Below are 55,441 nucleotides of genomic sequence, written 5' to 3' on the forward strand. Positions count from 1 at the left end.
ATCCGGCCCTGCCCCCGGACCGCTTTCCTCCCTGCCCGCCGGGCACCGTCGCCCCCCACCCGGCGGCGCCGTACCCGACGGTGCCCGGCGGGCAGGGAGGAAAGCGGTCCGGGGGCAGGGCCGGATTGGCGGCGGTCGCCGTGGTGGCCGCGCTGGCCGTCGTCGCCGTGGTGGCCTGGCTCGCGCTGCGGCCCGGCGACACGAGCGGCCCGACCGTCCCGATCGCGGGGAGGACGAGCGAGGGCATGCCCTCGCCGTCGCCGTCGCCGTCGCCCAGCCCGACGCCTTCCGCCGTGCCCACCACCGGCCTGACCACCACCAAGCTGCCGGGTGTGCGGGCCACGCTCTACGAGCACCCCACCGACCCGATGACCCTGATCTACTACGAGGTCGAGGACACCGCCAAGAACACCTGGATCAACTACCCCCGGAACTCGCGTACCGGATCGTTCACCAAGAGCACGAAGTACTGGCAGCAGTCGATCTCCCCCGACGGGACGCTCTCCGCCGGGCGGAACAAGAACTACACCGACGACGACTTCCACGGCATCGACATCGTCACCAGGGCCACCGGCAAGGTCCGCACGGTCAAGACCGTGAAGAGCCCGCTGACCTACGAGTACGCCGAATGGACGAGGGACGGCGGCCGCCTGCTGCTCAGCATCAGGAACCCGGGCGGCAGCACCTGGACCACCAAGGGGTTCGTCGTCATCGACATCGCGACCGGCAAGGCGCGGGTGAAGCAGATCAACGATCCGGCGATCAAGGAGGGCCGGTTCTACTGGAGCGGCGACGAGACCACGGTCGCCACGTACTTCCAGAGCGGCAAGAAGGCCGGGGTCCGCTTCTACGACCTCGACGGTGAGGTCGTCAGGACGCTCGACCACGTCGGCACGCCGTACAACACGTCCTCCGGGCTGTTCTCACCGTCGGGCGAGTCGCTCGTCACCGACTGCCCGGACGCGACGAGCAAGGTCTGCGTGTGGGACGCCACCTCCGGAACCGAGACGACCAGGTTCGGTTCCGACTGCTCCAAGGTGCTCGGCTGGTGGGACACGGCGCACGTGTTCTGCTGGACCACGCCCAGCTCCGGCAAGGCGAGCGTGATCGTCGTCGACCTCGACGGGGCCACCGTGCGGACACTGCTGGACACCAGCCAGGCGGATCTCCTCGGTCCCTTCTACGTACGTGCCGGGATCGGCTGATCGTCACCGCCGCGAGAGGGGCGGGAGGGCGCTGAACCTCCGCCGGAGGTGATCCGTCGTAGGTGGCATGAGGACAACGATTCGTACGGCGGGGGCCGTCGCACTCGCCGGGCTGCTCGCCGCGGCGTGTTCCGGAGGCCGTGCGGCGTCCACCCCCGCCGCCGTCGACCTGAGCGGCAAGGTCCGCCTGGTCTCCTACACGAGCTGCGACGACATGCTGGCCGGGCTGCGGCAGGCGACGCTGAAGAACGTGAGCGAGTGGGGCCTCGGCAACGCCGTTCCGTTCATGGCCAGGGACACGGCGCTGGGCAAGCAGGCGGTGCCGGAGCAGGCGCACTCCACCACGAACGTGCAGGAGGCCGGGGTCGACGAGCCCGACCTGGTCAAGACCGACGGCAAGCGTGTGATCGCCGTCAGCCGCGGCGTGCTGCGGGTAGTCGACGCCGCGACCCGCGAGGTCACCGGGCGACTCCGGCTCCTCAAGGAGGAGGACAGCTGGGCCCCGGCGGACCTGCTGGTCTCCGGGGACCGCGCGCTCGTGCTGGTCCAGAGCGGCGGCATCATCCCGTTCGGCGCGATGGCCAAGATCAGGCCGGGAGCCGAAGGGCCGAGGTACATGCTCGTCGATCTTTCCGGCCCTCCGAAGCTGATCGGCACGCTCAGCGCCCGCGGCTCGCACATCGACGCCCGCCAGGTCGGCTCCACCGTACGGATCGTCGTCAGGTCCCAGCCCGAGATCGCGTTCCCACAGCAGAAGCCGGACGCGACCGTCCCGCAGATGATCGACGCCAACCGCGAGGCCGTGCGCACCGCCCCCATCGACGCCTGGCTGCCGCGGTTCGAGATCGCTTCCGGGGGCGAGAGCCGTACGGACCGGGTGAAGTGCGAGCACGTCAGCCACCCGGTGGAGTTCACCGGCACGTCGATGCTGACCGTGTTCACCGTGGACCTCGGCGGATCGCTCGGCGCGGTCCCGCCGATCAGCGTGGCGGCCGACGGCGACACCGTGTACGGCACGGGCGACAGCCTCTACGTGACCAGCAACCCCAACTGGTGGTTCCGTCCGATGCCGGTCGACGACGTCGCCGAACAGCCGGCGACCGGTGAACCGACGCCGACGGCTGAACCGGCGTCGACGGGTGAACCGGCCGCCCCCGCGGCCGGCCCTTCGGGTACGGCCGTCGCCCCCCAGGTGGAGCCGAGCACAGCACCCGCCGAGGAGGTCACACCCACGCCGCCCACCATGGTCGAGCCGGCCGAGACCCCAACGGAGACCCCAACGGAGACTCCCACGGAGACTCCCACGGAGACTCCCACGGAGACTCCCACCGGGACGGTCGCCCCCAAGAGCGAGCCGAGCGGATACCCCGCGGAAACCCCCACCCCCACCGCTCCTCCGGAGCAGACCGAGGTGCACCGGTTCGACATCACCGGTACGGGAATGCCGCGCTATGTCAGCTCCGGCGTCGTGCCCGGACGGCTGCTGAACCAGTACTCGCTGTCGGAACACGCGGGTCATCTGCGGGTGGCGACCACCTCCAACGCCGAGGTCTTCGGCGGTGCCGCGGACAAGAGTTCGAGCGGGGTCTACGTGCTCAAGGCCGACACGCTGGCCAGGGTGGGCGCGGTGACCGGCCTCGGAAAGGGTGAGCGGATCTACTCCGTGCGTTTCATCGGCGAGGTCGGCTACGTCGTCACCTTCCGCCAGGTGGACCCCCTCTACACGCTCGACCTGCGCGACCCGGCGGCGCCCAAGGTCACCGGCGAGCTGAAGATCTCGGGGTACTCGTCGTACCTGCACCCGGCGGGCGACGGACGGCTGCTCGGCGTCGGCCAGGAGGCGAGCGATCAGGGCCGGGTCCTCGGCACCCAGATCTCGCTGTTCGACGTCGCCGATCCCACGAACCCGCGGCTGCTCTCCCGGTTCCACCAGCGGAACTCGGGCTCCGACGCCGAGTGGGATCCCCACGCGTTCCTCTACTGGCCGCAGACCGGGCTGGCGATGCTGCCGCTGCAGAACTACAACGCCGACTGGAGGAAGGGCAGCTCCGCGCTGGTGCTCAAGGTCGGCGACGGCGCGATCGCGAAGACCGGCACGATCAGGCACCCGGGCGTCACGGGCAAGGACGACGTCGCCGCGGTGAACCCCGGCATCCGCCGCTGCGTCGTCATCGGGGACAGCGTCTGGACGGTCTCCGAACTCGGCCTCAAGGTGAGCGACGCCGCCACGCTCGCCGACCAGGCGTGGATCCCGTTCACCTGACGGCCGCGACCGTTTCGTGGATCTCCGCCGCGGCGAAGATCCACGGAACACGACCTACGCCGGACGGCCCTCCGGGACGGCGACCGGCACGATCTCCGGGGCGCCGAGCCTGATGGCGTCGGCCTCCCGGTCGGTGTCCTGCTCCTGGGAGTCCCTCTCGGCCTGGACCCGTTTGGTGTAGTACTCGACCTCACGCCTGACATGGTCGGCGTCCCAGCCGAGCGGGTCGGCCATGAGTTCGGCCACCTCCTGTGCGACGGCGACGCCCCGGTGGAAGGTCTCGATCGAGATGCGGGTGCGCCGGGTCAGCACGTCGTTGAGGTGCCGGGCGCCCTCGTGCGTGGCCGCGTAGACGACCTCCGCGCGGAGGTGGTCGTCCGCCCCGGCGAGCGGCCGCGCGAGCGACGGGTCGCGCTCGATGAGCACCAGCACCTCGTCGATCAGCGAGCCGTACCGCTGGAGCAGGTGCTCGATCCGCGCGACGTGCAGGCCGGAGGACTGGGCCAGGCGGTGCCGGGAGTTCCACAGCGCCTGGTACCCCTCCGCGCCCACGAGCGGCACCTGGTCGGTACAGGACTGCGGGACACGCTGGTCCAGGCCGTGGGCGACGGCGTCCACCGCGTCGCTCGCCATGACGCGGTACGTCGTGAACTTCCCTCCGGCGATCATGACGAGTCCGGGCACCGGATGGGTGACGACGTGCTCGCGCGACAGTTGCGAGGTCTGCTCGGACTCCCCCGCGAGCAACGGGCGCAGCCCGGCGTAGACGCCCTCGACGTCGTCCCGGGACAGCGGCACCGCCAGCACCTCGTTGACGTGGTCGAGCACGTAGTCGATGTCCGCGCGCGAGGCGGCCGGGTGCGCCTTGTCCAGCGTCCACTCGGTGTCGGTGGTCCCGATGATCCAGTGCCGGCCCCACGGGATCACGAACAGCACCGACTTCTCGGTGCGCAGGATGATCCCGGTGAGCGAGTGGATCCGGTCGCGGGGAACCAGGAGGTGCACGCCCTTGGACGCCCTGACGTGGATCTGGCCGCGCCCGCCGACGAGTTCCTGGATGTCGTCGGTCCATACGCCGGTGGCGTTGACCACCTGCCGGGCGCGCACGTCGAACTCGGCCCCGGTCTCCAGGTCGCGTACCCGCACGCCGGTGACGCGCTCCCCTTCGCGCAGGAAGCCGACGACCTGGCTGCGCGACGCCGCGTACGCCCCGTAGGTCGCGGCGGTGCGCAACAGGGTCATCACGTAGCGGGCGTCGTCCACCTGGGCGTCCCAGTACTGCACCGCGCCGGTGAAGGCCGACTTGCGCAACGACGGCGCGACCCGCAGCGCCCGCCTCCGGGACAGGTGGCGGTGCCCCGGTACACCGCGGGTGATGCCGAACGAGAGCCCCAGCGTGTCGTACAGCAGCAGCCCGGCACCGATGTACGGCCGTTCCCACCCGGCGTGGGTCAGCGGGAACAGGAAGGGGACGGGCCTGACCAGGTGCGGGGCGATCCGCTGGAGCAGCAGCCCGCGCTCCCGCAGCGCCTCCCTGACCAGGTCGAAGTTGAGCTGCTCGAGATATCGCAGTCCACCGTGGATGAGCTTCGACGAGCGCGACGAGGTGCCGGAGGCGAAGTCGCGCGCCTCCAGCAGCCCCACCGACAACCCACGGGTCGCGGCGTCCAGCGCGACGCCCGCGCCCACCACTCCGCCTCCGACCACGACGACGTCGAGTTCCTGTGCCGCCATCTGGGCCAGTGCGCCCGCACGCTCGGCCGGGCCGAGCCGCGCCGCGCCTGTTCGCGCCGTCATAGGGCTCCTCTTGAGGTACGGCAGTCGCCTTACGTTATGGGAGTTCTACCCCGTTTTGTCCGGCAAAACTACTCGCGAGTAGCCCAGCCCGCACCCCTCGCCGCGTCTATTGCCGCGCCTCCGGCACGGCGGACTCGGGGCGCCCTCGAGACGGCGGCTTTCCTCATCACTCGGGACTCGTCGCCCGATGTCACTCTGCACAATTCTGCGCGTTTCTGCTATAGATGATGCAGAAACACTCAAAGAGGAGCATGCTTTGACCACTCACACCGAGGCGGAGATCGCGTCCCAGCCCGACTGCTGGCGCAGGGCGATCGAGCTGGCCTCCGAGGCCGGTACGGCACTGCCGCGCGAAGGCGAGCGAGTCGCCGTCGTCGGATGCGGCACCTCGTGGTTCGTCGCCCAGGCGTACGCCGTACTGCGCGAACGGGCCGGCCACGGCGAGACCGACGCCTTCGCCGCCTCGGAGATGCCCACCGGCCGCGGCTACGACCGGATCCTCGCGCTGACCCGCTCCGGGACCACCACCGAGGTGCTCGACCTGCTCCGCGACACCACGACGGCGACCAGCGCGATCACCGCCGACCCCGCGACGCCCGTCATGTCGCTTGCCGACGAGGTCGTGGTGCTGGACTTCGCCGACGAGCGGTCCGTCGTCCAGACCCGTTTCGCCACCACGCAGCTCGCCCTGCTCCGCGCCCACCTCGGGGAGGACCTCACCCGGGCCGTCGCCGACGCCGAGGAGGCCCTCGCCGAGCCGGTGGCGGCCGAGTTGGTCGACGCCGAGCAGTTCACCTTCCTCGGCCGGGGCTGGACCTGCGGCCTGGCCACCGAGGCCGCGCTGAAGATGCGCGAGGCCGCCCGCTCCTGGACCGAGAGCTATCCGGCGATGGAGTACCGCCACGGCCCGATCAGCATCGCGGGCCCGGGCCGGATCACCTGGATGCTCGGGCAGGACGTCCCCCAGGGCCTCGCCGACCAGGTCGCGGCGACCGGCGGCGTCTTCCTCTCCACCCGCAGGGACGCCATGGCTGAGCTCGTGAAGATCCAGCGTGTCGCCGTCGAGAGGGCCAGGGCCCGCGGCCTCGACCCGGACGAGCCGCTGCACCTCACCCGCTCGGTGATCCTCGACTCGTGAGCCGCGCCCGGTCGCGGCAGGATGGACCCATGAACGAGGACTCCGGGAACCGATCACCGCGGCCGCAGCGGGCGAGGAGGGCGGCATGAGCATCACTCTTTCCGACGCCCGCGTCGTCACTCTCGACGGCGAGCACGACGGATGGCTCACCATCGAGGACGGCCGCATCACCCACATCGGCCACGGCCCCGCGCCGGGGAACGGCCACAGCCTGGGCGGCCGCCTGATCGTCCCGGGCTTCGTCGACATCCACAACCACGGCGGGGCCGGCGGCTCGTTCCCCGACGGCGACCCCGGCACCGCCGCCGAGGTCGCGGCGTTCCACCTGGGCAAGGGGACGACCACCATGGTCGCCAGCCTCGTCACCGCTCCGCCCGACCGGCTCGCCCGCACGGCGTCCGCGCTGGCCGACCTCTGCGAGCAGGGCCTCCTCGCCGGCATCCACTTCGAGGGTCCGTACATCTCCAAGAGCAGGTGCGGCGCGCACGACCCGACGCTGCTGCGCGAGCCGTCACGCGAGGAGGTCCACCACCTGCTCAAGGCGGGCAGGGGACACGTCCGGATGCTGACGATCGCCGCCGAGCTGCCGCACGCGCTCGACGTCATCAGGGACGCCGCGGCCGAGGGCGTGATCGCCGCCCTCGGGCACAGCGAGGCCGGCTACGACCAGACGATCGCGGGCATCGAAGCGGGCGCCAGCGTGGCGACCCACCTCTACAACGCGATGCCGCAGCTCGGCCATCGCAGCCCCGGCCCCATCGCCGCCCTGCTGCAGGACGACCGGGTCACGGTCGAGCTCATCAACGACGGCGTCCACGTGCATCCGGCGATGCTGGGGCTGGCCATGCGGGTCGCCGGCGCGGGCCGTACGGCGCTGATCACCGACGCGATGGCGGCGGCGGGGATGGGCGACGGGCGATACCCGCTCGGCCCGATGACCGTCGACGTGACGGACGGGGTGGCGCGCATCACCGACGGCGGCTCCATCGCGGGCAGCACGCTCACCATGGACGTCGCGTTCAAGCGGACGGTCGAGCTGGTCGGCATGGCGCCCGCCGAGGTGGCCAGGATGGCGTCCCTCACCCCCGCGCGTGTCCTCGGTCTCGACCACGAGATCGGCTCGATCACCGTCGGCAAGTACGCCGACCTGGTGGTGCTCGGCGACACGCTGGAGGTCGAGGGCGTCATGCGCCGCGGCGCCTGGGTGCACCGCCCGGCCTGAGGCACAGACCCCCCGGGGACAGACCAGCCGGTGTTCTGCCCCGGAGAACGAAAGCGGGCCCCTCTGATCGAGGGGCCCGCGGATCGTCAGCGTGCCTGGTCCGGAGCGGAGCGGGTCGGCGCCGGAGCGAAGCGGGTCAGCGCTGGGGCGGCGCGACGACGACCTCGACGCGCTGGAACTCCTTCAGGTCGGAGTAACCCGCGGTCGCCATCGTGCGCTTGAGCGCGCCCATGAGGTTCATGGAGCCGTCGGCGAGCGACGAGGGGCCGTGCAGGATCTCCTGCAGCGTCCCGATGGTGCCGAACTCGACACGCTTGCCGCGCGGCAACTCGGGGTGGTGCGCTTCGGAGCCCCAGTGGAAGCCACGGCCGGGCGCCTCCGTCGCGCGGGCGAGCGGCGAGCCCACCATGACCGCGTCGGCGCCGCAGGCGATGGCCTTGGCGATGTCACCGGAGCCGCCCATGCCGCCGTCGGCGATCACGTGCACGTACCGTCCGCCCGACTCGTCCATGTAGTCGCGGCGGGCGGCGGCCACGTCCGAGATCGCGGTGGCCATCGGCACGACCACGCCGAGCACGTTCCGCGTGGTGTGCGAGGCGCCGCCGCCGAAGCCGACGAGCACGCCCGCGGCACCGGTCCGCATGAGGTGCAGCGCCGCGGTGTAGGTGGCGCAACCGCCCACGATCACCGGGACGTCCAGCTCGTAGATGAACTGCTTGAGGTTCAACGGCTCGGCCCGGCCGGACACGTGCTCGGCCGAGACCGTCGTCCCGCGGATCACGAAGATGTCCACACCGGCGTCGATCACGGCCTTGTGGTGCCGCACCGTCTTCTGCGGCGAGAGCCGTACCGCGGTGGTGACGCCCGCGGCGCGGATCTCCTCGATGCGGCGGCCGATCAGCTCGTCGTCGATCGGCGCCGTGTAGATCTCCTGCAGCCGCCGGGTGGCCGCGTCCCGGTCGAGGGTCGCCACCTCTTCGAGCAGCGGCGTCGGGTCCTCGTACCGCGTCCACAGCCCTTCGAGGTCCAGTACGGCGAGGCCACCGAGCCGCCCGATCTGGATCGCCGTCTTCGGGGACACGACGCTGTCCATGGGGCTGACCACCACGGGCAGGTCGAACCGGTAGGCGTCGATCTGCCAGGAGATCGAGACCTCCTCGGGGTCGCGGGTACGCCGGGACGGCACGATGCCGATCTCGTCCAACGCGTACGCGCGCCGCCCGCTCTTGCCGCGCCCGATCTCCACCTGAGTCATATCGTCCTACTCTTTCCCATCCATACGTGTACGGCTCCCGCCGAGTGGCGGCAGCCGTACCGGCGTCACGGTGGCTCGCCGTCCGTGACAGAACTTATCGGCGGTGGTAGTTGGGCGCCTCGACGGTCATCTGGATGTCGTGCGGGTGGCTCTCCTTCAGACCCGCCGCCGTGATCGGCATGAGCTGCGCCTTCTCGTGCATCTCGGGGATCGTGCGCGAGCCGGTGTACCACATGCCCTGGCGCAGCCCGCCGACGAGCTGGTGGGCGACCGCCGCGACCGGGCCGCGGTAGGGAACCTGCCCCTCGATGCCCTCGGGGATGTACTTGTCCTCGCCGCTCACGTCGCCCTGGGCGTACCGGTCCTTGCTGAAGGACGTGCCGCCGCGCTCGCGGTTGCGCACCGCGCCGAGCGAGCCCATGCCGCGGTACGACTTGAACTGCTTGCCGTTGATGAAGATCAGCTCACCGGGCGACTCCTCGCAGCCGGCGAGCAGCGAGCCCAGCATGACGGTGTCCGCGCCGACGGCCAGCGCCTTGGCGATGTCCCCGGAGTACTGCAGGCCGCCGTCGCCGATGACCGGGACGCCCGCGGGCGCGCAGGCGAGCGACGCCTCGTAGATGGCGGTGAGCTGCGGCGCGCCCACGCCCGCGACCACGCGGGTGGTGCAGATCGAGCCGGGGCCCACACCCACCTTCACCGCGTCGGCACCGGCGTCGACGAGCATCTGAGCCCCCGCGCGGGTGGAGATGTTGCCGCCTATGACATCGACGGTGCTGTTGGCCTTCATCTTCGCGATCATGTCGGCGAGGCCCTTGGAGTGGCCGTGGGCGACATCCACGATGATCACATCGACACCCGCCTCGACGAGCGCCTTGGCACGCCGTTCGGCCTCGTCGCCGACACCGATCGCGGCGCCCACGACCAACCGGCCGTTGGCATCCTTGGTGGCCAGCGGGTACTGCTCGCTCTTGGTGAAGTCCTTGACCGTCATGAGACCCCGCAGCCGGCCGGCCTCGTCGACCAGGGGCAGCTTCTCGACCTTGTTCTTGCGCAGCAGCCGGAACGCCTCGTCGCGCGACACCCCGACGGGAGCGGTGACCAGCGGCATCCGCGTCATCACCTCGCGGACCGGCCGGTTCTGGTCGGCCTCGAACCGCATGTCACGGTTGGTCACGATGCCCACCAGGACGCCGTCGGCGTCGGTGACCGGTACGCCGGAGATGCGATAGGTGGCGCAGAGCCGTTCGACGTCGGCGAGGGTGTCATCGGGGGTGCAGGTCACCGGGTTGGTGACCATTCCCGCCTCCGAGCGTTTCACCAGGTCGGCCTGCGTCGCCTGATCCTCGATCGACAAGTTGCGGTGCAGGATGCCGATCCCACCCTGGCGGGCCATCGCCACCGCCATCCGCGCCTCGGTCACCGTGTCCATCGCCGCGGAGACCAGCGGAATGCGCAGCGTGACGTTTCGCGACAGACGGGTCGTCGTATCAGCCTCACCGGGCTGTAGATCCGAATACGCCGGGACCAACAGCACGTCGTCGAACGTGTATCCCTGTGCGGTGAACTTGGCCATCCGTGACCCCTCCTTCGCCTCGGCGGAGCCCTCGCCAGCCCCCGGAGCAAGTGTAGTGGCCCCGTTCAAACCTCCTTGTCAAGGCATGAGGTGCAAAAAGAAGTGGGGGGACCGGCTGACCGGTCCCCCCACCATCGGCAACAATCGCGATCCCGCGACCCGAGCCCCCCTCCGCGCCCGGTGACGCCGGATCGCGGTAAATTGCCGACGCTGTGTTAAGACTGCGTCACAATCCGTTGATGTGCAATGTCTCACCCTGCAACTGCACAAAGCTGCACCCGCGTTCCGGCGAATGCCTGAAGTTGCGGACAGGCCAGGACCGCGGGGATATTCTCGCCACGCGGCGCCCCGGAGCAGTTTCCCGCGTGACCCGCCGCGCCTGGCGACCCGAGCGCGCGGAGCGAGCCATGAACACGACGCGAAACGCCGACCCCCTCCAAGCCCTCGGCCTCGACGAGGCGGAGACCGCCGTGTACACCACCGTGCTGCGGCTGCACCGTGCGACGCTCGACGAGGTCGCCCAGGCCGTGGACGAGCCCGTGGAGCGGGTGGCCGGCCTCCTGTCCACGCTCATCCGGCTCGGAGCCGTCGACGAGGCCAGCGGGGAGTACCTCGCCCGCCATCCCGCGGCCCCGGTCGGCCGGCTGGTCGCCGAACGGCTCGCCCTGCTGGCCCTGCAGAGCCGCCAGATCGACGAGATGCTCGCGGCGGTCGGTGATCTCGCGCACCACTATGACTCCGGGCGCGACTACCGCACGGGCGAGCTGCACGTGCGTCCTGTGAGCGGCGCCGACCAGCTCTACGAGGCCGTGATCCGGCTGGCCAGGCGGGCCCCCGGGAAGGACCTGGTGGCCGCCCTCCCCGACCGGCGTACGGCCGGGGACTTCTTCGAGAAATACGCCGACATGTGGATTAGCGCGATCAAGGAAGGCAGCCTGACCTCGCGCCTGATCGTCCCGGTCTCCGCGCTCGGCGCCCCCGGCTTCCGAGAGGTCGCCGGACTCCTCAACCGGGCCGGCTCCGAGGTCCGCTCCCTCGACCAGGTGCCGAGCTGGTTCTTCGCGCTCGGCGACGACGCGGCCGGGCTGCCCGTCCAATGGGGCGCCTCTCCCTCCGAACACGCCTACAACTGCTCGCTGGTCCAGTCGCCCGTCGTCGTCGGCTCACTCCGCGCCCTGTTCACGGAGCTGTGGGGCCGTGCCGTGCCGGTCGCGCATCCGGGAGGCACCATCCAGGTGCTGCGGCTCGCGGCCCAGGGCCTCTCCGACGAGACGATCGCCCGGCACCTCGGCCTTTCCGTCCGCACCGTACGCGCCAGGTTCGCCGAGGCCATCGCCGAGCTGGGCGCCAACTCGCGATTCCAGGCCGGCGTGGAGGCCAGCCGCCGGGCCTGGCTCTGACCGGCCGCCTCCCGGACCACCTCCTCCGACCACCCCTCCGACCACCCCTCAGACCACGCCTCGGACCACCCACTCGGACCGCCTCCCGATCCGCCCGGAGGAACCGGTTCCGTACGAGCCGGTCAAAGCGTGTGGACCGGCCCGAGTGGGCCCACTTCCACTCGCCGGAGCGGGCCGGGTCATAAGGTGGGGTGGTGCTGGAAGACGTCCCCCGCGATCCTTTCGCGGACGACCCGAACGATCCGTCGGCGGAGCTGGGCGAACCCGACGACCAGGAACCGCTGACCCTCGCCGAGCGCGACGAGGCCCTGACCGACCTCGCCGACGTCGAGGTCTTCCGCTCGCTGCTCGAACCACAGGGCGTGCTCGGGTTGGTCCTCGACTGCCCGGAGTGCGGCGAGCAGCACTACTTCAACTGGGACCTGCTGAGGGGCAACCTCCGCCAGATGATCGACAACGGCCGGCCGCAGGTCCACGAGCCCGCCTTCCAACCGGACCCCAGCGACTACGTCAGCTGGGAGTACGCCCGGGGCTACGTCGACGGCGTGATCGACACCGAGGAGAGCCGATGACTGTCCACGTCGGCGATCAGCGCGCCTAGCAGGCGCACGGCGACGTCGCCCGCCTCCACACCGAAGGCGACGGACTCCCGCCGGGCCAGCGCGTCCAGAACGGCGTCGGTCCGCGCCACATCCGCATCCACTGCTGAATCGTCGCACGACCGCGGCCGGCGCGGCGCACGACCGCGGTGATCACGCAATCGACTCCAGTTCGGCCATCTGCCTGAGCCTGGTCAACGCCCGATGCTGGGCGACCCGCACGGCACCCGGTGACATGCCGAGCACGTTGCCGGTCTCCTCGGCCGACAGGCCCGACACCACCCGCAGGATCAGCAACTCGCGCTGGTTGTCCGGCAACCGCGACAACAACGCCCGCGCGTGCTCGGCCTCGATGTAGCGCACCACCGTCTCCTCCGGCCCCGGGCCGTCGTCCGGCCCGTCGGGAAGATCCTGGGTGGGTACGGCGGAACGCACCGAACTGCGCAGCGCGTCGGCGACCTTGTGCGAGGCGATCCCGAACACGAACGACGCGAACGGGCGGCCCATGTCCCGATAACGCGGCAAGGCGGACAGTACCGCGATGCACACTTCCTGAGCCACGTCGTCGGCGATGTGATAGTGACCGGAAACCCTTCCCAGTCGCGCACGGCAATAGCGCACCACCATCGGGCGCAGATGTCCCAGAAGCGATTCGATCGCGGTGCGATCTCCTTGTACGGCAAGGCTGGTCAGTTCCCTGAGGTCGGACTCATCCGATCTCGTCGCAAGCCTTACCCCAGTTGCGGCGTCGGCGACGCGTCCCTCGGTCACGTTAGGCATGATGCCCGCCACGATCGCGCATGTCGTCATGGTTAACGGCTACGGATTGGTCACATTGACGCGTCGATAACCGCACGTAATCGATTGAACACAACAGGGTTTGAATATTTCAGATGAATGGCCCAATAGGCAATTACATGTCAGATGTTCGACCGGCGCCGACGCCCGACGCCGCAGTTCGGTTTACACCAAAAAGAAGTACGGCTCTCGCCTCGGCGAGAGCCGTACTGTGCTACTTTGTCCCACCTTCGGCAGGACGGGCGTGAGGCCGGTCAGTGACCGTGGCCGTGGCCGTGGCCGTGGCCGTTGGCGGCCGCGGGGGCCTCCTCCTCGGGCTTGTCCACCACGAGAGCCTCGGTCGTGAGCAGCATGCCGGCGATGGACGCGGCGTTCTGCACGGCCGAACGGGTGACCTTGACCGGGTCGATGACACCCTGGGCGATCAGGTCGCCGTACTCGCCGGTCGCGGCGTTGAGGCCGTGGCCGACCGCCATCTCGGAGACCTTGGAGGTCACGACGTACCCCTCGAGGCCGGCGTTCTCGGCGATCCAGCGAGCCGGCTCGACGAGGGCCTTGCGGACGACCGTCACACCGGTGGCCTCGTCGCCGGACAGACCGAGGTCGTCCAGCTCCTTGGCCACGTGCACGAGCGCGGAGCCACCGCCGGAGACGATGCCCTCCTCGATCGCGGCGCGGGTCGCGGAGATCGCGTCCTCGAGACGGTGCTTCTTCTCCTTCAGCTCGACCTCGGTGGCCGCGCCGACCTTGAGCACGCAGACGCCGCCGGCGAGCTTCGCGAGACGCTCCTGGAGCTTCTCCCGGTCCCAGTCGGAGTCGGACTGCTCGATGGCGATCTTGATCTCCTTGACGCGGTCGTCGATCGCCTTGGCGTCACCGGCGCCGTCGACGATCGTGGTCGCGTCCTTGGTCACGACGATGCGCCGGGCGCTGCCCAGCACGTCGAGACCGACGTTGTCGAGCTTGAGACCGATCTCCTCGCTGACGACCTGGCCACCCGTGAGGATGGCGATGTCCTGCAGCATGGCCTTACGGCGGTCGCCGAAGCCCGGGGCCTTGACGGCCACGGAGGTGAAGGTGCCACGGATCTTGTTCGTCACCAGGACGGCCAGGGCCTCGCCCTCGACGTCCTCGGCGATGACGAGCAGCGGCTTCTTCGTCTGGACGACCTTCTCGAGGATCGGGAGGAAGTCCGCGATCGACGAGATCTTGCCCTGGGTGATCAGGACGTAGGGGTCGTCGAGGACCGCTTCCATCCGCTCGAGGTCGGTCGCCATGTGCGGCGACAGGTACCCCTTGTCGAACTGGAGGCCCTCGGTGAAGTCCAGCTCCAGGCCCATGGAGTTGGACTCCTCGACGGTGATGACACCGTCCTTGCCCACCTTGTCGAACGCCTCGGCGATCAGCTCGCCGATCTTGACGTCCTGGGCCGAGATCGTCGCGACATGCGCGATCTCCTGCTTGTCGGCGACGGGACGGGCGCCGTCGAGCAGCTTCTCGCTGACGGCCTTGGCCGCCAGGTCGATGCCGCGCTTGAGCGACAGCGGCTGGGCACCGGCGGCGACGTTGCGCAGGCCCTCACGGACCATCGCCTGGGCCAGCACGGTGGCGGTGGTCGTACCGTCACCGGCGACGTCGTTGGTCTTGGTCGCCACTTCCTTGGCGAGCTGGGCGCCGAGGTTCTCGTACGGCTTGTCCAGCTCGACCTCGCGAGCGATGGTGACACCGTCGTTGGTGATCGTGGGCGCACCGAACTTCTTGTCGATGACCACGTTCCGGCCACGGGGGCCGAGTGTAACCTTCACGGCGTCCGCGAGGGCGTTCACGCCACGCTCAAGAGCGCGCCGCGCGTCCTCCTCGAACTCCAGGATCTTGGGCATTCACGTCTCCTTACGAGCGCGTCGGAGCCCCGGGCACGTGCGTCCCGGGGCTCCTCATGCTTTGCGCGGCCTACTTCTCGATGATGGCGAGCACGTCACGGGCCGAGAGCACCAGGTACTCCTCGCCGCCGTACTTGACCTCGGTGCCGCCGTACTTGCTGTAGAGGACGACGTCGCCCTCCTTGACGTCGAGCGGAATCCGCTTCTCGCCGTCCTCGTCCCAGTTGCCCGGGCCCACCGCGAGGACCTTGCCCTCCTGCGGCTTCTCCTTGGCGGTGTCCGGGATGACCAGACCGGAAGCGGTGGTCTGCTCGGCCTCAAGCGGCTGGACCACGATGCGGTCACCAAGCGGCTTAACGGGAACCTTAGTGGCGGTCGTCACGATCGGACCTCCCCTTCAGATTGCGATGAATGAGCTGAAGAGGCGACCAGCGGCCTGCCGTCGCGGGTGTCAGACCTGTCTCGTCGCTGTTGGCACTCTCGCTAGGCGAGTGCCAACACGAAACAGTATGCAAGGGGGCCGTGACAGTCAACACGAACCCCCGTCGCAGGTCAGCTATGGCGTCCCACCGGCGCCGATTTCGCTCAGGGCGTCTTCCGTGGCACCGGCCGCGAGGTCTTCCACGATCCCGGGGCGTGACGGCGCCCAGCCGAGCTCCCGGCGCGCTCGGGCGCCGCTCACCCGCTGGCTCAGCGCGAGCGCGTCCGCGAACGGCCGCCCGAACACCTCCGCCGCCTGCTCGACGGGCCACGGCACGGCCCGCGCGCACGGCGTTCCGGCCGCGCGCGCCGCCGCCTCGGCGATGGTCGAGACCGGTACGCCCTCCTCCGCGACCGCGTGGAACAGGTCTCCCGGCCTGGCCCGCTCCAGGACGAGCGGGTAGAGGTCGGCGAGGTCCGCGACGTGGACGGCCGGCCACACGGGCGGCGGCCCTCCCGCGTGGACGTAGCGGCCGAGGCCGTACTCCGCCGCCTGGACGGTGAGCAGCGCGGGGATGCCCCTGCCGTACCCGTGCACGATGCCGGGGCGGATGACGAACCCCCCGCCGTCGAGCACGATCCGCTCCACGGCCGGCCGGTAGCCGACGAGCGGGAGGGGATCGACCGGAGCCTCCTCGGTGGCGGGTTCCCCGGTCCGGCCGAGCACCCAGACACCGCTGGTGTAGACGAGCGGCTTCCCCGTCGAGATGAGTGCCCGGACGGCCGCGACGTCGACCCGCTCGTCGCCGGTGGGGCTCGCCGCGTGGATCACCGCGTCGACGTCCGGCGTCACCGCCCCGATCAGGCTCTCCGGCTCGCGCAGGTCTCCGCGCCGCACGTCTCCGGTCAGGCCGCTTCCGGCCGGGTCCCGGACCAGCGCCACCACCTCGTGACCGCCACCGGCGAGCCGCTCCGCCACCGCGGCGCCGATGTACCCCGTCGCGCCGATCACCAGGACCTTCATCACTCTCACCTCGAACTTTTCGACATCAAATATTTCGATGCCGCAACACTAGTCGTCCATGTCGAATATTTCAACGTCGAAGTTTCCGCTAGCCTGCTGTGGAAGCCGAGAGCACATGGAGTGAGATGACCGGCATGCCCGACGCCGTGGACACGATCCTCGGCCAGTGGGCCCGTACGCGGCCCGACGTGGACTGCTCCCCGATGGGCGTGGTCGGCCGGATCTCGCGTGCCGCCCGCCTTCTGGAGAAGGAGACGCGAGAGCACTTCGCCGGGCACGGCCTGGAGCCGTGGGAGTTCGACGTGCTCGCGACGCTGCTCAGGTCCGGTCCCGAACACCGGCTCTGCATGGGTGACCTCGCCGCCGCGGTCATGGTCAGCTCGCCCGCGCTGACGAACCGCATCGGCCGCCTGGCGGCGAAGGGCCTGGTGCACCGCGAGGTCGCCCCCGGCAACCGGCGCATGGTCCTGATCACCCTCACCGATCAGGGGCTGGCCGTGGCGAACGACCTCCTCGACGGTCATGCGGCCAACGAGCGCCGTCTGCTGGCCGCGCTGTCCGGCGCGGAGCAGGATCGGCTCGCCGCCCTCCTGCGCGCGCTCCTCGTCTCCCTCGGGGACGCGGGGGAGGGCCCGGACCGTACGACTCCGGCGAAGCGATAGCGTCGGGAGCCGTGGACCTTGAGGCGTTCCGTGAGCTGCTGACACCCGAGGGGCGGACCGCGCTGGCCGAGGCCGTCCGTGTGGTGGCCGAGGGGCTCGATCCCGTGGCGGCGGCGACCACGCTGCGGCGCGTCCACGATCCCGCGCTCACGTCGGCCGCCCTGACCCAGGCCGCCCTCCGCCGCCGGGGAGAGGCCAAGTTCGGCGACGAGGCCGCGGTGATGTACTTCACACCCCACGGCCTCGAACAGGCGACCCGGACGGAGGTCGCCGCGCACCGCGCCCGCCGCGTCGCCGGCGCGGCGGGGCCGGGGGCGAGCGCGGCGGGACCGCGCGTGCTCGACGTGTGCTGCGGGATCGGCGGTGACCTGATCGCCCTCGCCCGCGCGGGCTGCGCCGTGGACGCGGTGGATCTCGATCCGCTCACCGCCGAGGTCGCCCTGGCCAACGCCGCCGCGCTCGGCCTCACCGACCGCGTCCAGGTGCGTACGGCCGACGCCGCGGACACCGATCCCTCGGCGTACGACGTGCTGTTCGCCGACCCGGCCAGGCGCGGCTCGCGCGGGCGGGTCTTCGACCCGATGGCCTACTCGCCCTCATGGCCGGCCACGCTGGAGCTGGCGTCGCGGGCTCCGGCGGCCTGCCTCAAGGTGGCGCCCGGCATCCCGTACGAACTCGTGCCCGAGGGGGCCGAGGCCGAGTGGGTCTCCTACAAGGGCGAGGTGAAGGAGGCGGCGATCTGGCTCGGCGGCTTCGCGCCCGCCCCCGACGACGAGAGCCCCGGTCGCGCGAGCACCGGCTTCTCCCGGCGGGCGACCCTGCTGCCGTCCGGCGAGACCCTCGTCCCGACCGGAGCGGAGGCGGACACCGGCCCGGTCGCGCGATACCTGTACGAGCCGGACGGGGCGGCGGTCCGCGCGCACCTGGTCGCGGAGGTGGCGGACCTGGTCGGAGGGCGACTCCTCGACCCGCGGATCGCCTACATCACAGGTGACGCGCTGGTGCGCACCCTCTGGGCCGCGGCCTACGAGGTGCACGAGGTCATGCCGTTCTCGTTGAAGGCGCTGCGCGCGGCTCTCCGGAAACGAGGCGTGGGGAATGCCACGATCAAGAAGCGCGGCTCCGCGGTCGATATCGAGCAATTGCGCCGAGATTTGCGGCTTTCTGGGGATAATTCAGTAGTAGTCGTGCTTACCCGGATCGCCGACCGCCCTTACGCGCTCATCTGCCAAGCCCTCTGACCTGGCATTACGGCAAATTATCGCAATCCATCGATAACCACGGTCTTTCACCGTCCCGCCGGAAAGCGGCGCCGCACGCGGCTATTGTGGGCGGTCGGGCGCGGCCCGCCCGATCACGAATCCCTCGAAACCGGATCAACCCGCCGCTATGCGTCGACGGGCGAAGGAGCTTTCGGTGGACCACTCCAGCCACGGCCTCCTCCACTCGGGCAGCCAGACCGCCGTCTCCGAGCGGATGCGCGAGCTGCTGGCCCGCGCGGCCCAGGATCACGTCTACGAGCAGCGCACGCAGGGCGCCGTGTTCGACGAGATCCGCCAGCGTCTCGAAGGCATGGAATGGCTGCTCCGCGAGCTTCGCGAGCGTGGGCTCGGCGGCCTGTGCGGCATGATCGAGGCGGTGGGCGACCAGATCGACGCGCTCGCGGCGAAACCCCCGTCCTGGGCCGAGAGCCTCGCCCGGCACGTCGAGGCGGTCAGCGACCAGATCGACGCCGTCGGCGAGCGCGTGTACCGGCTCCAGGCGAGTATGGACGCCGCGGCCGGCCGCTTCACCCGGCTGGAGGGCCACCTGACCGACCTGGGCGCGCGGATGGCCGACATGGCCGCCACGCTCGGCACGGTCAGCACGAGGCTGGGCACGATCGACGGGCACCTGAGCCGCCACGACGACCGCTTCGACGTGGTGGAGGGCCGGATCGACGGCCGGTTCACCACCCTGGACGAGCGCCTGATCTCGACCGAGACGCGCCTCACCGGCCGCGTGGAGGCCGTGAGACGCCATGTGGAGGAGACAGGGCGCCGCCGCGGCGACGGCGCGGCCTCAGACGTGGATGGCCGTGATGGGGAGCGACGAGTCGGCCGGGATGTCCAGCGCTGACGGCCGGATCCCCGCGGCGACCAGCTCGGAGCCGAGCGCGGCCACCATGGCGCCGTTGTCGGTGCACAGCCCGGGACGAGGCACGCGGAGCCGCACGCCCGCCGCGTCGCAGCGCTCCTGGGCGAGCGCCCGCAGCCGCGAGTTGGCCGCCACACCGCCACCGATGAGCAGGTCCTTGACGTCGTAGCGACGGCACGCCTGGAGCGCCTTGCGGGTCAGCACGTCCACGACCGCCTCCTGGAAGGACGCGGCCACGTCGGCCACCGGGACCGTCTCCCCCGCCGCCGCGCGGGCCTCGACCCAGCGGGCGACGGCCGTCTTGAGGCCGGAGAACGAGAAGTCCAGGGTGCCGTCGTCGTACTTGCCGCGCGGGAAGGCGATGGCCGTACCCGAACCGGACGTGGCGGAACGGTCGATGTGCGGGCCGCCGGGGAAGGGCAGGCCGAGCACCCTGGCCACCTTGTCGAACGCCTCACCCGCGGCGTCGTCGACCGTGGAGCCCAGCGAGATCACGTCGTGCGCGACGTCGGGCACCAGCAGCAGCGACGAGTGGCCCCCGGACACCAGCAGGGCGATGGACGGCTTGGGCAGCGGCCCGTGCTCCAACTGGTCGACCGCGACGTGCGCGGCCAGGTGGTTGACCCCGTAGAGCGGCACACCCAGCCCCAGCGCGTACGCCTTGGCCGCGGCGACGCCCACGAGCAACGCCCCGGCCAGGCCGGGGCCCGCGGTGACCGCGACGGCGTCGACGTCGGAGAAGCGCAGGCCCGCCTTGGCCAGCGCGCTCTCCACGGTCGGGGCCATGGCCTCCAGATGCGCACGGGAGGCCACCTCGGGCACCACGCCGCCGAAGCGGGCGTGCTCCTCCATGCTGGAGGCGATCGTGTTCGCCAGCAGGGTGTGACCGCGGACCAGGCCGACACCCGTCTCGTCGCAGGACGTCTCGATCCCCAGGACGATCGGCTCGTCACGCATGCTCATGCGCCCCTTCTCTGAGGTTCCGCACCATCGTGATGGCGTCGGTTCCGTCGTCGTAGTAGTTCCGCCGGACGCCGAGCCGTTCGAACCCGAACCGCTCGTACATCGCCTGAGCGGGCGAGTTGTCCGACCGGACCTCCAGGAAGACCTCGCTCGCGCCGCGCCGCACCGCCTCGGCGAGCAGCTCGGTCAGCAGAGCGGCGCCGACACCGGACCTGCGGTGCCCAGCGAGGACGGCGATCGTCTGCACGTCGGCCTGGTCGGCCGCGGCCGCGAGCCCCGCGTACCCCACGATCTCGTCGTCGACCACGGCGACCACGTAGTGCCGGGTGCGCGGCTGGTCGTCGAGCTCGCCGCGCAACATGGCCTCGCTCCAGGCGTCGAGCGGGAACGTGATCCGCTCGATCTCGACCACGGAGGGAAGGTCAGCCACGGTCATCCGGCGCAGCACGGCGGTCACGCGGTCACCTTCTTGGGCGCCCCCGGAATCTGGGCGTCGGGCCTGCGCAGGTAGATCGGCCGCGCCGAGCCGAGGACGGCCAGCTCCCGTGCCTGCTCGACGGAGTCGATCCTGCCCTCGGGCACCCGGGCGAGCTCCGCGGCCCGCTCGGGGGTCAGCGCGGCCAGGTGCTCGGCGGCGAGCGCGGCCAGCGCCCCCGCCGAGGGGTACTCCGGATCGGCGACCCGGTCCGGCCCGATCGTCTCGGCGTACATCCGGGCGCCCGCGCCGATCACCGGCAACTCTCCCGGCAGGTCGTGCGGCCGGTCCACACGCGGCCCGTCCAGGCGGGTGCGCGCGTCGCCGTACCGCGCCCAGAAGACCTCCTTGCGCCGCGCGTCCGTCGCGACCAGGAAGGGTTCGCCGCGGCCGGAGGCGTAGGCGATCGCGTCGAGCGTGCAGACGCCGTACGCGTGGACGCCCACGGTCCCGGCCAGCGCGCTCGCGGTCATCAGCCCGACCCTGAGCCCGGTGTAGGGCCCCGGGCCCGACCCGGCGACGATCGCGGTCACATCGCGCAGAGAGGCGTCGCATTCACGGAGGACGTGTTCGATCGCGGGCGCGAGCAGCTCACCGTGGCGGCGGGCGTCGACTGTCGTCGACTCAGCCAGCACGCGGTCGCCGTCGTGCAACGCGGCCGTGACTGCGGGGGTAGCGGTATCCAGGGCCAAGACCAGCACAAAGGCCAAGCCTAGCCGTTGTCCGGTCTCCTCAGGCCCGTACGCCCGGGACCGGGGGCCTACGCGCGGGGGTCGCTCCCGGCCGGCGAGGCGTAGACGATGACGTTGTCGCGGTACTCGTGGTTGGCCCAGTCGAAGCTGCCGCCGCAGGTGACCAGGCGCAGGCCGTCCTCGGTGTACACGCGCTCGGCGGGGAAGTCGCTCTTGGGCACCCGCTCGACCGAGTCGACGCGGTATTCGGCCGTCTTGCCGTCGCTGCGCAGCACCTTCACCAGCTGTCCCTTCCGCAGCTCACGCAGCCGGTAGAAGACGGCGGGCGCGTTCTTCGTGTCCACGTGCCCGATGATCACGGAGGCCCCGCCGTCGCCCGGTACCGCGCTGCCGGTGTACCACCCGGCCGTCCCCGGCTTGTCGTACGGCGGGAGCTCGACGTCACCCTCGGAGGAGAGACCGAGCTTCATCAGCGGGGCCTTGAGCTTCAGCGCGGGGATGTCGATGCGCTTGGGCACGACCGTGGCGGCGCGAGGGGCGGGCTGCTCGTGGTCCTTGGCGCTCATCGCGAACAACGCCAGCCCGGTGGCGATCCCGGCCACGACCACCCACCGGGACGAACCGGCCAAACTCAGCCTCCCGCGCGCCTACGTGCCACACCGACGCCGATGCCGAGGGCCACCAGCAGGCCGACCGCGGTCGCGCCGACCGGCAGGCCGGAGTCCTCCTCGGGAGCGCCCGCCGCCGTGCCGCCGCCGCCCGCGTGCGGTGCCCGGGTGGGGATCTTCGTGGGGGTGGAGTCGGACGAGGATCCAGGGGTGACCTTCAGGGACGTGCTGCCGATGTCGTTGGTGGCCTCGCAGCGCACCTCGATCTTGTAGCCGCCCGGCTTCGCCTCCGCCCTGACGTTGGCGCCGCCGCGCACGTGGGGAACGCCCGGGGTGGAGCCCGGCGAGGGCGTGCCGGTCGGGGCGACCAGCGTCACCAGGCCGGTGAACGCGTCCGACCTGGCGGTCGCGCGGTAGTCGGTGCCCCCCTGGGGCAGCGGGCAGTAGGCCGTGATGTGGACGGTCCTGGTGGACCCGCCCTCGACCTTGGACGGATCGACCGTGACGCGGATGTCCTGGCGTGGAAGGGTCACCGAGGGCGACGGTTGCCCCGGCGTCAGGGTGATCGTGGGGGTGGCGCCGGCCGTCTGGGCCTCCGCCGTACAGCCGAGCCCGCCGAGCAGGACCATTCCCGTGACGGCGAGATGCCTGACCTTGATCATCCGACCACCCCTCCCACCCCGACCCTGTATACCCAGAAAATCTATGCCAATCCAGGGCTAAGGATCTTCATTCTTGGATGTTTCGGAATGATTCGGTGGGGCGCGGGAAACGCCCTGATCACCGTGCCCGGCGTTCCGGCGTCGGGGAGCGTCCCGCGGATCTCCGCGGACCTCGTGCCGGGAGGGGCGCTAGACCAGCGAGGCGGGGATCGCGGACCAGCGCCCGCCCACGCCGCGCAGCCGTACCCGCCGGTCCTCGCCCTCGGGGTCGCGCTCGATGACGATCTCGAGGCGGTCGTCGGCGAGGCCCTCGACGAGTCCCTCACCCCACTCGACGACGGTGACCGAGTCCTCCAGGGAGGCGTCCAGGTCGAGGTCGTCGACCTCCAGCGAGCCGCCGATCCGGTACGCGTCGGCGTGCACCAGCGCCGGGCCGCCGGAGAGCGAGGGGTGGACCCGCGCGATCACGAACGTCGGCGACGTGATCGGGCCGCGTACCTTGAGCCCCTCCCCGATGCCCTGCACCAGCGTGGTCTTGCCCGCGCCGAGCGGTCCGGTGAGCACCATCAGATCGCCGGGGCGCAGCAGCCCCGCGATCTCCGCGCCCAGCGCCCGCATCTCCTCGGTGGTACGGACGGTTCTCACGTGTCGCTCCTCCGTTCGCCCGGGCTCACCGGCCGCTCGCCTGACACTTCCATCGGTCACTGTACGGTCGCCGCGGGCTGACGTGCCGCGCCTCCGGCACGGCGCCATGCCCGTTCACGCCTCGTCGCGCTGTCCTCGCTTGATCAGCTCACGCAACGCGTCGTTGACGACGGCGGGGGTCTCCAGCTGCACCAGGTGCGACGCCGCGGGAATCGTGGTCAGCTGCGCGGTCGGCACGGCCGCCGCGATCGCCCGGCTGTGGTCGAGCGGGGTCAGCCAGTCGCGCTCGCCGACGATGATCGACGTGGGCACCTTGTTGAGCACGTCGAGCGCGGTCAGCTTGTCATGGGACATGAGCGCCGGGTAGAAGTCGGCTATCACCTCGGACGGCGTGGCCCTGATCATGGACTCGACGAAGTCCACCACGGTCGGACTGACGTTCCTGGAGTCGCCGAACCCGAGGTAGCGCACGGCGAGGAAGGCGACGTCGTTGCCCGCCTCGCGTCCCCGGTCGACCAGGGATCCGCGCTTGCGCATCACCGACACCGCCGACGGAACCGCCCTGTGCACGATCTTCGACACCAGCGCGGGAAGGCCGAGCGTGAGCTCGGCCAGCTTTCCCGCCGAGGTGGAGAGCAGCGCCACGCCCCGGACCTTGTCGTCGAACAGCTCCGGCCGCCGCTCGGCCAGCGCCATGATCGTCATGCCGCCCATGGAGTGGCCGACGAGCACGCACGGGCCGGGGACCAGCTCCTCCACCACCAGCGCCAGATCCTCGCCCAGGCGGTCGATCGTGCAGTCGCTCGGCTCGGCTCGCGCGGACAGGCCGTGGCACCGCTGGTCCCAGGTCACCAGCCGGTACGACTCACGCAGGTCACGCCGCTGGTAGTGCCAGGAGTCCGAGGCGAGGCAGTAGCCGTGGCACAGCACGACGGTGAGGGGGGCGTCCTCGGGGCCGTCGACCTCGGCGTGGATCATCACGCCGTCGGACGTCGTCAGCGCCACCTCGCGGCCGCGCAGCTCGCCGAATGGCTCGCTCGCCTCCAGGTCGGGGCGCAACCGGATCCGGCCCACGGCGTACCTCTTCGCCATGGCCGCCGCCGCCGCTCCCGCCGACGCGGCGCCCACCACGGCCCCGGCGATCCCGACCGTGCGGCGTGTGCTCATACCTGTTCTCCTCGTGACGGCGGCGCGCTGCGGGCCGACTCCACCTGATCCCGCTCGCCCGCGTAAACGCGCGGGACACGGGATCCGATCCTGGTCACGATCTCATGGGTGATCGTGCCGAGGGAATCCGCCCATTCCTGGCATGTGGCCTCGCCTCGCGTACCGGGACCGAAGAGGATCACCTCGTCGCCCTCACTGACCATGTCGTCGCCCGCGTCGACGACGAACTGGTCCATGCAGACCCGCCCGGCGATCCGCCGCCGCCGACCTGCGATCAGCACTTCCGCCTGGTTCGTGGCGGTCCGCATGATGCCGTCCGCGTATCCGAGGGGCACCAGCGCCAGCGTCGTCTCACGCTCCGTGACGTACAGGTGGCCATAGGAGACGCCGGAACCGGCCGCGACCCGCTTGGCCTGCGCGAGCCTCGCCACCAGCGTCATGGCCGGGCGCAGCCCGAACCCGCCCATCTCCGGAATGGGGCTCAGTCCGTACGCCGCGATGCCCGGGCGGACCATGTCGTACCGCGCCTGGGGCAGGGTGAAGGCGGCCGCGGAGTTGGCGATGTGGCGGATCGCGTCGCTCGGCACGCCCATCCCGTCGGCGATCCGCAGCGCCTCGTCGAACACGGCGAGCTGCGCGCCGATCGACGGGTGGCCCGGGATGTCGGCGCAGGCGAAGTGGGACCACATCCCGGCGATCTCGATGGCGCCCTCGGCCCGCGCGGCCAGCGCCGCCTCGATCAGCGCGGCCCACTCGGCCAGCGGCGCCCCGCCCCGGGACATGCCGGTGTCCACCTTGAGGTGCACCCGGACGGTACGGCCGGTGCGGCCGGCGGCGGCCACGATGTCGTCCAGCAGCCAGGGGGCGTTCGCGGACAGTTCCACGCCCTGGAGCGCGGCCTCCTCCAGCGGCTCGCCCGGGGTGATGAGCCAGGACAGGATCGGCGCGGTGACCCCGCCCGCGCGCAGGGCCAGCGCCTCGCGCACGAACGCGGTGCCCAGCCTCGTCGCACCGGCTTCCAGAGCCGCCTTCCCGCAGGGGACCAGGCCGTGGCCGTACGCGTCGGCCTTGACCGCGACCATGATGTCGGCGCCTGAAGCCCGCTCGGCGATGAGACCGACGTTGTGCCGGATCGCCGCGAGGTCGACCCTCGCCTCGGCGGGGGTCCGGACCTGGTCTTTCGCGTCCACGGTGATCTGGAGACTCATCGTTCCAGTCTGTCAGGTGATCCCGGTTGCTCGGGCCCGTTGCCCTCCCGCGTCACAGGGCGCGTACGGCCTCGGGCAGGGCTTCGGCCACGTCGAGGGCGGCGATCGGCGCCTCGCCACCCGGCCCGGAGTCACCGAGCCCGGAGCCTCCGGCGGCGCGGTCCGGCCCGGCCGCCGCGATCCGCGCCGCCAGCCCGTGCAGATAGGCGGCGCAGGAGGCGGCGTCGTAGCAGTTCAGTCCCCCCGCGAGCAACGCGCCCGCGATGCCGGAGAGCACGTCTCCCGTGCCGCCCGTGGCCAGCCACGGCGTCCCGGTGGAGTTGACCCGGACCGGCCGGTCCTCCTCGGCCACGAGCGTGGTGGACCCCTTCAGGAGCACGGTCGCCCCGAGCTCGGCCGCCGCGCGGCGCGCGTGCTCGATCCGCCGCGCCTCGATCCTCTCCCGCGGCACGTCGAGCAGCCGCGCCAACTCCCCGGCGTGCGGGGTGAGCAGGGTCGGTCCCGACCTGCGCAGCAGCGACCTGTCCGCGGCGACGTGGGTCAGCCCGTCGGCGTCCACGAGCACCGGGAGGTCGGTCGCCAGGATCTCCCTGACGATCGCGTGCGCCTCCCGCCCGGTGCCGAGCCCCGGCCCGACCACCCACGCCTGCACCCGTCCGACGCCGTCGAGCGGTCGTTCGGCTCCGGGGGTGAGCACCGTCGTCACGGCCTCCGGCCAGCGGGCCCTGACCTGCCGGACGGGCTCCTCGAAGCTCGCGAAGCGCACCATGCCCGCGCCCGCGCGTACAGCGCCGCCCGCCGCGAGCACGGCGGCTCCCGCGAACGTGTCGCTCCCCGCGGCGATCCCGATGACACCCCTGCGGTATTTGTCCGACTCCGGGGCGGGCTTCGGCAGCAGGTCGGCGACGTCGTCGCCGGTCAGCGCGGCCACGTCCGGGTCCGGGAGGTACGGCCCGAGCCCGATGTCCACCAGCTCCACCGCCCCGCAGAACGACGCTCCGGGATCGACGAGCAGCCCGTTCTTGTACGCGCCGAACGTCACGGTCGCCTGCGCCCTCACCACCGGCCCGTCCACGCGCCCGCTGCTCGCGTCCACCCCGCTCGGCACGTCGACCGCGATCACCACGCCCGGGGCGTCCGCCGTGAACCCGGCCAGCGTGCCGTACGGCTCGCGCAGCGCCCCCGTGCTCCCGATGCCGACCAGACCGTCCAGGACCAGGTCGGCGGCGCCGATCAGCTCCCGGGCCGGTCCCGGGGCGAACTCCACCGCCCTGCCGCCCGCGGCGCGCAGCGCGGCCAGGCCCTCCTGATGGGCGCGTGACCCGGCGAGGATCGCGTCCACCCGGGCGCCGCGCCGGGCCAGCCGGGCACCGGCGTACAGCGCGTCTCCCCCGTTGTCGCCGCTGCCGACCAAAAGGACCACGCGCGAGCCGTACACGCGGCCGCGCCTTTCGGCCAGGACCGGCGCGCACGCGGCGGCGAGCCCGGCGGCGGCCCGGCCCATGAGGGTCCCCTCCGGCAGCCGCGCCATCAGCGCCAGCTCGGCGGCCCGGATCTGGTCAGAGGTGTACGCGGTCCGCATGCGTCCGACCGTATCCCGGGGACGATCACGAAGGCGACGACCCCGCCGGGGCTACGACTCCGCGATCACGTAGGCGATGGCGACGCCTCCGTCGTGGGTCAGGGAGACGTGCCATCTCTTGACTCCGAGGGCGCGCGCCACGTCGGCGGCCGCGCCCGTGACCCGGATCATCGGCCGGCCGACCTCGTTCTTGACGACCTCGGCCTCGACGTGGCTGAGACCGGCCGGGCAGCCCAGCGCTTTGGCCACCGCCTCCTTCGCGGCGAACCTGACGGCCAGCGACTCGGTCCGCAGCTCGCGCTCCGCCTCGGTGAACAGCCGCTCCCGGAGTGCGGGGGTGCGCTCGAGCGTGGCGGCGAACCTGGCCATGTCGACGACGTCCACTCCGATTCCCACGATCACAGGGCGAGGCTACCCGCCGCCCGCGCGGCGCGCTCGCCGCCGTGTTCCCCGCCGTGCTCCCCGCCGCGTTCACCGCCGCGTTCACCGAACCCTGCGGCCTTCCCCGGAACCCGTGGTCGCAATCCACCGGTTTCGTCCACAGGCTGTGCACCGCTCCCGGCCGAAGACGTTTTCGACCGGCTGAGTAGGCTTGGCCGACGTGGCAGATGGAGACGCGTATGTCGAGCTCAGCCGTGCCCAGTGGCGGGATCTCCGCAAGAGCACGCCGCTGACCCTCACCGAGGCGGAGCTTTCGGACCTGCGCGGTGTCGACGATCCGATCGACCTCGCGGAGGTCACCGACATCTACCTGCCGCTCACCCGGCTGCTGAACCTGCACTTCACCGGGTCGCGCCAGCGCAGCGCCGCCGTTGGGGCCTTCCTCGGCGAGCGCGACGAGCGCGTGCCGTACGTGCTGGGCATCGCGGGGAGCGTGGCGGTCGGCAAGTCGACCACGGCGAGGGTGCTGCACGCCCTGCTGGCCCGCTGGCCCGAGCACCCTCGGGTCGACCTGATCACGACCGACAGTTTCCTCCACCCCAACAAGGTGCTGGAAGAGCGCGGGATCATGCACCGCAAGGGTTTCCCGGAGAGCTACGACCGGCGGGCGCTGGTGAAGTTCGTCGCCGACGTCAAGGCCGGCAACCCGTCGGTGACCGCCCCGGTCTACAGCCACCTGGAGTACGACATCGTGCCCGGGGCGGCGCAGACGGTGCAGCGGCCCGACATCCTCATCGTCGAGGGCCTCAACGTGCTGCAGCCCGCGCCGCCCACGTCCCTCGCCGTGTGCGACTACTTCGACTTCTCCATCTACGTGGACGCCCGCATCGAGGACATCAGGGACTGGTACGTCGACCGCTTCCACAAGCTGCGCCGTACGGCCTTCGCCGACCCGAAGTCCTACTTCGCGCACATCGCCGAACTGTCGTACGACGAGGCCACCGTGTTCGCCAGGAACGTGTGGCGTGACATCAACGAGCGCAACCTCGTCGACAACATCGCCCCCACGCGGGGCCGGGCCGGGCTGATCCTGCGCAAGGGACCCGACCACTCCATCAGCCGGATCCGGCTGCGCCGTACATAATCGTCGTCGTGCTGCACCTGCGCGTGATCAGCCCGGCCGACCGTACGGACCGGGTGCTGGAGACGATAGAGCGGGCGACCGGCGTCGCCAACGTCGTGCTGATGCCGAAGGCCGCGCGTCGACCGGCGGGTGACGTGCTGCTGTTCGACGTCGCGCGCGAGGCCGCGAACGACCTGATCGAGGAGCTGAAACGCCTCGGCCTGGAGGAGGACGGCTCGATCGCGATCGACAACATCGAGCTGTCGATCTCGCGCGCCGCCGAGGAGGCGGAAGAGCAGGCCCCCGGCGAGGGCGACGACGCGGTCATCTGGGACCAGCTCGCCCAGCGGGTGACCGCGGACTCCCGGATCACCTGGGCGTTCCTCGCCTTCCTCGCGATCGCCACGCAGATCGCCGGCATCGGCGTGCTCATCCCCTCGCAGATCCTCATCGTCGGCGCGATGGTGCTCGGCCCGGAGTTCGGCGCGGTGGCCGCCGTCTGCTTCGGGCTACTGCGGCGGGACCCGCGGCTGATCGCCGTCGCGTCCCGGACGCTGGTCGTCGGATTCGCCGTCGCCATCGCGGTCACGTTCGCCTGCGCGTTCGTGTCGCGCGCCATCGGCTGGGTCACCCTCGACATGCTCCAGCACAACGACGAGGTGCGGTTCATCGTCACGCCGGACAAGTGGTCGTTCATCGTCGCCCTGCTGGCGGGCGCGGCCGGGGTGCTCTCGATCACCGCGGGCAAGTCCTCGGCCCTGGTCGGCGTCTTCATCTCGGTCACCACGGTGCCCGCCGCCGGATACATGGCCGTCGCGATGGCGCTCGGCCGCTGGGACGCGGTCGGCCACTCGCTCGCCCAGCTCGCCGTCAACATCGCCGGCATGGTGGCCGCGGGCACCGCCACCCTGCTCGTCCAGCGGTTCCTCTGGCACCGGTACGGCCGCCGGATACCGATCGTCGCCGACGTACATCACGAGCATGAGCACGAGCATGAGCACGAGCACGACCGGCGGCTCGGCACCCGCACCCGCACCGGCACCGGCACCGGCACCGGCACCGGCACCTGAAGACGAGGCGGCCCCGCCACGGTATGACGCGCGGTTCCTCCTCCTGATGGAGGACCGGGCCGGTGTCACGGGGGTAGTCTCCGGATCATGACAATCCTCGCAACCGAGGGTCTGACCAAGCGTTTCCCCCGCGTGACGGCACTCGACCGGCTCACGGTCACGGCCGGGACCGGCGTCACCGGGCTCGTCGGCGCGAACGGCGCCGGGAAGTCCACGCTGATCAAGATTCTGCTCGGCCTGCTCCCGCCGACGTCCGGCCGGGCCGAGGTGCTCGGCATGGACGCCGCCACGCACGGCGCGGAGATCCGCCGCGCCGTGGGCTACATGCCCGAGCACGAGTGCCTGCCACCCGACGTGTCCGCCACCGAGTTCATCGTGCACATGGCCCAGATGTCCGGCCTGCCGCGCACCGCCGCCCGCGAGCGCGCGGCCGACATCCTGCGGCACGTCGGCCTGCACGAGGAGCGCTATCGCCCGATCGGCGGCTACTCCACGGGCATGCGGCAGCGGGTCAAACTGGCTCAGGCCCTCGTCCACGATCCCCGACTCGTCTTCCTGGACGAGCCGACCAACGGTCTCGACCCGCAGGGCCGCGACGACATGCTCGCGCTGATCCGGCGCATCGGCACCGAGTTCGGCATCAGCGTGCTGGTGACCTCCCACCTGCTCGGCGAGTTGGAGCGGGTCTGCGACCACGTCATCGTGATCGACGGGGGCGCGCTCCTGCGCTCGTCCGCGATCGGCGAGTTCACCCAGGCCACGCAGGCCATCGCCGTGGAGGTGGAGGAGGGACTCGAACCCCTCGCGGCACGGCTGGCCGAGCTCGGCGAGGCGGTGGCCGTACAAGGACGCGTCCTGACCGTCCAGGTCCGCTCGGAGGACACCTTCGACGCCGTACGCGACGCCGTCTGCGATCTCGACCTCAACCTCGTCCGGCTCGAACAGCGTCGCGGCCGCATCGAGGACGTCTTCAGGGAGCCGGCCGCATGACCGAGCAGACCGCGATCATCCACGACATCGGCTACCGGCACTACGAGGGACCCCGGCTCGGCCGCGGGAGCGCCGCGCTGGCCCTCGCCGTGCACAGCCTGCGCGGCGTCTTCGGCCTCGGCCGGACGACCCGCTCCAAGATCATTCCGTTCCTGCTCGTGGCGATCATGCTGCTGCCCGTGGTGGTGTCGATCGCCGTCATGGCCCTGCTGAAGCAGAACGCGATGGGCTATCCCTCGTACGCCGTGACCATGCAGGCGGTGCTCGCCATCTTCCTCGCGGCGCAGTCGCCGTACCTGGTGGCTCCCGACCTTCGGTTCCGCGTCCTGCCGCTGTACCTGTCCCGGCCGGTGACCGTGCTCGACTACGTCGGCGCGAAGCTGGCGGCCATGACGGTCGCGCTGTTCCTGCTGCTGGCCGTCCCGCTGACCGTGCTGTACGCCGGGGAGCTGCTGGTGGACCTCCCCGGTCCGCCGCACACCCGCGACTACATCGCCTCGATGGTGTGCGCGCTCCTCGCCGCCGTGCTGCTCGCCTCGATCGGCCTGGCCCTCGCGTCGTTCACGCCGAGGCGTGGGCTCGGGGTCGCGTCGGTGATCGCGTTCTACCTGTTCACCTCGGCGGTCTCCGCGGTGTTCTTCGGCGTGCTCCTGTCGGTCGGCAGGGACGCCGCCGCCAAGTGGGCCCTGCTGGTCAACCCGTTCTTCCTCATCGACTCCGTACAGGTGGCGCTGTTCGGCACCGAGCCGTCCAACGGCGAGGGCTACCCCGCGGGACCGTGGCCGGCGCTCATCCTGGTGGCCGTGATCGCCCTCGCGCTGACCGGACTCATCATGCGCTACCGGAAGGCGGCCTCCTCATGACGGTCACCACCGTTCCCGCCGTCGCCACCCGTGAGGGCGTCGTGGAGCTGACCCGGGTCTCCCGCTGGTACGGCAACGTCGTCGCGGTCAACGACGTCACGATGACGATCGGACCCGGCGTCACCGGCCTGCTCGGCCCCAACGGCGCGGGAAAGTCCACGCTGCTGCACATCATGGCCGGATTCCTCGCCCCGTCGAACGGCACCGCCACGCTGACCGGGCAGCCGATCTGGCGCAACCACGGCATCTACCGCCAGATCGGCCTGGTGCCGGAGCGGGAGGGCGTCTACGGCTTCCTGACCGGGTGGCAGTTCGTGCTGTCCGCCGCGCGGCTGCACCGGCTGCCGGATCCGGCGGGGGCCGCCACGCGCGCCCTCGACCTCGTCGAGATGACCGACGCCAAGGACCGCAGGATCGAGACGTACTCCAAGGGCATGCGGCAGCGGGTCAAGGTGGCGGCCGCGCTGGTCCACGACCCGCGGGTGCTGCTGCTCGACGAGCCGTTCAACGGCATGGACCCCCGCCAGCGGCTCCACCTGATGGAGCTCGTCAGGCGGATGGGCGCCGAGGGCCGGACCATCCTGTTCAGCTCGCACATCCTGGAGGAGGTGGAGCGGGTCGCCGAGCAGATCGAGGTCATGGTCGCCGGCCGGCACGCCGCCTCCGGCGACTACCGCGAGATCCGCAGGCGGATGACCGACCGCCCGCACCTGTTCCGGGTCCGCTCCAGCGACGACCGCCGGCTCGCCGCCGCGCTGATCGCCGACCCCTCGTCCGGGGCGGTCTCCCTGACGGAGAACGGGCTTGAGGTGCAGGCGCTCGACTTCGCCCGCTTCACGCGACTGCTCCCGAGGGTCGCCCGCGACACGGGGGTCCGCCTCTGGCAGGTGTCCCCCACCGACGAGGACCTGGAAAGCGTCTTCTCCTACCTCATCCAGCCCCGTGCGTGATCAGACCGGGACCGCCCGGACGAACACGCGGAAACGTATCTCACCGGACTCCATTCGCGAGCGTGCGAAGGACTGCCGGAGCAGTCGAGCGGAGCGAGACCAATGAACACCGTCGTAGCTGACATCACGTACCGGGCGATGCTCGGCCGCAAGCGGATCCTGCTGCTCGTGCTGCTGCCGCTCGCCCTGATCGGCGTCGCCGGGCTGCTCCGGCTGATCGGGGGGTCCAGCGAGGACACGGCCGTGACGCTGATGAAGACGTTCGCGATCGGCACGATCCTGCCCCTCCTCGGGCTCATCGCCGGGACCGGCGTGATCGCGCCCGAGATCGAGGACGGCACGATCATGCATCTGCTGTCCAAGCCGATCTCCCGGCCAGTGATCACTTTCACGAAGTTCGTGGTGGCCGCCTCGCTGATGGCGGTGTTCGCCGCCGTGCCCACGTTCATCGCGGCGTTCCTCGTGGTGCGGACCGAGTCGGGCGTCGCGTACGGCTTCGCCCTCGGCGCCCTGTTCGCCGGCGTCGCGTACGCGGCGGTGTTCCTTCTTCTCGGCGTGGTGACCCGGCACGCGGTGACGGTGGGAGTCATCTACGCCCTGGTATGGGAGGGCCTGGTGGGCGGCTACGTGCCCGGGGCGCGCAAGTTCTCCATCCAGCAGTGGGCCCAGTCGATCGCCGACCAGGTGTCGTCGTCCGCGTTCTTCAAGGCGGACGTCCCGATCGGCTTCGCCGTACCCGCGATGGTCATCGTGACCGTCGTCGCCCTGCTGATCGCCGGACAGCGCCTGCGCGGGTTGTCCCTGACCGGCGACGAGTGACCTCGGCCGGAAACGCGTGTGGCCTCCGCCGGACGGCGGAGGCCACACGCGTTCACAGACTCACGCGCAGCAGGTACGGACGACCTCGGCGAGATGGTTGGCGACGGCCTCGGCCTGGTCGTGCGACCCGGCCTCGACCATGACCCGGACCATGGGCTCGGTACCGCTCGGCCGGATCAGGACCCGGCCCCCGTCACCCAGCTCGGCCTCCGCCTCCGCGACGGCGGCGGCCAACTCGGCCGAGGACCGCGCCTTCGCCTTGGAGACGTCCCGCACGTTGACGAGCACCTGCGGCAGCTTCGTCATGACGGAGGCGAGATCGGACAGCGAGGCGCCCGACTTAGCCACCCGCGCGAGCAGGTGCAGCGAGGTGAGCAGGCCGTCACCCGTGGTGGCGTGGTCGAGCATGATCACATGCCCGGACTGCTCACCGCCGAGGATGAAGCCGCCCGCCTGCATCGCCTCCAGGACGTACCGGTCGCCCACGGCGGTCTCCACCATGGTCAGCCCGACGTCCCGCATCGCGATCTTGAAGCCCAGGTTGGACATCACGGTCGCCACGACGGTGTCCTTGACCAGCCGCCCCTCGGCGTGCATGCCGGCGGCGAGGACGGCCATGATCTGGTCGCCGTCGATCTCCTCGCCCTTGGCGGTGACGGCGAGGCAGCGGTCCGCGTCGCCGTCGTAGGCGATGCCGACGTCGGCCCCCCGCTCGACGACGGCCTTCTTGAGCTCGCCCAGATGGGTGGAGCCCACGCCGTCGTTGATGTTCAGCCCGTCCGGAGCCGCGCCGATGGTCTCGACCGCGGCCCCCGCGCGCAGGAGCGCTTCGGGAGCCACCATGTGGGCGGCGCCGTGAGCGCAGTCGACGACGACCCGCAGGCCGTCGAGGGAATGCGGCAGGGTGGCGAGCAGATGCGAGACGTAACGGTCGGCCTCGCCGTACGCCTCACGGACCCGGCCGACGGCGGCGCCGACCGGCCGGTCCCACTTCTCGCCGAGCCGCTCCTCGATCTCGTTCTCCACGGCGTCGGGCAGCTTGAAGCCGCCACGGGCGAAGAACTTGATCCCGTTGTCCGGGGCGGGGTTGTGCGACGCGGAGAGCATCACCCCGAGGTCGGCCCCGAGAGCTGAGGTCAGGTACGCGACCGCCGGGGTGGGCAGCACGCCGAGCCGAAGCACATCCACGCCAGACGACGCGAGGCCGGCGACCACCGCGGCCTCCAGGAACTCTCCTGAGGCGCGCGGGTCCCGGCCTACGACGGCGATCGGGCGGCCGCGCCGCCCGACGCTCGCGTGGAACGCCCCGGCATCGCCGAGGACATGAGCAGCCGCCACGGACAGGTCCATGGCGAGCTCGGCGGTGAGGTCGCGACCCGCGACCCCACGTACCCCGTCGGTGCCGAAAAGGCGCCCCCTGAAGGAGTCGCTTGCGGGCTCCGGAGACACTGCTAACGCTTGCTGTACTGCGGAGCCTTGCGGGCCTTCTTGAGGCCGTACTTCTTCCGCTCCTTGGCCCGGGCGTCACGGGTCAGGAAGCCGGCCTTCTTGAGCGGAGGCCGGTTGGTCTCGGCGTCCAGGATGGCGAGCGCGCGGGACAGGCCCATGCGCAGGGCGCCGGCCTGGCCGGTCACGCCGCCGCCGTCGATGCGGGCGATGATGTCGAACTGGTCCTCGGCGCCGAGCGTCACGAAGGGCTCGTTGACGATCTGCTGGTGGACCTTGTTCGGGAAGTAGGTGTCCAGCGAGCGGCCGTTGATGGTCCACTTGCCGGTGCCCGGCACGATGCGGACGCGGGCCACGGCCTCCTTGCGGCGGCCGGTGCCGTACGAGTTGCCCGTGGTGATGGGGCGGCGCACGGGGGCGTCAGCGCTGGGCGCGGACTCGGTGGTGTACTCGGAAGGGAACTCCTCGGACGAGAATTCGTCCTGCTCGCCCTCGACGAGCGTCTCGATACCGTTGGGCTCGGCCACGGTTCTCCTCTTACTTTCCTGGCTCGGCGATTACTGGGCGATCTGGCTGATCTGGAAGGACACCGGCTTCTGGGCCTGGTGCGGGTGCTCGGATCCGGCGTAGACCTTGAGCTTCTTCGCCATCTTCCGGCCGAGGGCGTTCTTGGGGAGCATCCCCTTGACGGCCTTCTCCACGGCGCGGTCCGGGCGCTTCTCCATGAGCTCGCCGTAGGTCACGGAACGCAGACCGCCCGGGTAACCCGAGTGACGGTAGGCCTTCTTCTGCTCGAGCTTGTTGCCGGTCAGGGCCACCTTGTCGGCGTTGATGACGATGACGAAGTCACCGGTGTCGACGTGCGGGGCGAAGATCGGCTTGTGCTTGCCGCGGAGCAGGGTCGCGACGTGGCTGGCCAGCCGGCCGAGCACGACGTCGGTGGCGTCGATGACGTACCACTGACGTTCGACGTCGTTGGGCTTGGGTGAGAACGTGCGCACGGCAGTGCCTTCTGTCGGAAATGTGAACTCACGGTAGGTTGCGCAGACACGGCGGCAACCTCCCGTCTCCACATGCATGGGAGAAGACGCCGGACGCGCCGTGCACGGGTCGCCAAGGACCAGTGCACACAACGAATCAGCAGGTTACCCGCCCCAGCGCCTCAGGTCAAAACGCGCCGCCCGGAACGGGGGCCGGAACGCCGGGACACGGAAATCCAATCCCTCAGTCCCCTTCATCCTCATCGCCTCACATCCCTATATTTGACTGCGGTATGTGGCAGACCCCTCACACCCGGCACCCCCAACGGACGCCCCGGCGCGGCGCTCACGTTGGCCTGCTCGCCTGCGCTGTCACACTTCTGCTCGCCGGCGTCGTCATCGGCAGGGTCAGCTCCCGGAGCGGTGTCGACGAGGTCTACCTCCGCAACTCCGAACCCACGCCTTCACCCACGAAGACCTCGGGGCCGTCGCCGCGGAACCGTCCGCCGCTCGACCACGTGGCGCGGGCCGGCGAGCCGCCCGCGGCCGCCCAGGCGACCCCGACGACCAGGCCGCCCACCAGGAAACCGTCCACCATGATCGACGGCTCGGACGGCGGATCGCAGTGGAACACCTTCGCCCCCGGGTACGGCGACGAGTCCGGCGCCGCCGGAGGCGGGACAGGCGGTGACACGGGGGGCACGGACGGCGGAACGGCCGCTCTCACCAGCCTGGAGTCCGAGGTCATCCGGCTGGCGAACGCCGAACGCCGCCAGCGGGGCTGCGCCCCCATGCGGATCGACAAGCGCCTCGTCCGGTCGGCCCGGCAGCATTCGCGGGAGATGGCCGCGAGCAACGCGTTCGAGCACGCCTCGCCGGACGGCCGCTCACCGTGGGACCGCATGGAAGCGGCGGGTTACCAGGACGGCGGCGCGGAGAACATCGCCCGGGGTTACCACACCGCCCGCGAGGCGATTCAGGGCTGGATGGCCAGCAGCGGTCATCGGCGCAACATCCTCAACTGCAGCCTGGTCGCGACCGGTGTGGGGGTCGACATGGGGCCTGGTGGACCCTGGTGGACCCAGGACTTCGGTTATTCCTGACTTTCCTCATGTGCTGGGATACGCGGCTAATCTCAGCGCATGGGTTATCCCGGCGACCAGCCATACCGCCAGCCGTACCTCCCGCAGGGCGAGCCGCCGACCACCGACCGTCCCACCGAGCGCCGCCAGGCGCCGTACGGACCCGCGTCCGGCCAGGACGCCGCGGCGTTCGACCCATGGCGCCGGCCGCAGCGGGACGGCGCGCAGCAGGCGCGGCCGCAATCGGGAGGCTGGGAGCCGGGCGGGCAGCCCGAGAGCGGGCAGGGCGGAACCTGGGGACCGGGGCCGTCGCAGCCAGACGGCGCGGCCGGAGGCCGGGGGCCTGGAGGCACTCCGTCGGGCGGCCCGGACACCGGCGCGCAACCGGGCGCCTCGCCTTGGGGGCCGGGAGGCGCGCAACCGGGAAGCCCGCTGAGCGAGAGCCGTCGGCCGGAGGGGGCACCCGCCGGTTCCGCCCCCGGCGCGGTCGGCGCGACCGGTCAGGCCGGAGGTTCGCAGCCGGGCGATTTCGCGGTGGGCGGTCCGCAGGGCGGTGGATTCGCGCCGGGCAGTCCACAGAGCGGCGGTTTCGCCCCCGGAAGCCCCCAGGGCGGCGGATTCACCCCCGGAAGCCCCCAGGGCGGTGGATTCGCCCCCGGAAGCCCCCAGGGCGGCGGATTCGCCTCAGCCAGTCCGCAGGGTGGCGGTTTCGCGCCCGGAAGCCCGCCGCCGGGCGGGCAGCCCACCGGACATCCGCAGCCGGGTGGCCCCGAGAGCGGCGGTTCCCTCCCCGGGGATCCGCTCGGCCGGCAGTCGCCCGCCTCCGGGGAACCGCCTCGCGCCGAACGGCGCGCCGCCGCCGAGTCGTCGGAACCGCCGTGGGACCCCTACGGACCGGTCCCCTTCTGGCGGCGCCCTCTCGTGCTCGCCCTGGCCGGTCTCGCGCTGATCGCCGCCCTCTTCGCGGGTCTGTGGGTCGCGGCGAGCCGCGAGCAGCCGGTCCGCGCGGTTCCCACGCCCACACCGACGCCCATGGTCTCCACCGGCCCCACGAGCAAGTACGGCTACGCGGGCTCGCGCACGACCGACAAGTCCCCGCTCACCGCCACGGAACTCTTCGGCCAGAAGAAGGTCACCAGCGGCACCCGGTCCTACCTCCGGACAAAGGTCAACAAAGAGAAGAAGTGCGCCGACGGCGTGTCCGGTACGAAGATCACGAAGGCTCTCAAGGACGGCCGCTGCACGCAGCTCATCCGCGCCAGCTACCGGGACTCCAAGGGCACGATCATCGGGACGGTCGGCGTCGCCAACCTCAAGACCACCACCGCGGCCAAGAAGGTGGCGTCCGCCGGCGGCGGCAAGGAGCGGCAGGACTTCCTCAAGCCGCTGCCGGGCACCGACGACATCACCAAGTTCCTCGGGACGGGCGACGCGTACGCGGGCGGCTGGATCCACGGCCACTACACCGTGCTGCTGTGGTTCCAGTTCAAGGACGGCCACAACCCGAGCAAGACCGAACTCAAGCGCCTCTACCAGGCAGCCATGGACATCACGGAGAAGACCGTCTTCCCTGCTCTCGACACGAGGTCCCTGACCGGAGGACGCAGCTGATCCGCGAAACCATCTTTCCGCCGATCTTTCTGGACAAACACCTCCCGGGGGCTGCGCACAAACGCCCATAGCGGCACGACGATCTCGTCTACGCCGATACGCTTCCGCATATGCGTGGCCAGGATCCCGTTTCCGAGCACGAACACGGCGCCGACGGCTCGACGGCACCCGCTGTGCCACCGCCGAGCTTCGGCCATCCCGACGAGACAGCCGGTGACGTACCCGGCGAGACACCGTCGGGCTACGACTGGTTCGCCCGCCCCCACGACGCGGCGGACGAGCCTGCGTCGCCCGAGGGATCGCGGAACACCACCCCCGGTGGTGCCCCGTCCGGTCAGGACACCGCCGACGCGGGACAGGCGTCCCGCTCGCGTGCCGAAACCGTCCACGAGAGCACCCACGACCTCACGTCCGACGCCGTCCGTGACGCGCGGGAAAGTCCCGAGCGTCCGGGAGCGGTGACCCCCGGTGGAACTCCTCGCCCGGCCGGAACCGGGCCCATGGAGAGCGCGGCCGGAGAGCCGCCCTGGTCCCCATGGGCGCAGGCGAGCCGGCCCACCGGGGAACGGCCCGCGGAGCAGGCGCCGTCCCCGGCCGAGACCCCGCAGTGGGGTCCGCCGCCCGCTTTCGGCGCGGTCACCGAACCCACCGCGACCGCTCGGCCGGACGGCCGGGGCACGGCACCCCAAGGAACGCCGGCACCCGCTGAACCGCAGGCATCGCAGGGAACACCGGCACCGCAGGAAAGCGGCCGCTCGTTCCGGGAGAATCCCGAGCGGGATCAGTTCGAGACCATCGACTTCCCCGCGATCGACGTCACCAAGCCGTGGGTTCCCCCCACCGGCCAGGGACGTCCCGGCTCGTGGAACGCCGGGGCCGCGCGGTCGGGCGCCCAGCCGTCGCCTTCCGGCAACCAGCCGCCTCCCAGCACGCAGCCGTCGGCTTCCGGCAACCAGCCTCTCCCCGACACCCAGCAGTCGCCTGCCGGCAGCGAGGAGAGCACGTACGGCACGCCGGGTGGCACTCGTCCGGCACCTCCCACCACGCCCCATACGGCTCCGCCGCCCAGGCCACCCGCGCCGCCCGTCGCACCCACGCCGACTCCGGCCGCCGCATCCCCCATGCATCCGGCGCCTCGGACCGTGCCCATGTCGCCGCCCGGGCCTGCTCCCCTCCCCGCCGAGCGGCAGGGCCAGGGAACGGCACAGCCCTCCCAGGCCGACGAACCTTCGGAGCGCGGAGTGGAAGCGCTACCGGACGACCGGGGACGGCCAGAGGAGCACCTCGACGCCCAACAGGACGCGACGCGCCCGCGAGAGCGCCCCGACGAACTCACCGCCCGTACGACATCCAGCGACGCCGAGCGGCTTGGTGGCCCTCGCGGGCCCCGCGGTCCCGAATCCGGGACGTCCGGTGACCGTCGCCGGCTCGGCGGCCCGGAATCCGGGAAGGTCGACCACGCCGGAGATGAGGCCGGAGAGGCCGGGCAACCAGGTGACTTCGGAGCCTGGCACGAGCAGGCGTCGGCCATGGCCACTTGGTCGGCCTCGGCGGTCCGCGACGACCTGTCCGGCGACACTCCGGCCGAGCCCGCCCCCGGCCCCGCGGCCCGGCCTGGTTCACCGCCCGGTGCCGCGCCCGTGGAAGCGGAGCCCGCGTCTCCCCCGGGAGCGGGGCCCTGGCCGGAGCGGGAGCCGATTCCGACGGGCACCGCGGAACCGGTCGCGACACCGGGACCGGTCACCGACGCGGACCCGAAGGAGCGCCCGCTTCCCACGGCGGCCCATGACCTGGCGAATGACCCCGGCCACGACCCGGCACATGACCCCGGCCATGACCCGGCGCATGACCCCGGCCATGACCCGGCGCATGACCCGGCGCATGACCCGGCCGCGCCGGAACGGCCCGCCCATCTCTCTGAGCAGGCTTCGCCGGTGACCCGCGAGCAGGGACCGACCGTTCCTCTCAGGCCGCCCGCTCCCCGGGAGGCTCCTGCCCGGTCCTTCAGGCCCGCGGAGCCCGGTGACGTCCCCGTGTGGCCGCCCAGGCTGCCCGGTGAGGCGACCCCGGCGCCCGACGCGCCCCTGAGCGGCGCACGGGCACCCTGGCCGCCGGACGAGTCCCCTGCCCCGGACGCCCCCGGAACCGCCGCGCGTGCCGACGCCACCGAACCCGGATCCACCGCTCCCGGGGAGGACCCCGAGGGCGAGCATTCTGACGACCACTCCCGGCCACCCGCCGACGCGGACACCGGCGACCCGGCGGACGGCGAATCCTTCCCGCCCCAGCCTCCGGAGGCTTCCGGCGAACCGCCGCTGGCCCGGCCTCTGCCCGGCGTCTCGGATCTCACACCGCCCTCTCAGGGCGAGGCCGTGGGTCCCCGGCAACCCGGCACGGCGTACGACTCGGGCCCGGACCAGGACTCCGGCTCCCCGAACGGACACGGCCAGGCCGACGAGACCCCCGGACCGCGTCAGCCGGTCGGACTCCAGGCCGAAGCGGCGGGCCACCAGCACCTTCCGGCCCGTTCGGGCCCGGCGTCGCCGCCCATGCCGGTCATGCCGGTCATTCCTTCGCCGAGCCCCGTACTGCTCGCGTCAGAACAGGGCCGGCCTCCCGGCGACCTTCCGGTCCCGTTCGTCCCACCGCCCGCTCCGCCCGCCAGGCGCTCCTCCGGCACAGGCAAGAAGATCCTGCTCGGCGCCGGCACGGGAATCGTTGTGGTGGCCATCGGCGCCGCCGCCTTCCTGGCGTACACCGGGCAACCCGAGGACGCGTCGGCCGCCGGCGCGCCCCCGAAGACCAGCGGCGCCCCCGCGGCCACCACCCCGGCGGCACAGCCGAGCACGAGCACGAGCGCGAGTGGCGGCACGAACGTGAACACCGCGGCCCCACTCGACTCGGAGGAGACCGACCCGCGCAAGCTCACCCTGGCCGAGACGTTCCCGGACGCGCGGATCACCCTCGCCGGGCGCAGCTTCAAACGGGTCAAGGTCAGCATGACCGACAGCTGCGAGCAGGCGGCGGCGGGCACCTTCGCCGACGCGCTGAAGCAGCAGGAGTGCCGCAGGGTCCTCCGGGCCACCTACGTGGACGCCAAGCAGCACTACGCGGTGACCACCGGAATCGCGGTGCTGCCCACCAAGGACGCGGCCCTCGCGGTCGACAAGGCCAAGAACCTCAGCGGCAACCTCTGGTTCCGCGGGCTCAACGGCGACACGGGCAGCGGCGCCGAGCGCGTGGCGATCTCCGGCGGCTACGCCGCGGGCATGGTGTGGGGTCGCTACATCGTGTTCAGCTACGCGACCTACGCCGACGGCCACACGCCGGGCGCCAAGGAACAGGATCTCGGCCCGGTCAGCGGTGCGTTCCGCGACCACACCGCCGAGGTGATCGGCAAGCGCGTCACGCGCTGAGCGTGCGCACCCGGCGCGTCGCCATGGCGCGCCGGGCCAGTTCCTCGCCCACCGGGTAGCGAACCTCCTCCAGCGTCAGCCCGAGCGCCGGAGCCACGTGCACCCCGGACTCCCGTACGGCCCTCGACAGCACCAGACCCGGCCATTCGACGGGCTGCCTGCCCTCCCCGACCGCGAGCAGGGAGCCCACCAGGGCGCGGACCATGGAATGGCAGAACGCGTCCGCGACGACGGTCGCCCGGATGATCCCGTCCTCGCCCCGCGACCAGTCGAGCCGCTGGAGTTCGCGTATCGTCGTGGCGCCCTCGCGCTTCTTGCAGAACGCGGCGAAGTCATGCTCGCCGATCAGCCGCCCGGCCGCGGCGTTCAGCAGATCGACGTCGAGCGACCTGTTGTGCCACAGCACCTCGCGCCGCCGCAGCGGGTCGGTCCCACCGGGAGCGTCACAGACGCGGTAGACGTATCGCCGGAACAGAGCGGAGAATCGCGCGTCAAACCCCTCAGGAGCCACTGAGACGGCATAAACGCGTACGTCCTGGGGCAGAACACCCGCCAGCCGTCTGGTCAGCGCAGCGAGCCAATGAGCGCCTTTGGCACGCCAGGCGTCCTCGGGGTCGGTCTCCGGATCACGCTGCCGGTGCCGGGCCGTGTCGGCGACCGCGAGCCGGGAAAGCGCGAGATCCACGTGCGCCACCTGCCCCCGGGCGTGCACCCCCGCGTCCGTACGGCCCGCCACGGTCAGTTGAGGAGCCGGATCGAGCCGGAGGATGCGGCCCAGCGCGCCTTCCAGCTCTCCCTGGACGGTTCGCCGCTCCGGCTGCCGCGCCCAGCCGGAGAAGTCGGTGCCGTCATAGCCCAGATCGAGCCTCAGCCGAACTTCTCGGTCCACGTCCATCCTCCCGTACGGCAGGCGACCAGCCGTACCTGAAACGAAGAGCGGGCCCAGCGATCCCGGAAGGGACGCTGGACCCGCTCACAGGCTGTTGATCAGCACAGGCCCCTGATCAGGCCTCGTCCTTCTTGGCCTCGGCCTCGGGGGTCTCCGCCTCGGCGGCCGGAGCCTCAGCAGCCGGAGCCTCGGCGGCCGGGGTCTCGGTGACCTCCTCGGCCGGGGCGGCCGGAGCGGCCTCGGCAGCGGCGGCCGGACGCGAGACGGTGACCGGGCTCAGCTGCTCGCTCACCAGCTCGATGACCGCCATGGGGGCGGCGTCGCCCTTACGCGGGCCGAGCTTGGTGATGCGGGTGTAGCCACCGGGACGCTCGGCGAAAGTCGGCGCGATCTCGGTGAAGAGGTGGTGGACGACGCCCTTGTCGCGGACGACCGTCAACACCTGGCGACGGTTGTGCATGTCGCCCTTCTTCGCCTTGGTGATCAGCTTCTCCGCGAGCGGGCGAAGACGCTTGGCCTTGGCCTCGGTGGTGCGGATCCGGCCGTGCTGGAACAGCTGGGTGGCGAGGTTCGCCAGGATCAGCCGCTCGTGCGCCGGGCCGCCGCCGAGACGGGCGCCCTTGGTGGGCTTGGGCATGTCGTTTCTCCTTGAGAGACAACCCGCTCCGGCCGTGTCAGGTACCGAAGTCGGGGCGGCGGGCTCCTGCGAGCCCGCCTTGAGCGAATCAGTGGTTCAGCAGGCACCCCGACTGATCGGGGATGCCTTCCGGCCGCCGGGACAGCGGTGTGCCCACTGTCCCGGTGCCGGCTCGGCCGGAATGCGACCTAGTACTGCTCGGTCTCGATGAAGCCGCCGTCCTCGTCGTCGTACCCGCCGCCGGCGACCGCGCTGGGGTCGAATCCGGGCGGGGAGTCCTTGAGGGCGAGGCCCATCTCGTGCAGCTTCTGCTTGACCTCTTCGATCGACTTCGCACCGAAGTTGCGGATGTCGAGCAGGTCCTGCTCGCTGCGGGCGACGAGCTCACCCACGGTGTGGATGCCCTCGCGCTTGAGGCAGTTGTAGGAGCGGACCGTGAGGTTCAGCTCCTCGATCGGCAGCGCCAGGTCGGCGGCCAGGGCCGCGTCGGTCGGCGACGGGCCGATGTCGATGCCCTCGGCCTCGACGTTCAGCTCGCGCGCCAGGCCGAACAGCTCGACCAGGGTCTTACCCGCCGAGGCGACCGCGTCGCGCGGCTTCATCGACGGCTTCGTCTCGACGTCCAGGATCAGCCGGTCGAAGTCCGTGCGCTGCTCGACACGGGTCGCCTCGACCTTGTAGGTGACCTTGAGGACCGGGGAGTAGATGGAGTCGATCGGAATCCGGCCGATCTCCTGGCCCGGCTGCTTGTTCTGGGCCGCGGAGACGTAGCCCCGACCGCGCTCGACGGTCAGTTCCATCTCCAGCTTCGCCTTGCCGTTCAGCGTGGCGATGTGCAGGTCGGGGTTGTGCACCTCGACACCGGCCGGAGGCGCGATGTCGGCGGCGGTGACCTCACCCGGGCCCTGCTTGCGCAGGTACATCACGACCGGCTCGTCGTGCTCAGACGAGACGACCAGCGACTTGAGGTTCAGGATAATGTCGGTGACGTCTTCCTTGACCCCCGGCACGGTCGAGAACTCGTGCAGCACGCCCTCGATGCGGATGCTGGTGACCGCCGCCCCCGGGATCGAGGACAGCAGCGTGCGCCGCAGCGAGTTGCCGATGGTGTAACCGAAGCCCGGCTCCAGCGGCTCGATGACGAACTTGGACCGGTGCTCCTCGAGCGACTCCTCCAGGAGGCTCGGGCGCTGTGCGATGAGCATGTGGGTTCTCCCCTGATTTCCGGGACGATTCCACCGTGCCCCGCACCGCCGCCGGCCGCTGATCGCGACTCGGCCGTGCCGGACCGGTTTCCTCTCCCTGTACGGCGGCGCCCGCTATTTGACGCCACTCGCCTACAACCATGATGCCGCACGGCTCGCGTTCCGCGAGCCGTGCGGCCATCGTCTGGTCGAGAGCTCTTACTTGGAGTAGAGCTCGACGATGAGCTGCTCCTGGACCAGCGTGTCGATCTGCTGGCGAACCGGGAGCTGGTGCACGAGGATGCGCATGCTTTCCGGGGCGACACCCAGCCACGCCGGGACGGTCTTGTCACCGGCGGTGGCGCGGGCCACCTCGTACGGAAGCAGGTTCCGCGACTTCTCGCGGACCTCGATGATGTCGTGCTCGCGGACGCGGTACGACGGGATGTCGACCTTCTTGCCGTTCACCACGATGTGCCCGTGGCGCACCTGCTGGCGGGCGGCGTCGCGCGACTCGGCGAATCCGGCGCGGTAGACCACGTTGTCGAGACGGCTCTCCAGGATCTGGAGGAGGTTCTCGCCGGTCTTGCCGGACTTGCGGTTGGCTTCCTCGTAGTAGTTGTGGAACTGCTTCTCGAGGACGCCGTAGATGCGGCGGGTCTTCTGCTTCTCACGAAGCTGGAGCTGGTACTCAGACTCCTTCGGCCGACCGCGACCGTGCTCACCCGGCGGGTAAGGACGGATCTCGATGGGGCACTTCGCGGACTCGCACTTCTTGCCCTTGAGGAAGAGCTTCGTCTTCTCGCGTCGGCAGAGCTTGCAGTCCGCACCCGTGTAACGAGCCATTTCTCTCTATCTCCTGGAGCTCAGACGCGGCGGCGCTTCGGCGGGCGGCAACCGTTGTGCGGGACCGGAGTCACGTCCTGGATGGACCCGACCTCGAGGCCGGTCGCCTGCAGCGAACGGATCGCGGTCTCACGGCCGGAGCCGGGGCCCTTGACGAAGACGTCGACCTTGCGCATGCCGTGCTCCATGGCGCGGCGGGCGGCGTTCTCAGCGGCCATCTGCGCGGCGAACGGGGTGGACTTACGGGAGCCCTTGAACCCGACGTGGCCGGCACTGGCCCAGGAGATCACGTTCCCGTTCGGGTCGGTGATCGAAACGATCGTGTTGTTGAACGTGCTCTTGATGTGGGCGTGCCCGTGAGCGACGTTCTTCTTTTCCTTGCGGCGCACCTTCTTAGGTGCGCCCTGGCGGCTCTTCGGCGGCATTTAAGCGCTATCTCCTGGAATGTGGCTGCTAGGACTACTTCTTGCCCGGCTTCTTCTTGCCGGCCACGGTCTTCTTCTTGCCCTTGCGGGTACGCGCGTTCGTCTGCGTCCGCTGACCGTGGACAGGCAGCCCCTTGCGGTGCCGGATGCCCTGGTAGCAGCCGATCTCGATCTTGCGGCGAATGTCGGCCTGAACCTCGCGACGGAGGTCACCCTCGATCTTGAAGTTCGCCTCGATGTAGTCACGCATCGGCACGAGCTCAGCGTCGGTGAGCTGGTGGACGCGCAGATCCGGGCTGACGCCCGTCGCCTCCAGGATCTCCTGGGCGCGAGTGCGACCGATTCCGAAAATGTAGGTGAGAGCGATCTCCAGCCGCTTGTCGCGGGGGAGGTCGACGCCAACCAGGCGAGCCATGGTCGGGCATTCTCCTTCGTGGTGGCGGAGGTCCTGCGCCTCACTTCCCCTCCCCATGCCCGGGGTGAGGGCCCCGGCCTCCGACCGGGGGTCTCCCGTGTGGTCCGGCTCCCGACATCGGGAAACCGCCTTCACGGGTGTGACGCGCGATTACTGTTCAACGGTCCACATGGCTCGAGCCCGCCACTGGAGCGGACTCACATGGAACCTTTTTCTGCGACCGTCGCCAGTCGAATCCGCCTTGCCTCGCGCCCCATCGGTCCGCTTTCGCGAACCACCTGGTGCCCGGCTCGGCTTCCTCTCCTGCTGGCTGGTCGAGTCCGCCTCGCCCTACACCCGATCGACCCGCTTTCGCGAACCGCCCGGTGCCCGGCTCGGCTTCCTCTCCTAGCCCTGGCGCTGCTTGTGGCGCAGGTTGTCGCAGATCACCATGACGCGACCGTGCCGGCGAATCACCTTGCACTTGTCGCAGATCTTCTTGACGCTCGGCTTGACCTTCATAGTCCTTTATTCGTTCCTCAGACGGCCCGCCCTGATTAGAGGGGGGCTTACTTGTACCGGTAGACGATCCGCCCGCGACTCAGGTCGTAGGGGCTCAGTTCCACGACCACCCGGTCGTCGGGGAGGATCCGGATGTAGTGCATCCGCATCCGTCCGCTGATGTGGGCCAGGACCTTATGGCCGTTGTCGAGCTGCACCCGGAACATCGCGTTCGGGAGCGACTCAACCACAGTGCCCTCGATCTCGATGGCGCCGTCTTTCTTGGCCATGTCCCTCGCGTTTCACTGATCGGTCGTCTGAGGCTTCGGATCACTACGCAGCCGCGACCTAAGGGCGCTTCCAGAGAGCGGCGACCGGCAAGGCCACCTGTGCGCAAAAGGTCATAGTGAGCCGACAAAGGAGTGTACGACAACCCGGCCAGAAATGCGAAACGGCCGGCGCTGTCTCCACACCGGCTGCCAGGCTACCCCAGATCACCGTCTACTCACGCACTGCCGTACGCGATGGTGGAAGGGCTGTTCCGGCCACCGGGTCCCCCTGCCGGCGCCGCCGATGTGCCGGGCTGCCGGGCGGACACGGCGACCAGATCCGGCCGGCCGATGAAGATCACCTACCCGGCGACGAGCCGGCCGATCACACCCGGCCGGTAAAGAGTGCGTCCGTCTAGGCGCGGGACGACCGGCCCGCGCCACCCGGGCTCACGACCGTTTCTGGTCCCGCCCGAAGATCGTGCCGACCAGGAGGACGGCCCCCCACGGACCCATCACCCACAACGGCCACGGATAGATCCAGTGGACCGACGAGATCACGACGATCAGCCAGATGACCCAGTTGATCGCGCTCGCGGTGGCCCATGCGCCCCAGGCGGCCTTCAACCCCGTCTGGGTGCCACGTCGCGGGCGCGGGCGCGACTGGGAGGAGACCGTCGCGGGAAGGGTGTGCAGATCGATGTCCGGCAGGTCCGACGTCAGCGTGGCGAGCTCGCCGTACGTCCGGCTCTGGTAGACCTGCGCCAGCCGCTCGTTGAACTCGTCGACGGTGAGCCGGCCCTCGGCGACATGCTCTCGCAGAGCGGCGACGACCCGGTCCCGGTCGCCGTCGGAGGCTCGCATCTCTGGAGTTGCCGCCATCACATCTACTCCCGCCGCTCCACATGATTAGCCCCATTATGTGACACGAGACGGCACGAGGGGCGCTGTGAATCAGCCCTGTTCGCCGGAACCCGCGGAGGTCTGGCCGAAGCGCGACTCACCCCCGTCGAGCGCCGTGAGGACCAACGGGCCGTTCTCCGTGACCGCCACGCTGTGCTCGAAGTGCGCCGACGCCTTCCCGTCCACCGTCACGACCGTCCAGTCATCGGACAACACGCGGGTACGGTCGGTGCCCAGGTTGACCATGGGCTCGATCGCGAAGCACATGCCGAGCTCGAAACGCGGCCCCCGGCCGGGACGGCCGTGGTTGGCGACCCACGGGTCCATGTGCATCTCGGTGCCGATGCCGTGTCCGCCGTACTCCTGGGGGATGCCGTAGCGGCCCTGGGACCGTACGTACTTCTCCACCTGGAACCCGATGTCCGACAGGTGACCGCCGACGCGGAGCGCGGCGATCCCGCGCCACATGGACTCTTCGGTCACCCGCATCAGCTCGGTGAGCGCCGGGTCGACCTCGCCCACGGGGACGGTGATGGCGGAGTCGCCGTGCCACCCGTCGAGGATCGCACCGCAGTCGATGGAGATGATGTCGCCTTCACGCAGCTTGCGCCGGTCGTTGGGGATGCCGTGCACGACCTCGTCGTTCACGGAGGCGCAGATGGTCGCGGGGAAGCCCTGGTAGCCCTTGAACGACGGAATCGCACCCGCGTCCCTGATCGCCTTCTCGGCGATGGCGTCGAGGTCGAGCGGGGTCAGTCCGGGCTCGACGGACGAGCGGAGCAGTTCGAGCGTCCTGCCGACGACCAGACCGGCCGCCCGCATCTTCTCCAGCTGCTCAGGCGTCTTCACCTGGATTCCGTGCTTGTTCTTCTTGAACACTCTGGCACCCCCTGGGGTGTTCTAACGGCCGGACTATCAGGCCAATTCCCCCGATTCTGCCCTAAAGCGCCGGACGCCATCCCACGGATGGGATGGCGTCCGAAAAGGGGACCTTCAGTTTTCGGGCGTGCGCAGTGCCGCCATGGCCCGCCGGGTGACCTCGTCGACCGGACCGGTCGCGTTCACCCGAACGAGGATGCCCTCGTCCGAATAGAAGTTGATCAGCGGGGACGTCTGCTCCTGGTAGACCTCCAGGCGTCGCCTGATGGTCTCCTCGCGGTCGTCGTCGCGCTGGAACAGCTCGCCGCCGCACGCGTCGCAGACACCCGCCACGGAAGGGGGGTCGAAATCGACGTGCCATACCTTGCCGCATGAGCGACAGGTGCGTCGTCCGGCAAGTCGCCGTACGACCTCCTCGTCGTTGACGATCAGTTCCAGGACGATGTCCAGCCCGGTGCCGAACTCGGCCAGCATCTTCTGCAAGATCTGCGCCTGCGGCACGTTCCGCGGGAAGCCGTCCAGCAGGAAGCCCTGCTGGGCGTCATCCTCGCCCAGACGATCGCGGACCATGGCGACCGTCACCTCGTCGGGGACGAGGTCGCCGCGGTCCATGTACTCCTTGGCAAGCTTGCCGAGTTCCGTGCCGCCGGAGACATTGGCGCGGAAGATGTCACCTGTCGAGATTTTCGGGATCGACAGATGTGATGCGATGAACTGGGCCTGCGTCCCCTTGCCCGCTCCGGGGGGCCCGACCAAGACGACGCGCACTATCTCAGGAAGCCCTCGTAGTTGCGCTGCTGAAGCTGGCTCTCGATCTGCTTGACCGTGTCCAGGCCGACACCAACCATGATGAGAATGCTGGTCCCTCCGAACGGGAAGTTCTGGCTCGCCCCGGCCACCGCCAGTGCGAGGATCGGGATCAGCGAGATGACGCCCAGATACGGAGCACCGGCGGCCGTGAGCCGCGTGAGCACGTAGTTGAGGTACTCAGCGGTCGGCCGGCCCGGACGGATGCCCGGGATGAACCCACCGTACTTCTTCATGTTGTCAGCGACTTCAACGGGGTTGAAGGTAATGGACACGTAGAAGTACGTGAAGAAGAGGATCAGCGCGAAGAACGTGGCCATGTAGACGGGGTGGTCGCCCGTCACCAGGTTCTGGGCCAGCCATTCGATGACCGGGCCCGGGTTCGCGCTGTTGCCGAAGATCGTGACCAGCAGCTGCGGCAGGTACAGCAGCGACGAGGCGAAGATGACCGGGATGATGCCGGCCTGGTTCACCTTGAGCGGGATGTAGGTCGAGGTCCCGCCGTACATCCGGCGGCCCACCATGCGCTTCGCGTACTGCACGGGGACGCGCCGCTGCGCCTGCTCGATGAAGACGACGACGGCGACCATGACAATGCCGACGATCATCACCACGACGAACTTGAAGGCGCTCTGCCGGAAGATGTTCATCAGCTCGGACGGGAAGACCGCCACGACCTGGGTGAAGATCAGGATCGACATGCCGTTGCCGACACCGCGATCGGTCACGAGCTCGCCCAGCCACATGATCACCGAAGTGCCCGCCGTCATCGTGATGACCATGGTGACGAGCGTGAAGACATCGTCGTTCAACAGGATGGGCAGGTTGTTGTTCGGGAACAGCTGTCCCGAACGCGCCAGCGCCACGAAAGCGGTCGACTGCAGAACGGCGAGACCGATCGTCAGATATCGCGTGTACTGCGTGATTTTCGCCGTACCGGACTGGCCCTCCTTCTTGAGGGCCTCCAGGCGCGGAATCACGACGGTCAGCAGCTGCAGGATGATGCTCGCCGTGATGTACGGCATGATGCCCAGGGCGAACACTGAAAGTTTCAGCAGCGCGCCACCGCTGAACAGCTGGACCATCCCGTAGATGTTGCCGCTGTCGCCCGCCTGCGCCTGCTCCAGCGCTTTACGGACGTTCTCGGAGTTGACACCCGGGGTCGGCAGCACCGAGCCAAGCCGGAACAGCGCGATGATGCCCAATGTGAAGAGCAGCTTCTTGCGCAGGTCAGGCGTCCGGAATGCCCGGGTAATCGCGGATAGCACGGTACCTCCTGCGCGCCTGTGACGCGATAAAGGTCGGCGATGACGCGAAGGCGTCCATCGGCATGTCTACTTGCGAATGATCGGCGGGACGGCGCCCGCGCTCAGCGAACTCTAACGCACTACGGGCGCGGAGGCTCATAACGAACCTCCGCGCCTCGCATTACGTGCCTAAAGCTCGGAAACCGAGCCCCCGGCCGCGGCGATCTTCTCCTTGGCCGAGGCGGAGAAGGCGTGCACCTTCACGTTCAACGCCACGGAGACCTCACCGGTTCCCAGCACCTTGACGAGCTGGTTCTTGCGGACCGCGCCCTTCGCGACCAGACCCTCGACGGTGACCTCGCCACCCTCGGGGTACAGCTCGCTGAGCTTGTCCAGGTTGACGACCTGGTAGGTCGTCTTGAACAGCGCGTTGCTGAAGCCCTTCAGCTTCGGCAGCCGCCGCTGGAGCGGGATCTGTCCACCCTCGAAACCGAGCGGGACAGTCGTACGCGACTTGGTGCCCTTCGTACCGCGACCGGCGGTCTTCCCCTTGGACGCCTCGCCACGGCCCTTGCGGGTCTTGGCCTTGTTGGCGCCGGGAGCCGGGCGCAGGTCGTGGAGCTTGAGCGGAGCGTTCTCAGGCATGACTAGTCGACCTCTTCCACCTCGACGAGGTGCGTCACCACGGCGACCATGCCCCGGATCTCCGGGCGGTCCTCCTTGACGACGACATCGCCGATTCGCTTCAGGCCCAGCGAGCGCAGCGAGTCACGCTGGTTCTGCTTGCCACCGATCTTCGATCGGACCTGGGTGATCTTCAGACGAGCCATTGACTAGCTCACCGCCTTCGCCGCGGCAGCGGCCTCGGCGAGCCCCTCGGCCCGAGCCTTCAGCATCGCCTTGGGCGCGACGTCCTCGATCGGCAGGCCACGGCGGGCGGCGATCTCCTCGGGCCGGCTGAGGCCCTTCAGAGCGGCCACGGTCGCGTGGACGATGTTGATCGGGTTGTCCGAGCCGAGCGACTTGGACAGCACGTCGTGGATCCCGGCGCACTCCAGGACCGCGCGCACCGGACCACCCGCGATGACACCGGTACCGGGCGAAGCCGGACGCAGGAGGACGACGCCGGCGGCTTCCTCGCCCTGCACGGTGTGCGGGATGGTGCCCTGGATGCGCGGCACCTTGAAGAAGTGCTTCTTGGCCTCCTCGACACCCTTGGCGATCGCCGCGGGCACCTCCTTGGCCTTGCCGTATCCGACACCGACCAGGCCGTTGCCGTCGCCGACGATGACCAGCGCGGTGAAGCTGAAGCGCCGACCACCCTTGACGACCTTGGCCACTCGGTTGATCTTTACCACGCGCTCGATGTACGAGACGCCCTTGTCTGCGGCGCCACCGCGGCGATCGTCACGACGGTCCCGCCGCTCGCCACCGCCGCTTGCGCCGCGACGCGGAGCTGCAGCCATCAGTGGTTCCTCTTCTCATTGCTCAGGGCCATTGGGTGCGTTGCGAACCCTCGGGACGGAGTCATCAGAACTCCAGCCCGCTTTCACGGGCACTGTCCGCGAGGGCCGCGATGCGTCCCGCGTAACGGTTGCCACCGCGGTCGAAAACGACGGCGGTGATCCCGGCGGTCTTGGCCCGCTGAGCGAGAAGCTCGCCGACCTTCTTCGCCTTGTCGGTCTTGTCACCCTCGGCGCCGCGGAGGGCGACGTCCATGGTGGACGCGCTCACCAGCGTGTGCCCCTGGGTGTCGTCGACGATCTGCACGAACAGGTGACGCGCCGACCGGTTGACGACCAGGCGCGGACGCTCCTGGGTGCCGAAGACGTTCTTCCGCACACGGCCATGCCGGCGGGCTCGCGAAATGGCGCGAGCGGCGGTGTGCTTGCCGTACTTCGCGGCCATTGCTACTTACCAGCCTTTCCGACCTTGCGGCGGATAACTTCGCCCTGGTAGCGAACGCCCTTACCCTTGTACGGGTCGGGCTTACGCAACTTACGAATGTTCGCGGCGACCTCGCCGACCTTCTGCTTGTCGATGCCGTCCACGTGGAACAGCGTCGGCTTCTCGACGCGGAAGGTGACGCCCTCGGGGGCATCCACGATCACCGGGTGGCTGAAGCCCAAAGAGAACTCCAGCTGCGTCGGGCCCTTGGCCTGAACGCGGTAACCGACACCGACGATCTCGAGCGTCTTGCTGTACCCCTGCGTCACACCGGACACCATGTTGGCGATCAGCGTGCGGGACAGGCCGTGCAGTGCGCGGACCTTGTTCTCGTCGTTGGGGCGGGTGACGGCGATATTGCCGTCCTCGGCCCGAGCCACCTCGATGGGCTCGGCGACCGTGTGAGAGAGCGTGCCCTTCGGGCCCTTGACCTGGACATCCCGGCCGTTGATGGTGATGTCAACACCACTCGGTACGGGGATGGGCAGCCGTCCGATTCTCGACATGCTGGATTCCTCCCCTCGTTACCAGACGTAGGCGAGGACTTCCCCGCCCACTCCACGCTTGCCGGCCTGCTTGTCGGTCATGAGGCCGCCGGACGTCGAAATGATCGCGACGCCCAGGCCGCCCAGAACGCGGGGCAGGTTGTCCTTCTTTGCATAGACCCGCAGACCGGGCTTGGATACCCGGCGCAGGCCCGCGAGCGAACGCTCACGGCTCGGCCCGAACTTCAGCTCCACCACAAGGTTCTTGCCGACCTTGGCGTCCTCGACGCTCCAGGCCTGGATGTAGCCCTCCTGCTGGAGGATCTCGGCGATGTGCGCCTTGATCTTCGAGTACGGCATGGTCACGGTGTCGTGATAGGCCGAGTTCGCGTTACGCAGACGCGTCAGCATGTCTGCGATCGGGTCGGTCATCGTCATGGCCGGTGGCCTTCCTCACCGTGGTTTCCACCTGCGAACCGTGTCTGCGACACGCGGTGGACCTACGGTGCGGTCGTGGACGCCTGAGGGCGTCCGGTTGATATGACTTCTTGAGTACGGCTGGCGCCGCGCGGGGCACGGTCCCGGCCCCGCGACAGGTCTACCAGCTCGACTTGGTGATGCCGGGCAGCTCGCCCCGGTGCGCCATCTCGCGGAAGCACACGCGGCAGAGCCCGAACTTGCGGTACACAGCGCGGGGACGGCCGCAGCGCGAGCACCGAGTGTACGCCCGGACCTCGAACTTCGCCTTACGCGCTGCCTTGACCTTGAGCGACGTCTTCGCCATGATCAGGCCTCCTTGAACGGGAATCCGAGGAGCTTCAGCAGCGCCCGGCCCTGGTCGTCGTTCGTTGCGGTGGTCACGACCGTGATGTCCATGCCCCGCTGCCGGTCGACCTTGTCCTGGTCGACCTCGTGGAACATGACCTGCTCGGTGAGTCCGAAGGTGTAGTTGCCGTTGCCGTCGAACTGCTTCGGCGAGAGGCCGCGGAAGTCACGGATACGCGGCAGCGCCAGCGACAGCAGCCGGTCCAGGAACTCCCACATGCGGTCGCCGCGCAGCGTCACGTGGGCGCCGATCGGCATGCCCTCACGCAGCTTGAACTGGGCGATGGACTTGCGGGCGCGAGCCACAGCCGGCTTCTGACCGGTGATCGCGGTGAGGTCGCGGACAGCGCCCTCGATGAGCTTGGAGTCGCGAGCGGCCTCGCCGACGCCCATGTTCACCTTGATCTTGGTGATGGTGGGCACCAGCATGATGTTCTCGATGCCGAACTCCTCGCGCAGCTTCGCGATGATCTCTTCGCGGTAGCGCTGCTTGAGACGCGGGATCGTGCGCTCTTCAGTCGTGGCGGTCATCAGTTGTCCTCACCCGTCTTGTCGGCCTTCTCCTCGGCCTTCTTCTCGGGCTTCTCGTCATCCTTGAGCTTCTTCACGTTGCTCACGTGGATGGGAGCCTCCATGGTCTGCACGCCGCCTTCCTTGGCGCCACGCGGGCCCTGGTGGGTCACCTTGGAGTGCTTCTTGACCAGGTTCACGCCCTCGACGACCACACGCTCATCGCGCGGGAAGGCGGCGATGATGCGGCCCTTGGCACCCTTGTCCTTACCGGCGATGACCTGGACGAGGTCACCCTTCTTCACATGCAGCTTCGGCATTTACAACACCTCCGGCGCGAGCGAGATGATGCGCATGAACTTCTTGTCGCGCAGCTCACGGCCGACGGGGCCGAAGATACGCGTGCCCCGGGGGTCACCGCTGTCCTTGATGATGACCGCGGCGTTCTCGTCGAAGCGGATGTAGGAGCCATCGGGACGGCGGCGCTCCTTGACGGTGCGCACCACGACAGCCTTGACAACGTCGCCCTTCTTCACGCCGCCGCCCGGGATGGCGTCCTTCACCGTCGCAACGATGATGTCGCCG

60 protein-coding genes and 1 pseudogene (1 of these 61 cut by a window edge) are annotated in these 55,441 nt (G+C 70.2%); 18 read left to right on the plus strand and 43 right to left on the minus strand.

Annotated features, from left to right (window positions below):
• Together IMZ11_RS27020 and IMZ11_RS27025 are read left to right on the plus strand one after the other, a co-directional pair.
• Positions 1-1,205: pseudogene (locus IMZ11_RS27020) on the plus strand (hypothetical protein); the annotation flags it as partial.
• A 67-nt stretch (positions 1,206-1,272) separates the two neighbouring features.
• Positions 1,273-3,468, plus strand: a complete 2,196-nt coding sequence (locus IMZ11_RS27025; RefSeq protein ID WP_228645249.1) for a beta-propeller domain-containing protein — start codon at positions 1,273-1,275, stop codon at positions 3,466-3,468.
• Between the two features lie 54 nt (positions 3,469-3,522).
• Here IMZ11_RS27025 and IMZ11_RS27030 read toward each other — a convergent pair whose 3' ends face one another.
• Complete coding sequence (locus IMZ11_RS27030; protein WP_228645250.1) at positions 3,523-5,265, minus strand: glycerol-3-phosphate dehydrogenase/oxidase; 1,743 nt, start codon at positions 5,263-5,265, stop codon at positions 3,523-3,525.
• A 256-nt stretch (positions 5,266-5,521) separates the two neighbouring features.
• Between IMZ11_RS27030 and IMZ11_RS27035 the strand changes: the two genes are divergently transcribed.
• Positions 5,522-6,403, plus strand: coding sequence for an SIS domain-containing protein (locus tag IMZ11_RS27035; RefSeq protein ID WP_228645251.1), 882 nt, complete (start codon positions 5,522-5,524; stop codon positions 6,401-6,403).
• An 85-nt stretch (positions 6,404-6,488) separates the two neighbouring features.
• Positions 6,489-7,625 carry an N-acetylglucosamine-6-phosphate deacetylase gene (gene nagA, locus IMZ11_RS27040; protein WP_228645252.1) on the plus strand — a complete coding sequence of 379 codons (1,137 nt, stop codon included), beginning with the start codon at positions 6,489-6,491 and terminating at the stop codon, positions 7,623-7,625.
• Positions 7,626-7,761: 136 nt separating this feature from the next.
• Here nagA and IMZ11_RS27045 read toward each other — a convergent pair whose 3' ends face one another.
• On the minus strand, positions 7,762-8,880 hold the full coding sequence (locus IMZ11_RS27045; protein WP_228645253.1) for a GuaB3 family IMP dehydrogenase-related protein: 1,119 nt from the start codon (positions 8,878-8,880) through the stop codon (positions 7,762-7,764).
• A gap of 94 nt (positions 8,881-8,974) precedes the next feature.
• Positions 8,975-10,456: an IMP dehydrogenase gene (gene guaB / locus IMZ11_RS27050; protein WP_228645254.1), complete on the minus strand. Its 1,482-nt coding sequence runs from the start codon at positions 10,454-10,456 to the stop codon at positions 8,975-8,977.
• Between the two features lie 407 nt (positions 10,457-10,863).
• On the opposite strand from guaB, the gene IMZ11_RS27055 reads away from it, so the two are divergent.
• Positions 10,864-11,856, plus strand: coding sequence for a helix-turn-helix domain-containing protein (locus IMZ11_RS27055; protein ID WP_228645255.1), 993 nt, complete (start codon positions 10,864-10,866; stop codon positions 11,854-11,856).
• Between the two features lie 194 nt (positions 11,857-12,050).
• The gene (locus tag IMZ11_RS27060) at positions 12,051-12,428 is read left to right on the plus strand and encodes a DUF5319 domain-containing protein (protein ID WP_228645256.1); all 378 of its coding nucleotides are present in this window, start codon (positions 12,051-12,053) and stop codon (positions 12,426-12,428) included.
• Here IMZ11_RS27060 and IMZ11_RS27065 read toward each other — a convergent pair.
• From IMZ11_RS27065 to IMZ11_RS27085, 5 genes are all read right to left on the minus strand, one after another.
• Positions 12,389-12,559: a hypothetical protein gene (locus IMZ11_RS27065; protein ID WP_228645257.1), complete on the minus strand. Its 171-nt coding sequence runs from the start codon at positions 12,557-12,559 to the stop codon at positions 12,389-12,391. The genes IMZ11_RS27060 and IMZ11_RS27065 overlap by 40 nt on opposite strands.
• Before the next feature lie 49 nt (positions 12,560-12,608).
• Entirely contained in the window at positions 12,609-13,235 is a 627-nt protein-coding gene (locus IMZ11_RS27070) for a sigma-70 family RNA polymerase sigma factor (RefSeq protein WP_228645294.1), read from the minus strand.
• A gap of 272 nt (positions 13,236-13,507) precedes the next feature.
• Complete coding sequence (gene groL, locus IMZ11_RS27075; protein WP_228645258.1) at positions 13,508-15,133, minus strand: chaperonin GroEL; 1,626 nt, start codon at positions 15,131-15,133, stop codon at positions 13,508-13,510.
• 70 nt (positions 15,134-15,203) lie between these two features.
• Complete coding sequence (groES, locus tag IMZ11_RS27080) at positions 15,204-15,518, minus strand: co-chaperone GroES (protein WP_082776538.1); 315 nt, start codon at positions 15,516-15,518, stop codon at positions 15,204-15,206.
• A 171-nt stretch (positions 15,519-15,689) separates the two neighbouring features.
• Positions 15,690-16,577, minus strand: a complete 888-nt coding sequence (locus IMZ11_RS27085) for an NAD-dependent epimerase/dehydratase family protein (protein WP_228645259.1) — start codon at positions 16,575-16,577, stop codon at positions 15,690-15,692.
• A 125-nt stretch (positions 16,578-16,702) separates the two neighbouring features.
• Between IMZ11_RS27085 and IMZ11_RS27090 the strand changes: the two genes are divergently transcribed.
• The 3 genes from IMZ11_RS27090 (at position 16,703) to IMZ11_RS27100 (ending at position 19,357) form a co-directional block, all read left to right on the plus strand.
• A complete protein-coding gene (locus IMZ11_RS27090; protein ID WP_308066847.1) occupies positions 16,703-17,239 on the plus strand; it encodes a MarR family transcriptional regulator in 537 nt (178 codons plus the stop codon).
• Positions 17,240-17,250: 11 nt separating this feature from the next.
• Positions 17,251-18,480, plus strand: a complete 1,230-nt coding sequence (locus tag IMZ11_RS27095) for a class I SAM-dependent methyltransferase (RefSeq protein WP_228645260.1) — start codon at positions 17,251-17,253, stop codon at positions 18,478-18,480.
• Between the two features lie 175 nt (positions 18,481-18,655).
• The gene (locus IMZ11_RS27100; RefSeq protein WP_228645261.1) at positions 18,656-19,357 is read left to right on the plus strand and encodes a hypothetical protein; all 702 of its coding nucleotides are present in this window, start codon (positions 18,656-18,658) and stop codon (positions 19,355-19,357) included.
• Here IMZ11_RS27100 and tsaD read toward each other — a convergent pair.
• The 10 genes from tsaD to IMZ11_RS27150 form a co-directional block, all read right to left on the minus strand.
• Complete coding sequence (gene tsaD / locus IMZ11_RS27105; protein WP_228645262.1) at positions 19,301-20,338, minus strand: tRNA (adenosine(37)-N6)-threonylcarbamoyltransferase complex transferase subunit TsaD; 1,038 nt, start codon at positions 20,336-20,338, stop codon at positions 19,301-19,303. The two genes, IMZ11_RS27100 and tsaD, sit on opposite strands and share 57 nt — an antisense overlap.
• Positions 20,325-20,795, minus strand: coding sequence for a ribosomal protein S18-alanine N-acetyltransferase (gene rimI, locus IMZ11_RS27110; RefSeq protein ID WP_228645263.1), 471 nt, complete (start codon positions 20,793-20,795; stop codon positions 20,325-20,327). The genes tsaD and rimI overlap by 14 nt, the downstream gene beginning before the upstream one ends.
• Positions 20,792-21,514 (minus strand): tRNA (adenosine(37)-N6)-threonylcarbamoyltransferase complex dimerization subunit type 1 TsaB, encoded by a 723-nt coding sequence (tsaB, locus tag IMZ11_RS27115; RefSeq protein WP_228645264.1) that lies wholly within the window; start codon positions 21,512-21,514, stop codon positions 20,792-20,794. Before tsaB ends, rimI begins: the two co-directional genes overlap by 4 nt.
• 59 nt (positions 21,515-21,573) lie before the next feature.
• Entirely contained in the window at positions 21,574-22,134 is a 561-nt protein-coding gene (locus IMZ11_RS27120; RefSeq protein ID WP_228645265.1) for a class F sortase, read from the minus strand.
• 2 nt (positions 22,135-22,136) lie between these two features.
• Entirely contained in the window at positions 22,137-22,775 is a 639-nt protein-coding gene (locus tag IMZ11_RS27125) for a hypothetical protein (protein WP_228645266.1), read from the minus strand.
• A 189-nt stretch (positions 22,776-22,964) separates the two neighbouring features.
• Positions 22,965-23,420 (minus strand): tRNA (adenosine(37)-N6)-threonylcarbamoyltransferase complex ATPase subunit type 1 TsaE, encoded by a 456-nt coding sequence (gene tsaE / locus IMZ11_RS27130; protein ID WP_228645267.1) that lies wholly within the window; start codon positions 23,418-23,420, stop codon positions 22,965-22,967.
• Between the two features lie 114 nt (positions 23,421-23,534).
• Positions 23,535-24,587, minus strand: a complete 1,053-nt coding sequence (locus IMZ11_RS27135; protein WP_228645268.1) for an alpha/beta fold hydrolase — start codon at positions 24,585-24,587, stop codon at positions 23,535-23,537.
• A complete protein-coding gene (gene alr / locus IMZ11_RS27140; RefSeq protein ID WP_228645269.1) occupies positions 24,584-25,795 on the minus strand; it encodes an alanine racemase in 1,212 nt (403 codons plus the stop codon). The genes IMZ11_RS27135 and alr overlap by 4 nt, the downstream gene beginning before the upstream one ends.
• A gap of 52 nt (positions 25,796-25,847) precedes the next feature.
• Positions 25,848-27,377, minus strand: coding sequence for an NAD(P)H-hydrate dehydratase (locus IMZ11_RS27145; RefSeq protein WP_228645270.1), 1,530 nt, complete (start codon positions 27,375-27,377; stop codon positions 25,848-25,850).
• Between the two features lie 51 nt (positions 27,378-27,428).
• The gene (locus IMZ11_RS27150; protein ID WP_061253250.1) at positions 27,429-27,779 is read right to left on the minus strand and encodes a holo-ACP synthase; all 351 of its coding nucleotides are present in this window, start codon (positions 27,777-27,779) and stop codon (positions 27,429-27,431) included.
• A gap of 199 nt (positions 27,780-27,978) precedes the next feature.
• Here IMZ11_RS27150 and coaA point away from each other — a divergent pair, with 199 nt between their 5' ends.
• The 6 genes from coaA (at position 27,979) to IMZ11_RS27180 (ending at position 33,573) form a co-directional block, all read left to right on the plus strand.
• Positions 27,979-28,902 carry a type I pantothenate kinase gene (gene coaA / locus IMZ11_RS27155; RefSeq protein WP_228645271.1) on the plus strand — a complete coding sequence of 308 codons (924 nt, stop codon included), beginning with the start codon at positions 27,979-27,981 and terminating at the stop codon, positions 28,900-28,902.
• A gap of 8 nt (positions 28,903-28,910) precedes the next feature.
• Complete coding sequence (locus tag IMZ11_RS27160) at positions 28,911-29,951, plus strand: DUF389 domain-containing protein (protein ID WP_228645272.1); 1,041 nt, start codon at positions 28,911-28,913, stop codon at positions 29,949-29,951.
• Between the two features lie 87 nt (positions 29,952-30,038).
• The gene (locus tag IMZ11_RS27165; protein WP_228645273.1) at positions 30,039-30,941 is read left to right on the plus strand and encodes an ABC transporter ATP-binding protein; all 903 of its coding nucleotides are present in this window, start codon (positions 30,039-30,041) and stop codon (positions 30,939-30,941) included.
• Positions 30,938-31,804, plus strand: a complete 867-nt coding sequence (locus tag IMZ11_RS27170; RefSeq protein ID WP_228645274.1) for an ABC transporter permease — start codon at positions 30,938-30,940, stop codon at positions 31,802-31,804. Before IMZ11_RS27165 ends, IMZ11_RS27170 begins: the two co-directional genes overlap by 4 nt.
• Entirely contained in the window at positions 31,801-32,754 is a 954-nt protein-coding gene (locus IMZ11_RS27175) for an ABC transporter ATP-binding protein (protein WP_228645275.1), read from the plus strand. The genes IMZ11_RS27170 and IMZ11_RS27175 overlap by 4 nt, the downstream gene beginning before the upstream one ends.
• A gap of 102 nt (positions 32,755-32,856) precedes the next feature.
• A complete protein-coding gene (locus tag IMZ11_RS27180) occupies positions 32,857-33,573 on the plus strand; it encodes an ABC transporter permease subunit (RefSeq protein ID WP_228645276.1) in 717 nt (238 codons plus the stop codon).
• A 60-nt stretch (positions 33,574-33,633) separates the two neighbouring features.
• On the opposite strand, the gene glmM is transcribed toward IMZ11_RS27180, so the two are convergent.
• From glmM to rplM, 3 genes are read right to left on the minus strand one after another with little or no spacing between them, the layout of a single operon-like run.
• Positions 33,634-35,022 (minus strand): phosphoglucosamine mutase, encoded by a 1,389-nt coding sequence (glmM, locus tag IMZ11_RS27185; RefSeq protein ID WP_228645277.1) that lies wholly within the window; start codon positions 35,020-35,022, stop codon positions 33,634-33,636.
• 2 nt (positions 35,023-35,024) lie between these two features.
• On the minus strand, positions 35,025-35,546 hold the full coding sequence (gene rpsI, locus IMZ11_RS27190) for a 30S ribosomal protein S9 (RefSeq protein ID WP_228645278.1): 522 nt from the start codon (positions 35,544-35,546) through the stop codon (positions 35,025-35,027).
• A 30-nt stretch (positions 35,547-35,576) separates the two neighbouring features.
• Positions 35,577-36,020 carry a 50S ribosomal protein L13 gene (gene rplM, locus IMZ11_RS27195; protein WP_061253243.1) on the minus strand — a complete coding sequence of 148 codons (444 nt, stop codon included), beginning with the start codon at positions 36,018-36,020 and terminating at the stop codon, positions 35,577-35,579.
• A gap of 272 nt (positions 36,021-36,292) precedes the next feature.
• Here rplM and IMZ11_RS27200 point away from each other — a divergent pair, with 272 nt between their 5' ends.
• From IMZ11_RS27200 to IMZ11_RS27210, 3 genes are all read left to right on the plus strand, one after another.
• The gene (locus tag IMZ11_RS27200; protein WP_228645279.1) at positions 36,293-37,102 is read left to right on the plus strand and encodes a CAP domain-containing protein; all 810 of its coding nucleotides are present in this window, start codon (positions 36,293-36,295) and stop codon (positions 37,100-37,102) included.
• 39 nt (positions 37,103-37,141) lie between these two features.
• A complete protein-coding gene (locus tag IMZ11_RS27205) occupies positions 37,142-38,692 on the plus strand; it encodes a hypothetical protein (protein WP_228645280.1) in 1,551 nt (516 codons plus the stop codon).
• Between the two features lie 110 nt (positions 38,693-38,802).
• Positions 38,803-42,108, plus strand: coding sequence for a hypothetical protein (locus IMZ11_RS27210; protein ID WP_228645281.1), 3,306 nt, complete (start codon positions 38,803-38,805; stop codon positions 42,106-42,108).
• Here IMZ11_RS27210 and truA read toward each other — a convergent pair.
• The 22 genes from truA to rplN all read right to left on the minus strand — a co-directional run.
• Positions 42,098-43,003: a tRNA pseudouridine(38-40) synthase TruA gene (gene truA, locus IMZ11_RS27215; RefSeq protein WP_228645282.1), complete on the minus strand. Its 906-nt coding sequence runs from the start codon at positions 43,001-43,003 to the stop codon at positions 42,098-42,100. The two genes, IMZ11_RS27210 and truA, sit on opposite strands and share 11 nt — an antisense overlap.
• Before the next feature lie 109 nt (positions 43,004-43,112).
• On the minus strand, positions 43,113-43,634 hold the full coding sequence (gene rplQ, locus IMZ11_RS27220; RefSeq protein ID WP_228645283.1) for a 50S ribosomal protein L17: 522 nt from the start codon (positions 43,632-43,634) through the stop codon (positions 43,113-43,115).
• A 188-nt stretch (positions 43,635-43,822) separates the two neighbouring features.
• Complete coding sequence (locus IMZ11_RS27225; protein ID WP_061253237.1) at positions 43,823-44,839, minus strand: DNA-directed RNA polymerase subunit alpha; 1,017 nt, start codon at positions 44,837-44,839, stop codon at positions 43,823-43,825.
• A 198-nt stretch (positions 44,840-45,037) separates the two neighbouring features.
• Positions 45,038-45,664, minus strand: a complete 627-nt coding sequence (gene rpsD, locus IMZ11_RS27230) for a 30S ribosomal protein S4 (RefSeq protein WP_061253236.1) — start codon at positions 45,662-45,664, stop codon at positions 45,038-45,040.
• A 20-nt stretch (positions 45,665-45,684) separates the two neighbouring features.
• On the minus strand, positions 45,685-46,089 hold the full coding sequence (rpsK, locus tag IMZ11_RS27235; protein WP_020542285.1) for a 30S ribosomal protein S11: 405 nt from the start codon (positions 46,087-46,089) through the stop codon (positions 45,685-45,687).
• A 34-nt stretch (positions 46,090-46,123) separates the two neighbouring features.
• Positions 46,124-46,504 carry a 30S ribosomal protein S13 gene (gene rpsM / locus IMZ11_RS27240; RefSeq protein ID WP_067174827.1) on the minus strand — a complete coding sequence of 127 codons (381 nt, stop codon included), beginning with the start codon at positions 46,502-46,504 and terminating at the stop codon, positions 46,124-46,126.
• Between the two features lie 387 nt (positions 46,505-46,891).
• Positions 46,892-47,005: a 50S ribosomal protein L36 gene (rpmJ, locus tag IMZ11_RS27245; RefSeq protein WP_003956441.1), complete on the minus strand. Its 114-nt coding sequence runs from the start codon at positions 47,003-47,005 to the stop codon at positions 46,892-46,894.
• 47 nt (positions 47,006-47,052) lie between these two features.
• The gene (infA, locus tag IMZ11_RS27250; protein WP_012887858.1) at positions 47,053-47,274 is read right to left on the minus strand and encodes a translation initiation factor IF-1; all 222 of its coding nucleotides are present in this window, start codon (positions 47,272-47,274) and stop codon (positions 47,053-47,055) included.
• 429 nt (positions 47,275-47,703) lie between these two features.
• Complete coding sequence (locus IMZ11_RS27255) at positions 47,704-48,135, minus strand: DUF1707 domain-containing protein (protein ID WP_228645284.1); 432 nt, start codon at positions 48,133-48,135, stop codon at positions 47,704-47,706.
• Positions 48,136-48,207: 72 nt separating this feature from the next.
• Positions 48,208-49,035 carry a type I methionyl aminopeptidase gene (gene map, locus IMZ11_RS27260; RefSeq protein WP_228645285.1) on the minus strand — a complete coding sequence of 276 codons (828 nt, stop codon included), beginning with the start codon at positions 49,033-49,035 and terminating at the stop codon, positions 48,208-48,210.
• Between the two features lie 114 nt (positions 49,036-49,149).
• The gene (locus IMZ11_RS27265; RefSeq protein ID WP_228645286.1) at positions 49,150-49,803 is read right to left on the minus strand and encodes an adenylate kinase; all 654 of its coding nucleotides are present in this window, start codon (positions 49,801-49,803) and stop codon (positions 49,150-49,152) included.
• Positions 49,803-51,110 carry a preprotein translocase subunit SecY gene (gene secY, locus IMZ11_RS27270; protein ID WP_061253232.1) on the minus strand — a complete coding sequence of 436 codons (1,308 nt, stop codon included), beginning with the start codon at positions 51,108-51,110 and terminating at the stop codon, positions 49,803-49,805. The genes IMZ11_RS27265 and secY overlap by 1 nt, the downstream gene beginning before the upstream one ends.
• A 168-nt stretch (positions 51,111-51,278) precedes the next feature.
• Positions 51,279-51,734: a 50S ribosomal protein L15 gene (rplO, locus tag IMZ11_RS27275; RefSeq protein WP_061253231.1), complete on the minus strand. Its 456-nt coding sequence runs from the start codon at positions 51,732-51,734 to the stop codon at positions 51,279-51,281.
• 2 nt (positions 51,735-51,736) lie between these two features.
• Positions 51,737-51,919: a 50S ribosomal protein L30 gene (rpmD, locus tag IMZ11_RS27280; protein WP_020542293.1), complete on the minus strand. Its 183-nt coding sequence runs from the start codon at positions 51,917-51,919 to the stop codon at positions 51,737-51,739.
• A gap of 3 nt (positions 51,920-51,922) precedes the next feature.
• Positions 51,923-52,555 (minus strand): 30S ribosomal protein S5, encoded by a 633-nt coding sequence (gene rpsE / locus IMZ11_RS27285; protein WP_061253230.1) that lies wholly within the window; start codon positions 52,553-52,555, stop codon positions 51,923-51,925.
• Positions 52,556-52,619: 64 nt separating this feature from the next.
• A complete protein-coding gene (gene rplR, locus IMZ11_RS27290) occupies positions 52,620-52,997 on the minus strand; it encodes a 50S ribosomal protein L18 (protein WP_228645287.1) in 378 nt (125 codons plus the stop codon).
• Between the two features lie 2 nt (positions 52,998-52,999).
• Positions 53,000-53,542 carry a 50S ribosomal protein L6 gene (gene rplF, locus IMZ11_RS27295; RefSeq protein WP_067130042.1) on the minus strand — a complete coding sequence of 181 codons (543 nt, stop codon included), beginning with the start codon at positions 53,540-53,542 and terminating at the stop codon, positions 53,000-53,002.
• An 18-nt stretch (positions 53,543-53,560) separates the two neighbouring features.
• Positions 53,561-53,959, minus strand: coding sequence for a 30S ribosomal protein S8 (gene rpsH, locus IMZ11_RS27300; RefSeq protein ID WP_066933619.1), 399 nt, complete (start codon positions 53,957-53,959; stop codon positions 53,561-53,563).
• Positions 53,960-54,119: 160 nt separating this feature from the next.
• Positions 54,120-54,305 carry a type Z 30S ribosomal protein S14 gene (locus IMZ11_RS27305; protein ID WP_061253226.1) on the minus strand — a complete coding sequence of 62 codons (186 nt, stop codon included), beginning with the start codon at positions 54,303-54,305 and terminating at the stop codon, positions 54,120-54,122.
• A 2-nt stretch (positions 54,306-54,307) separates the two neighbouring features.
• Positions 54,308-54,877 (minus strand): 50S ribosomal protein L5, encoded by a 570-nt coding sequence (rplE, locus tag IMZ11_RS27310; protein ID WP_067174807.1) that lies wholly within the window; start codon positions 54,875-54,877, stop codon positions 54,308-54,310.
• Positions 54,877-55,167, minus strand: a complete 291-nt coding sequence (gene rplX / locus IMZ11_RS27315; RefSeq protein ID WP_228645296.1) for a 50S ribosomal protein L24 — start codon at positions 55,165-55,167, stop codon at positions 54,877-54,879. The genes rplE and rplX overlap by 1 nt, the downstream gene beginning before the upstream one ends.
• A gap of 9 nt (positions 55,168-55,176) precedes the next feature.
• On the minus strand, positions 55,177-55,441 hold the 3' portion of the coding sequence (gene rplN / locus IMZ11_RS27320; RefSeq protein ID WP_055482781.1) for a 50S ribosomal protein L14. It continues 104 nt past the right edge of the window; 265 of the gene's 369 nt are visible here — the last part of the coding sequence; the start codon falls outside the window, past its right edge — the gene reads right to left on this strand; the stop codon is at positions 55,177-55,179.

The organism is Microtetraspora sp. AC03309, assembly GCF_020826795.1.
Lineage (GTDB): Bacteria > Actinomycetota > Actinomycetes > Streptosporangiales > Streptosporangiaceae > Microtetraspora > Microtetraspora glauca.

Coding starts and splice junctions, on each gene's coding strand:
- IMZ11_RS27025 (WP_228645249.1), top strand. CDS start 1,273: ATGAGGACAACGATTCGTACGGCGGGGGCCGTCGCACTCGCCGGGCTG.
- IMZ11_RS27030 (WP_228645250.1), bottom strand. CDS start 5,265: ATGACGGCGCGAACAGGCGCGGCGCGGCTCGGCCCGGCCGAGCGTGCG.
- nagA (WP_228645252.1), top strand. CDS start 6,489: ATGAGCATCACTCTTTCCGACGCCCGCGTCGTCACTCTCGACGGCGAG.
- IMZ11_RS27045 (WP_228645253.1), bottom strand. CDS start 8,880: ATGACTCAGGTGGAGATCGGGCGCGGCAAGAGCGGGCGGCGCGCGTAC.
- guaB (WP_228645254.1), bottom strand. CDS start 10,456: ATGGCCAAGTTCACCGCACAGGGATACACGTTCGACGACGTGCTGTTG.
- IMZ11_RS27055 (WP_228645255.1), top strand. CDS start 10,864: ATGAACACGACGCGAAACGCCGACCCCCTCCAAGCCCTCGGCCTCGAC.
- IMZ11_RS27070 (WP_228645294.1), bottom strand. CDS start 13,235: ATGCCTAACGTGACCGAGGGACGCGTCGCCGACGCCGCAACTGGGGTA.
- groL (WP_228645258.1), bottom strand. CDS start 15,133: ATGCCCAAGATCCTGGAGTTCGAGGAGGACGCGCGGCGCGCTCTTGAG.
- IMZ11_RS27085 (WP_228645259.1), bottom strand. CDS start 16,577: ATGAAGGTCCTGGTGATCGGCGCGACGGGGTACATCGGCGCCGCGGTG.
- IMZ11_RS27090 (WP_308066847.1), top strand. CDS start 16,703: ATGACCGGCATGCCCGACGCCGTGGACACGATCCTCGGCCAGTGGGCC.
- tsaD (WP_228645262.1), bottom strand. CDS start 20,338: ATGAGCATGCGTGACGAGCCGATCGTCCTGGGGATCGAGACGTCCTGC.
- IMZ11_RS27125 (WP_228645266.1), bottom strand. CDS start 22,775: ATGATCAAGGTCAGGCATCTCGCCGTCACGGGAATGGTCCTGCTCGGC.
- IMZ11_RS27135 (WP_228645268.1), bottom strand. CDS start 24,587: ATGAGCACACGCCGCACGGTCGGGATCGCCGGGGCCGTGGTGGGCGCC.
- alr (WP_228645269.1), bottom strand. CDS start 25,795: ATGAGTCTCCAGATCACCGTGGACGCGAAAGACCAGGTCCGGACCCCC.
- IMZ11_RS27145 (WP_228645270.1), bottom strand. CDS start 27,377: ATGCGGACCGCGTACACCTCTGACCAGATCCGGGCCGCCGAGCTGGCG.
- IMZ11_RS27165 (WP_228645273.1), top strand. CDS start 30,039: ATGACAATCCTCGCAACCGAGGGTCTGACCAAGCGTTTCCCCCGCGTG.
- IMZ11_RS27170 (WP_228645274.1), top strand. CDS start 30,938: ATGACCGAGCAGACCGCGATCATCCACGACATCGGCTACCGGCACTAC.
- IMZ11_RS27175 (WP_228645275.1), top strand. CDS start 31,801: ATGACGGTCACCACCGTTCCCGCCGTCGCCACCCGTGAGGGCGTCGTG.
- IMZ11_RS27180 (WP_228645276.1), top strand. CDS start 32,857: ATGAACACCGTCGTAGCTGACATCACGTACCGGGCGATGCTCGGCCGC.
- IMZ11_RS27200 (WP_228645279.1), top strand. CDS start 36,293: ATGTGGCAGACCCCTCACACCCGGCACCCCCAACGGACGCCCCGGCGC.
- IMZ11_RS27205 (WP_228645280.1), top strand. CDS start 37,142: ATGGGTTATCCCGGCGACCAGCCATACCGCCAGCCGTACCTCCCGCAG.
- IMZ11_RS27210 (WP_228645281.1), top strand. CDS start 38,803: ATGCGTGGCCAGGATCCCGTTTCCGAGCACGAACACGGCGCCGACGGC.
- truA (WP_228645282.1), bottom strand. CDS start 43,003: ATGGACGTGGACCGAGAAGTTCGGCTGAGGCTCGATCTGGGCTATGAC.
- rplQ (WP_228645283.1), bottom strand. CDS start 43,634: ATGCCCAAGCCCACCAAGGGCGCCCGTCTCGGCGGCGGCCCGGCGCAC.
- IMZ11_RS27225 (WP_061253237.1), bottom strand. CDS start 44,839: ATGCTCATCGCACAGCGCCCGAGCCTCCTGGAGGAGTCGCTCGAGGAG.
- rpsD (WP_061253236.1), bottom strand. CDS start 45,664: ATGGCTCGTTACACGGGTGCGGACTGCAAGCTCTGCCGACGCGAGAAG.
- rpsK (WP_020542285.1), bottom strand. CDS start 46,089: ATGCCGCCGAAGAGCCGCCAGGGCGCACCTAAGAAGGTGCGCCGCAAG.
- rpsM (WP_067174827.1), bottom strand. CDS start 46,504: ATGGCTCGCCTGGTTGGCGTCGACCTCCCCCGCGACAAGCGGCTGGAG.
- rpmJ (WP_003956441.1), bottom strand. CDS start 47,005: ATGAAGGTCAAGCCGAGCGTCAAGAAGATCTGCGACAAGTGCAAGGTG.
- infA (WP_012887858.1), bottom strand. CDS start 47,274: ATGGCCAAGAAAGACGGCGCCATCGAGATCGAGGGCACTGTGGTTGAG.
- IMZ11_RS27255 (WP_228645284.1), bottom strand. CDS start 48,135: ATGGCGGCAACTCCAGAGATGCGAGCCTCCGACGGCGACCGGGACCGG.
- rplO (WP_061253231.1), bottom strand. CDS start 51,734: ATGCCTGAGAACGCTCCGCTCAAGCTCCACGACCTGCGCCCGGCTCCC.
- rpmD (WP_020542293.1), bottom strand. CDS start 51,919: ATGGCTCGTCTGAAGATCACCCAGGTCCGATCGAAGATCGGTGGCAAG.
- rpsE (WP_061253230.1), bottom strand. CDS start 52,555: ATGGCTGCAGCTCCGCGTCGCGGCGCAAGCGGCGGTGGCGAGCGGCGG.
- rplR (WP_228645287.1), bottom strand. CDS start 52,997: ATGGCCGCGAAGTACGGCAAGCACACCGCCGCTCGCGCCATTTCGCGA.
- rplF (WP_067130042.1), bottom strand. CDS start 53,542: ATGTCGAGAATCGGACGGCTGCCCATCCCCGTACCGAGTGGTGTTGAC.
- rpsH (WP_066933619.1), bottom strand. CDS start 53,959: ATGACGATGACCGACCCGATCGCAGACATGCTGACGCGTCTGCGTAAC.
- IMZ11_RS27305 (WP_061253226.1), bottom strand. CDS start 54,305: ATGGCGAAGACGTCGCTCAAGGTCAAGGCAGCGCGTAAGGCGAAGTTC.
- rplE (WP_067174807.1), bottom strand. CDS start 54,877: ATGACCGCCACGACTGAAGAGCGCACGATCCCGCGTCTCAAGCAGCGC.